The following is a 56,889-nucleotide window of genomic DNA, read 5'->3' as shown; positions in this document are numbered from 1 at the left end:
CAGCAGGCAAGTGAATCGGGTGCCGCCATTGCCGGGGTGCCGGTAAAAGACACGATCAAAAAAGTGCGTGACGGGCTCATAACGGAAACGGTGGACCGGCAAGATTTGTGGATGATTCAGACGCCGCAAGCATTCCGCTACGAATTATTGCTTGAAGCGGCACTCTTAGCACAAGCGGACGCATTCCTCGGAACGGACGAAGCGATGCTCGTCGAACGGACCGGGCATGCGGTGCAAATCGTCGAAAGTACGTATGAGAACGTTAAAATGACGACACCAGATGATTTGATTTACGGAAAAGCGATTCTGGCGAGTCGATTACAGGGGGAATAGTCATGATACGAATTGGACAAGGTTACGATGTGCATCAATTGGCGGAAGGTCGGCCGTTTATTTTAGGCGGCATCGAAATCGAGCACGATCGGGGCTTGCTCGGTCATTCGGATGCGGATGTGTTATTGCATACGATTACGGATGCGGCACTTGGTGCAATCGGCGGCGGGGACATCGGCAAGCATTTCCCGGATACGGATCCGGAGTTCAAAGATGCCGATTCTCGGAAGCTGTTGACGCATATCTGGCAGCATGTAAAAGAACAGGGCTATGAGCTCGGCAATGTCGATTGCACAGTTATCGCACAAAAGCCGAAACTCGCACCATATATCGAACAAATGCGCGAATCGATCGCCGAGCTTCTCGAGGCGGACGTTTCGCAAGTGAATGTCAAAGCGACGACGTCTGAACATCTCGGCTTTACCGGACGCGAAGAGGGAATTGCAGCACTGGCAGTCATTTTGCTGAATCAGCGCCCGCTTTCGCTCGACGTTCCGGAATGATAGAATAACTAAAGGATCAAGGCAATCTTAGGAGGAAACCCAATGACACAAGAAGTACGCGTACGCTATGCACCGAGCCCGACTGGCCATCTACATATTGGCGGCGCTCGCACGGCGCTATTTAATTATTTATATGCCCGCCATATGAACGGTAAGTTCATTATCCGCATTGAAGACACTGATACGGCCCGCAATATCGAAACGGGCGTTATGTCCCAGCTCGATAATTTGAAATGGCTCGGCATCGAGCACGACGAGTCGATTGACGTGGGCGGCGAATACGGTCCTTACCGCCAGATGGAGCGTCTTGATATTTACCAGGAATATTCCGATCAGCTGTTGGCAAAAGGCGATATCTACAAATGTTTCTGTACGCCGGATACGCTGGAAAAAGAACGCGAAGCCCAGCGTGCAACGGGTGTTGCCGCGCCACAATACAGTGGGACATGCCGCAACCTGACAGCCGATGAAGTCGCAGAAAAAGAAGCGGCCGGTGAGACATATTCTTTGCGCATGAAAGTACCGGCCGATGTGAAATACGAATTCGCTGACATGGTCCGCGGTCATATTTCATTTGAGTCGAAAGATGTCGGCGACTGGGTCGTCGTCAAAACGAATGGCATTCCGACCTATAATTTCGCGGTCGTCATCGATGATCATCTCATGAAGATCACTCACGTATTCCGCGGGGAAGAGCATTTGTCGAATACGCCGAAACAGCAAATGGTTTACGATGCATTCGGCTGGGAACATCCGACTTACGGTCATATGACCTTGATCGTCAATGAAGAACGCAAAAAACTGTCGAAACGCGATGAGTCCATTTTGCAGTTCATTTCCCAGTACAAAGACCTCGGCTATATTCCGGAAGCGCTGTTTAACTTCTTTGCTCTACTCGGCTGGTCTCCAGAAGGCGAAGAAGAGATTTTCTCGAAAGAAGAATTGATCCGCATTTTTGATACCGAGCGTTTGTCGAAATCACCGTCGATGTTCGACAAGCAAAAACTGACGTGGATGAATAACCAATACATCAAGCAAATGACGCTAGAACAAGCGGTGGAATTGGCATTGCCACACTTGCAAAAAGCAGGCAAACTGCCGGAACAATTAAACGCAGAGCAAGCTGCATGGGCGGAGGAATTGATTGGCTTGTATCACGACCAATTAAGCTTCGGTGCAGAAATCGTGGAATTGTCCGACCTGTTCTTTACCGATGATCTGCAATACGGTGAAGCGGAAAAAGACGTGTTGAGCGGCGAGCAGGTGCCGGAAGTTATGGCTGCCTTTAAAGAGCAGCTGGCGTCTCTTGAAGCGTTTGAGCCGGCTGAAATCAAAGCGGCGATTAAAGCCGTGCAAAAAGCGACCGGTCATAAAGGCAAAAACCTCTTCATGCCAATCCGCGTCGTCACAACTGGACAGACCCATGGCCCGGAATTGCCGGATGCCATCGCGCTTCTCGGCAAGGACAAAGCGATTGCCCGCGTTGCCCAATATGCAGGGGCATAAAGTTTTGACTTATCGGGTGAAGCGTGTACAATGAATTTACCAATTACCAAAACGTCGACGAGAACAAGTAAGGAAAGCATGCTCCAAAGAGAGGGTCATCACAGGCTGTAAGTGACCCGGGCCGCTGCGTTCTTGAAATGCCTCTCCGAGTGCTGAGTCGAATCGAGTAGACCAGACGTTTGCCTGCGTTAAAGGCTTTCGAGAGAAAAGGGCTGGTCCCTTTTAATCAGAGTGGAACCGCGCAGCAAAGCGTCTCTGTCAAGCAATTGACGGGGGCGCTTTTTGTATTGGAACAGAAAGGAGCAAGCCGAATGTGGAAATTACTGAAAGAAGACATTGATGTTGTATTTGAACAAGACCCAGCTGCCCGCAGCTATTTTGAAGTGGTGTTCACGTATTCCGGATTGCATGCCATTTGGGGCCATCGCTTGGCGCATTTCTTTTTCAAGAAGAAACTGTTTTTCATTGCGCGGGCGATTTCGCAGATCAGCCGCTTTTTCACAGGAATCGAAATCCATCCGGGTGCAGTAATCGGCCGCCGCTTGTTCATCGACCACGGCATGGGCGTCGTCGTTGGGGAAACTTGTGAAATCGGCAATGACGTGACGCTTTATCAAGGCGTGACACTCGGGGGCACCGGGAAAGAGCGCGGCAAGCGCCATCCGACGCTCGGCGATCATGTACTGGTCGCGACGGGTGCGAAAGTACTCGGGTCGATCACAATCGGCGAAAACTCCAAAGTGGGAGCTGGTTCGGTCGTCTTGAAAGACGTGCCGCCGAATTCGACCGTTGTCGGCATTCCAGGGAAAGTCGTCATCCAGGACGGCGTAAGAGTGAAAAAACAGGATTTGAACCATCAGAATATGCCGGACCCAGTGATGGATAAATGCGACGGCATGGAAATGAAAATCGCTGCCTTGCAGCGGGAAATAAACCAATTAAAACAAGATGATCAGCGTCAGAAAGAAGGGAAACCGTTATGACTATACAGATTTTTAATTCATTGACGCGCCAAAAAGAGCTGTTCGTGCCGCTCGAAGAAGGCAAAGTGAAAATGTACGTATGCGGGCCGACCGTCTACAATTATATCCATATCGGCAACGCGCGCCCAGTCATTGTTTATGATACGGTGCGCCGTTATTTAGAATACCGCGGCTTTGATGTCAAATACGTCTCGAACTTCACTGATGTCGATGATAAATTGATCAAAGCGGCGAATGAGCTCGGAGAAGACGTGCCGGAAATTGCAGAACGCTTCATCAAAGCCTATTTTGACAATACGAAAGCGCTCGGCTGCGCAGAAGCGGACGTGCATCCGCGCGTGACCGAGCATATGCCGCAGATCGTCGAGTTTATCGAGGCGCTCATCGCAAAAGGCTATGCCTACGAATCGCAAGGAGATGTCTATTACCGGACGCGTAAATTCGATGGATATGGAAAGTTGTCCCATCAATCGGTCGATGAACTGAAAATCGGTGCACGCATCGAAGCAGGCGACAAAAAGCAGGATGCGCTCGATTTCGTCCTATGGAAAGCGGCAAAACCGAACGAAATTTCCTGGGACAGCCCATGGGGTCAAGGGCGCCCAGGCTGGCATATCGAATGCTCGGTCATGGCGCGTGAGCACTTAGGCGATACGATCGATATCCATGCGGGCGGACAAGACCTCACATTCCCGCACCATGAAAACGAAATCGCCCAATCGGAAGCCTATACAGGCAAACCGTTTGCGCGTTATTGGATGCATAACGGGTATATCAATATTGAAAACGAAAAAATGTCGAAGTCATTGAATAATTTCGTGCTCGTCAACGATATTTTGAAAGAACTCGACCCGCAAGTGCTGCGGCTCTTTATGCTGTCGGTGCATTACCGCCATCCGATCAATTATTCCAAGCATCTGGTGGAAGATGCACAAGCGGGCATGGAGCGGATCCGCACCGCCTACAGTAATGTCAAGTACCGCTTAGAGCACTCGGCGGACCTCGGCGACCATGATGACATTTGGTTGTCGAAAATCGATGCCATCAAAAACCAATTCATCGAAGCGATGGATGATGATTTCAATACGGCGAACGCCATTTCCAAGCTGTTCGACCTTGCGAAACTTGCCAATACGTATTTGCTCGAAAAGCAAACAACCGAATCGGTGCTGGGGTCATTGATCGATGTGTTTGATGAATTGGCCGGATTGCTTGGATTGCCGTTTGCGCAAGTGGAGCTTTTGGATGATGAAGTCGAAGCCTTATTGGAAGAACGCATCGAGGCGCGCAAAAACCGCGACTTTGCACGGTCAGATGAAATCCGCGACCACTTGAAAGATCAGAGCATCATTTTGGAAGACACAGCGCAAGGTACGCGCTGGAAGAGAGGCTAAATCGAATGGTGTTGCGAAAACAAGACGTAGACCAATTGAATGCGCTGGCGCTCGCTTATATGGGAGATGCGGTATACGAGACGGCAGTGCGTGCCCATTTGCTGAAAGCCGGACGCGTCCGGCCGAACACGCTGCATCGCCTGTCGACTGCTTTCGTCTCGGCGAAAGCCCAAGCATTCGTCTTGAAGCGCTTTGTCGATGAAGGGGTCTTGACAGAAACGGAACTGGCCATCATGCGCCGCGGCCGCAATGCGAAATCCGGTTCGGTACCAAGAAATACAGATGTCCAGACCTATAATTTCAGTACCGCTTTTGAAGCGGTGCTGGGATGGCTATACTTAAAAGAAGAGCAGGAGCGGCTGGATGAATTGATCGATTACGCTATCATCATTGCCGAAGAGCCGAGAGGAGTAGTCAAATGACAGAAGAAACGCCTGAAATCATCGGGGGCAAAAACCCGGTAGTCGAAGCGTTGCGCGCCAAGCGTGACATGAACAAAATCTGGATTGCAGAGGGCGTCCAGAAAAAAGGCATTGCGGAATTATTGCAACTGGCCAAAGAACAAAAAGTGCTCGTGCAGTTCGTCCCGAAAAAGAAAATCGACGGCTTGACCGACACGAATCATCAAGGGATTGCAGCAGCAGTCGCAGCATATCACTATGCAGAGCTGGAGGAACTGTTCGAAAAAGCCAAAGAAATGCAGGAAGATCCGTTTTTCCTCATCTTGGACGAACTCGAAGATCCGCATAATTTGGGGTCGATCATGCGCACGGCAGATGCCATCGGCGTTCACGGTTTGATCATTCCGCAGCGCCGTGCGGTCGGTTTGACAGGCGTCGTAGCAAAATCATCAACCGGGGCGATTGAACACGTGCCGGTCGTGCGCGTCAATAATTTATCACAAACGGTCGACGAATTGAAAAAGCGTGGTGTCTGGATTGCCGGCACCGATGCAAAAGAATCGGTCGATTACCGGCAGATGGATGCAACCTTGCCGCTCGCAGTCATTATCGGCAGCGAAGGCAAAGGGATGAGCCGCATCTTGCGCGAGAAATGCGATTTCCTCTATCAATTGCCGATGGTCGGCCACGTGACATCCTTGAACGCTTCGGTGGCGGCGAGCCTGTTGATGTACGAAGTCTACCGCAAGCGCCATCCGCTCGGGTGACGCCATGAACATTTTGCTGGTGGATGGCTATAACATCATTGGCGATTGGGCAGAGCTGAAAGCGCTGAAGAAAGAACGCTTGGCAGATGCCCGGGATCGGCTGATCGAACGGATGGCCGAGTACCGGAGTTTTAAAGGGTGGCGGGTCATAATCGTCTTCGATGCCCATCTCGTGCCGGGCATCGAAGCAAAAAATTTGCACAGCGACGTGGAAGTGATTTTCACTCGCGGCAATGAAACGGCCGATGAGCGGATTGAGAAGCTGGCGATCAGCCTCAGCACCCGACGCGACCAAATTTATGTCGCCACGTCCGACTCGACCGAGCAATGGGTCATTTTTGCCAAAGGGGCTTTGCGCATTTCCGCGCGTGAGCTGGAAATCGAAATGGAAGAAATCGAAAAGCGCATCTCCAAGAAAGTGCGGGAGATTCAAGAACAGCGCTCCATTTCGAAGATTCAGCTTGAAGAGGAAATAGCGGAAATTTTCGAAAAATGGCGCCGGGGTCTCAAATGAACGGTTGACGCTCAATTTTTACTTCCTGTATACTGGAAATATCGAGGCTCACCCAATCGGAGGGATCACCCGTGGAAAATCACGAGCAAGTTCGAAACCGGAGTTTTACTGAAATGGCAGACGAAGAACTTGTCGCTGTTGTCCATAGTGGCAATACGGAAGCGTTAGATTTTCTTATTACCAAGTTTCGCCCGTTTGTGCGAATGAAAGCCCGTTCTTATTTTCTTATCGGCGCAGATAAAGAAGACATCATCCAAGAGGGGATGATCGGCTTATACAAAGCGATACGCGATTTCAAAAGCGACAAGCTGTCGTCGTTCCGTGCATTTGCGGAATTGTGCATCGTCCGCCAAATCATCACCGCAATCAAAACCGCGACGCGCCAAAAGCATATTCCGCTGAATTCCTATGTCTCGCTCGATAAGCCGATCTATGATGAGGAATCAGACCGTACCTTAATGGACGTTCTTGCGGGAAGCGGTGGCGATGATCCTGAAGAGCTGATGATCCATAACGAGGAATTCCGCTATATGGAAGGCAAAATGGACGAAGTGCTGAGTGAGCTCGAACGCGAAGTGCTGACTCTATATCTCGATGGGCAGTCTTACCAGGAAATCTCCGAGAAGCTGGAACGGCATGTCAAATCCATCGATAATGCGCTGCAGCGGGTCAAGCGTAAGCTCGAGCGCCATCTGCAAGCGAGTGAAAGCCGGACCTACTGACGACTATTGACATCATGTTTTGATGATGATACTCTTGAAAAAGCTGTAAAATAGAGCAGGGTGAGAAAAAATGGCTAAAAAGATTGTGTTGAGCTGCTCGAAATGTGCATCCCGTAATTACACGGTGCCCGCGAAAGCGGATTCAAGCACACGTTTGGAACTCAAAAAATTTTGCGCTCATTGCAACGAGCATACCGTGCATAAACAAACGAAATAACTTTTCTTTTGAATGCCGGGCGATATAGAGTGATTTTGAAATTCGGAGGTTTTTACGATAATGGGTAACATTGGCGAATTCTTTAAAAATGTCGTTTCGGAAATGAGGAAAGTCAGCTGGCCAAAACGCAAGGAACTGACGCGCTATACAATCGTCGTCTTGTCAACGGTCATTTTCATGGCTCTTTTCTTCGCAGTGATCGATGCCGGCATCTCGGAATTATTCCGTTGGTTCCTAGCGCTATAAGTCATCAGAATAACGCATGAAAATAGCCCGTCATTCCATGGAACGGGTTTTTTCATTTGCAAAAAAGGAGGGATGGACGCTAAGTCCGCTCGATTATGGAAAAAAATTGGTATGTAGTCCATACGTATTCCGGTTATGAAAACAAGGTTAAAGCAAACTTGGAAAAGCGCGTAGAAACAATGGGGATGGAAGATCTGATCTTCCGCGTCATTATCCCGGAAGAGCAAGAAACAGATTTTAAAGACGGCAAAAAACGCACCGTCATGCGCAAAACCTTCCCGGGTTATGTGCTCGTCGAATTGATCATGACGGATGAGTCATGGTATGTCGTGCGCAATACGCCTGGTGTGACCGGCTTTATCGGTTCGTCAGGCGGGGGAGCCAAACCGACGCCACTGCTCGAAGAGGAAGTCGATTTCATCCTTAAGCAAATGGGCATGACCGAGCGCAAAGTGGACATAGACTTCGCGGTAGCGGATACGGTCGAAGTGATGGAAGGGCCATTCGCCAACTTCCAGGGCAAGGTTGAAGAAATCGACGACACGAAAGGCAAAGTCAAAGTATCGATCGACATCTTCGGGCGTGAAACAAAAATGGAGCTCGATTTCGAACAGGTGCAAAAAGTATAGAATCTGCCCTTGCTATTTTTTTGCAACGGTGGTATCATTTCATAGGTCAGACTGCCAAAGCGCAACGTCTGTACAAACCAATTAATTCTATCAACGAAAATTCAAGTTGACGGACAGATATGAGTGGGAGGGGCAACCCTATTACCACATCACGGACTTAAGGAGGTGTGTTTCGTGGCTAAAAAAGTAGTTAAAGTCGTAAAATTGCAGATCCCTGCAGCAAAAGCTAACCCAGCGCCGCCAGTAGGACCGGCATTAGGTCAAGCAGGTGTGAACATCATGGGCTTCTGTAAAGAATTCAACGCGCGTACTGCTGAGCAAGCAGGACTTATTATTCCGGTTGAGATTTCAGTATTTGAAGACCGTTCATTTACATTCATTACGAAAACTCCGCCAGCTGCAGTTCTTCTAAAGAAAGCAGCAGGTATCGAATCAGGTTCAGGCGAACCAAACCGTAATAAAGTAGCGACTGTGAAACGCGATCAAGTTCGCGAAATCGCAGAAACTAAAATGCCAGATCTAAATGCTGCTTCAGTAGAAGCTGCAATGTTGATGGTTGAAGGTACTGCTCGCAGCATGGGCATTACAATCGAAGACTAATTTCAAGAAGTTGTTTTTGGATGGGTTGCGCAGTTCAACGCGAACAGCGCAGCCCTTAATCGTGGGAGGTTCAATCCGTTAGACCACAACAAGGAGGACGTTTAAAATGGCTAAAACAGGCAAAAAGCTGCAAGAAGCAGCAAAATTGATCGACCGTTCGAAGTTTTACGAAGCGAAAGAAGCTATCGAGCTTGCGAAAAAAACAAGCACAGTTAACTTCGACGCTACTGTAGAAGTCGCTTTCCGTCTAGGAATCGACACGCGTAAAAATGATCAGCAAATCCGTGGGGCAGTCGTGCTTCCAAATGGTACTGGTAAAACTCAGAGCGTTTTGGTTTTCGCTAAAGGCGACAAACTGAAAGAAGCTGAAGAAGCAGGAGCTGACTTTGTCGGTGATGCTGAATACATCCAAAAAATCCAACAAGGCTGGTTCGATTTCGACGTCATCGTTGCAACTCCAGACATGATGGGTGAAGTTGGTAAACTTGGGCGCGTTCTTGGGCCAAAAGGCTTGATGCCAAACCCGAAAACAGGCACTGTTACATTTGATGTAACAAAAGCTGTTCAAGAAATCAAGGCTGGTAAAGTGGAATACCGCGCTGACAAAGCCGGCATCATCCACGCACCGATCGGCAAAGTATCTTTCGCAGACGACAAGCTTGCGGAAAACTTGCAGGCAATCTATGACGTGGTTCTTAAAGCGAAGCCAGCTTCTTCTAAAGGCACGTACATGAAATCCCTAAACGTAACGACTACAATGGGACCTGCTATTAAAGTAGACCCTGCAAAAGTAGTAGTTAAATAAAATATTGACATTCTTTCACAACTTCGCTATACTGGCGAGGTTGTGAAATAACCATTTGTACCGCAGACAGTAGGGGCGGCTTGCCGCTTAATAAATCCCTGCCGAGGACATGATGAATTCAGATTCCATCTTTATTGATGCTGATTTTATGCCTCTGTGTCTGCACTGGACCAGAGGCTTTTCTTATGGACGGACGGTATGAATGACAAATCTATAGGAGGTGCCCATATGAGCAAAGCTATTGAAACGAAAAAAGTTGTTGTGCAAACAATCGCTGACAAGTTCGAAGCTGCAGCATCCGTTGTCGTTGTCGATTACCGCGGTTTGAACGTTGCGCAACTTACTGAACTTCGTAAACAGCTTCGTGAAGAAAACGTCGAGTTCAAAGTTTACAAAAACTCCATGACTCGCCGCGCGACAGAAATGCATGGCCTTGAAGCGATCAACGAACATTTCACAGGACCAAACGCTATCGCGTTCTCAAACGAAGATGTCGTTGCTCCTGCGCGAATCATCAACAAATTCGCTAAAGTCAACGAAGCACTAGAAATCAAAGCTGGTATCATTGAAGGCAATGTTGCATCTGCAGATGAAATGAAAGCTCTTGCTGAACTTCCATCCCGCGATGGCCTATTGTCTATGCTACTCAGTGTACTACAAGCTCCAGTCCGCAACTTCGCTGCTACTACAAAAGCAGTTGCAGACCAAAAAGAAGAACAGGGCGCTTAATCAGTCGGTTTCCTGAGCAACACAAAAAATTACCTATCATAGGAGGAAATTATAATGACACAAGAACAAATTTTAGACGCAATCAAAGAAATGACAGTTCTTCAACTTAACGACCTAGTAAAAGCAATCGAAGATGAGTTCGGCGTAACTGCAGCTGCACCAGTTGCTGCAGCTGGTGCTGTTGCTGTTGAAGAAGAACAAACTGAGTTCGACGTAGTTCTCAACGCTGCTGGCGACCAAAAAATCAAAGTCATCAAAGCAGTGCGTGAAGTAACTGGTCTTGGTCTTAAAGAAGCGAAAGCTCTTGTAGACGAAGCTCCTAAAGCTATCAAAGAAGGCGCTACTAAAGAAGAAGCTGAAGAAATCAAAGGCAAACTTGAAGAAGTTGGCGCTTCTGTAGAAGTTAAGTAATCTAACTAAACTATAAGAAAGAAAGCTCGTCAGTATTCACCGACGGGCTTTTTCTTCTTTTTAAATCCAATCCGGCAACTGCCGAGATTGCATGATGGAAGGAGGGCTTCGCATGTCCCAACATTATTATTCCAAAAATCCTCAAACCAAAAGCAATCCTCAAGAGTGGACCAACACATTGCGAGGCGAGACGTTCCGGTTTCAGACGGATTCAGGCGTTTTCAGCAAAAGTGAGGTCGATTTCGGTTCACGTTTATTGATTGAGGCGTTTGAAGAGCCGGGCATAGAAGGATCAGTCCTTGATGTCGGCTGTGGGTATGGGCCGATCGGAATGGCCATCGCCAAAGCATTTCCCCAAAGACACGTTCATATGGTTGATGTCAACGCTAGAGCCGTTGAACTCGCACAAAAAAACACCGTATTAAACGGTGTTGAAAATGTTTCTATCTATGAAAGTGATAGGCTTGTCAATGTCACGCAACAAGAATTTGCCGCGATCTTAACGAATCCGCCGATCCGCGCGGGAAAAGAGACTGTATTCCGGTTTTATGAAGAAGCGTATAGCAAGCTCGCACGTTCCGGCTCGTTGTGGGTGGTCATCCAGAAAAAACAGGGAGCCCCTTCGACGCAAGAGAAATTGCAGGAGTTGTTCGGTGACGTCCGCATCGCCGAAAAGAAGAAAGGTTACTTTATTTTTGAAGCCAGAAAAATTTGACTTGACAAATTGCTTGTGATATTATAATAAAATGCAAAAAATATTATTTTGAGGTCGTTTGCCCTTTTTCGGGCATAGCATGGCGGCCCGTTTGAACATGTGTAAACCGGAAATGAGCTCATATGCGGTCTCGTTTTCTTTTGTCTTTTCGATATCATACACTATTTTACAGATATCGCAAAGTCCTATAATCGTTTTATTGAGGGGTGAATAAGTTGACAGGTCAACTAGTTCAGTACGGTCAGCATCGTCAACGCAGAAGTTTTTCGAGAATCAGTGAAGTGCTGGATCTCCCGAATCTGATCGAGATCCAATCGTCTTCTTACGAATGGTTCTTGGAAGAAGGGCTCCGTGAAATGTTCCGCGACATTTCACCAATCGAAGATTTCACAGGAAATCTATCTTTGGAATTTGTCGATTATAGCCTGTCAGATCCGAAATATCCAGTCGATGAATCGAAAGAGCGCGACGTTACTTATGCAGCGCCACTCCGCGTAAAAGTGCGCCTGCACAACAAAGAAACCGACGAAGTGAAAGAACAAGATGTCTTTATGGGTGATTTCCCATTGATGACTGAAACTGGAACTTTTGTTATTAACGGAGCGGAACGCGTCATTGTTTCCCAATTGGTCCGCTCGCCAAGTGTTTACTTCCATGACAAAACAGACAAAAACGGCAAAAGAGGTTTCGGCGCTACTGTCATTCCAAACCGTGGGGCATGGCTGGAGTATGAAACCGATGCAAAAGATGTCGTATACGTCCGGATCGACCGCACGCGTAAATTACCGGTTACGGTGCTTTTGCGTGCGCTAGGATTCGGGTCCGACCAAGAAATCATCGAATTGCTTGGCGACAACGAATACTTGCAAAACACGCTGGATAAAGACAACACTGAGAATACAGAAAAAGCGCTTCTCGAGATTTATGAGCGCCTGCGTCCTGGAGAACCACCGACAGTAGAGAGCGCTAAAAGTTTGCTTTACTCTCGCTTTTTCGACCCAAAACGCTATGATCTGGCAAATGTCGGTCGCTACAAAATGAACAAAAAGCTTCACATCAAAAATCGTTTGTTCAACCAGACGATTGCAGAAACGCTCGTCGATCCGGAAACAGGTGAAATTTTGGTGGAAGCTGGAACAGTCATTGACCGTCGCGTGCTTGACCGCTTGATTCCAAACTTGGAAAACGGCGTCGGATTCCACACAGTATCTCAAGCTGGAGGCGTGCTGGAAGACGATGTAACGCTTCAGTCCATTAAAATCTATGCGCCAAATGACGAAGAGCAAAAAGAAATCACCGTCATCAGCAACGCATATATAGAAGATAAGATTAAAAACGTAACGCCGGCTGACATCATCTCTTCCATTAGTTATTTCTTTAACTTGTTGCATGGGGTCGGCAATACCGATGATATTGATCACCTCGGAAACCGTCGTTTGCGTTCAGTCGGTGAGCTTTTGCAGAACCAGTTCCGTATCGGGTTGTCCCGTATGGAACGCGTAGTGCGCGAGCGCATGTCGATCAATGATACGCAATCAATCGTTCCGCAGCAATTGATCAATATCCGTCCGGTTATTGCATCGATTAAAGAGTTTTTCGGCAGTTCCCAATTGTCCCAGTTTATGGACCAAACGAACCCGCTTGCTGAATTGACGCATAAACGCCGTCTATCTGCGCTTGGGCCCGGTGGTTTGACGCGTGAGCGCGCAGGTTTTGAAGTGCGTGACGTTCACTACTCCCACTATGGCCGTATGTGTCCGATTGAAACGCCTGAGGGCCCGAACATCGGCTTGATCAACACGCTGTCGACGTTCGCGAAAGTGAATAAATTCGGCTTTATCGAAACGCCGTACCGTCGCGTTGATCCGGAAACGAACAAAGTCACCGACCAAATTGATTATTTGACGGCTGATGAAGAAGATAATTACGTCGTAGCACAGGCGAATTCAAGATTGAACGAAGACGGCTCATTTATAGAAGAAGAAGTGGTTGCCCGTTTCCGTGGTGAAAACACGGTGTACAAACAATCAAGCATCGACTACATGGACGTTTCACCTAAGCAAGTCGTGTCTGTTGCAACTGCGTGTATTCCGTTCCTTGAAAATGATGACTCCAACCGTGCTTTAATGGGCGCGAACATGCAGCGCCAAGCTGTGCCTCTCATGAACCCGGAAGCACCATTTGTCGGAACAGGAATGGAGCATCTTGCTGCACGTGATTCCGGTGCTGCTGTGACCGCGAAGAATGAAGGTATCGTTGAGTTTGTTGAAGCGAAAGAAATTCGTGTTCGCCGCATCGAAAACGTAGAAGGCAATGAAGTCAAAGGCGACCTTGATACGTATCGCCTGCAGAAATTCGTCCGTTCGAACCAGGGAACCAGCTATAACCAACGCCCGATTGTTAAAGTCGGCGACCGTGTAGCAAGACGCGATATTCTCGCAGATGGTCCTTCGATGGAACGCGGGGAAATGGCTCTTGGCCGCAACGTCTTGGTCGGCTTCATGACGTGGGACGGCTTTAACTATGAGGATGCAATCATCATGAGTGAGCGTCTCGTGAAAGATGACGTTTATACATCCATCCATATCGAAGAATACGAATCAGACTCCCGTGATACAAAACTCGGGCCTGAAGAAATTACGCGTGATATTCCAAACGTCGGCGAAGATGCACTGCGCAACTTGGACGACCGCGGCATTATCCGTGTCGGTGCTGAAGTGAAAGACGGCGACATTCTCGTCGGGAAAGTAACGCCTAAAGGGGTTACGGAACTGACAGCAGAAGAACGCTTGCTTCACGCGATTTTCGGTGAAAAAGCACGCGAAGTGCGTGATACATCCTTGCGTGTGCCTCATGGTGCAGGCGGAATCGTGCTCGATGTGAAGATTTTCAACCGTGAAGACGGCGACGAATTGCCGCCAGGCGTTAACCAATTGGTCCGCGCATATATCGTCCAGAAGCGGAAAATTTCCGTTGGGGATAAAATGGCCGGCCGTCACGGAAACAAAGGTGTTATCTCCCGCATTTTGCCGGAAGAAGATATGCCGTTCATGCCGGATGGCACACCAATCGATATCATGTTGAACCCGCTTGGCGTTCCGTCTCGTATGAACATCGGCCAGGTGCTCGAACTTCACCTTGGTATGGCTTCCCGTTCTCTAGGGCTTCACATGGCTTCGTCAGTATTTGATGGAGCAAACGAAGAAGATGTCTGGGAAACAATGGAAGAATCAGGTATGCCGCGCGACGGAAAAACTATCCTTTATGATGGCCGTTCCGGTGAACCGTTCGATAACCGCGTATCCGTCGGAATCATGTATATGATCAAACTGGCGCACATGGTTGACGATAAACTCCATGCTCGTTCAACTGGACCTTACTCGCTAGTTACACAGCAACCACTCGGTGGTAAAGCGCAATTTGGCGGTCAGCGTTTCGGGGAGATGGAAGTTTGGGCACTAGAAGCATATGGTGCTGCACACACACTTCAGGAAATCCTGACAGTTAAATCCGATGACGTTGTCGGCCGTGTGAAAACCTATGAAGCTATTGTCAAAGGCGAAAGTGTTCCAGAGCCAAGTGTTCCGGAATCCTTCAAAGTATTGATCAAAGAGCTTCAAAGTTTAGGCATGGACGTCAAAATGCTGACAATCGACGATGAAGAAATCGAATTGCGCGATTTGGACGAAGAAGATGAGCTGCAACCTGCAGACTCACTCAATATCTTGCCAATCGCTGATGAAGAATCGACAGTAGGAACGATTGAATAAAGTATATATAGAAGAAACCGTTCGGCAAAACGCCGGACGGCAACTCATCGATCTAGCCATTACCGAGGAAGAGCCGTACAGAAACTCGAGACAAAAGGGAGGTAGGCTCCTTGATAGATGTAAATAATTTTGAGTATATGAAAATCGGATTAGCATCACCCGATAAAATTCGCTCATGGTCCTATGGGGAAGTCAAGAAACCAGAAACAATTAACTACCGTACGTTAAAGCCTGAGAAAGACGGCTTGTTCTGTGAACGTATTTTCGGTCCTACAAAAGACTGGGAATGCCATTGCGGAAAATACAAGCGTGTCCGTTATAAAGGTGTCGTCTGTGATCGTTGCGGCGTCGAAGTAACCCGTTCAAAAGTGCGCCGCGAGCGCATGGGCCATATCGAGCTTGCAGCACCGGTTTCCCATATTTGGTATTTCAAAGGAATTCCAAGCCGCATGGGCCTTATCTTGGATATGTCCCCGCGTTCTTTGGAAGAGGTTATCTACTTTGCTTCTTACGTAGTCATCGATCCGGCTGATACGCCGCTCGAGAAAAAACAATTGCTCTCCGAAAAAGAATATCGCGCATACCGCGATAAATTCGGCAAAAAATTCCAAGCAGCGATGGGTGCTGAAGCAATCAAACGTTTGCTGCAGGAAATCGACTTGGAGCGTGAAACAGATGCACTGAAAGAAGAGCTTAAATCTGCTCAAGGCCAGCGCCGCACACGTGCGATTAAACGCCTTGAAGTAGTAGAGTCTTTCCGTAACTCTGGAAACAACCCAGATTGGATGATTTTGGATGTTCTGCCGGTTATTCCGCCAGAATTGCGTCCGATGGTGCAGCTTGACGGCGGCCGTTTTGCGACTTCCGATTTAAACGACCTGTACCGCCGCGTCATCAACCGGAACAACCGCCTCAAGCGCTTGCTTGACCTTGGTGCACCGAGCATCATCGTTCAGAACGAAAAGCGTATGCTACAAGAAGCAGTTGATGCCTTAATCGACAACGGCCGTCGCGGTCGTCCTGTTACAGGACCTGGTAACCGTCCATTGAAATCTCTTTCTCATATGTTGAAAGGGAAGCAAGGGCGCTTCCGCCAGAACTTGCTCGGAAAACGTGTCGATTATTCTGGGCGTTCTGTAATCGTCGTTGGTCCGAACTTGAAAATGTACCAATGTGGTCTGCCGAAAGGCATGGCGATTGAACTGTTCAAACCTTTTGTTATGAAAGAATTGGTTGAACGCGGACTCGCACATAACATCAAGAGCGCGAAACGTAAAATCGAGCGTCTCCATTCGGAAGTTTGGGACGTACTTGAAGATGTCATCAAGGAGCATCCGGTTCTTCTGAACCGCGCACCGACGCTTCACAGATTGGGTATCCAAGCATTTGAACCGACACTAGTTGAAGGTAAGGCAATCCGTCTTCACCCGCTCGTTTGTACGGCTTACAACGCCGACTTTGATGGTGATCAAATGGCAGTTCACGTGCCGCTTTCATCTGAAGCGCAAGCAGAAGCACGCCTTCTAATGCTCGCAGCACAGAACATCTTGAACCCGAAAGACGGTAAACCAGTCGTAACGCCTTCTCAGGATATGGTTCTCGGAAACTACTACTTAACGCTTGAGCGCAAAGGCGCGACGGGCGAAGGTGCGACATTCTCCGGACCGGAAGAAGTGCTGATCGCTTACCAAACTGGGCATGTGCATTTGCACACGCGTATTGCGGTTCAAGCCGGCTCTGTCAACAACCCGACGTTTACGGAAGAACAAAACAAAATGCTTCTTTTGACTACGGTCGGAAAAGTGATTTTCAATGAAATTCTTCCGAAATCGTTCCCGTATATTAACGAACCGACGGATTACAATCTGCAAGTGGAAACACCTGCGAAGTACTTTGCGCCAACTACGACAGATATTCGCAAATATTTCAAAGAGGCAGAGCTTGTAACGCCGTTCAAAAAGAAAATCCTTGGGGAAATCATTGCAGAAGTATTCAAACGTTTCCATATTACGGAAACTTCACGCATGCTTGATCGCATGAAGAGCCTTGGATTCAAATATTCTACACAAGCCGGTATTACGGTCGGCGTAGCAGATATCGTGGTTTTGCCGGATAAAGGCGAAATACTCGTAGAAGCTCAAGCCAATGTGGATAAAGTGATGAAGCAATTCCGCCGTGGATTGATTACGGAAGAAGAGCGCTACACACGCGTTATCTCTTACTGGAGCAGAGCTAAGGATGTCATTCAAGAAAAACTGATGGCGTCTCTTGATACGCTCAACCCGATTTACATGATGAGTGATTCTGGAGCGCGTGGTAACGCGTCCAACTTCACGCAACTTGCAGGTATGCGCGGACTCATGGCCAACCCGGCTGGACGAATTATCGAACTGCCGATCAAATCTTCTTTCCGTGAAGGTCTGACAGTACTCGAATACTTCATCTCGACTCACGGTGCCCGTAAAGGTCTTGCCGATACAGCATTGAAAACAGCTGACTCCGGTTACTTGACGCGCCGCCTTGTTGATGTTGCCCAAGATGCGATCGTCCGAGAAAATGATTGCGGCACTGACCGCGGTCTCTTAGTTGGGGCACTCATGGAAGGCACGGAAGTAATCGAAGAGTTAGAAGAACGGATTGTCGGCCGTCATGCTAAGAAAACAATTCGCCATCCTGAAACAAAAGAAGTGATAGTGGAGAGAGATGCGCTCATTACAGAAAATCTGGCTCGCATCATTATAGAGACTGGCCTTAAAGAAGTGACGATCCGCTCTGCATTCACTTGTAATACAAAACACGGAATTTGCAAAAAATGCTATGGTACGAACCTTGCAACAGGCGACGAAGTGGAAGTCGGCGAAGCAGTCGGAATCATCGCTGCCCAGTCGATCGGTGAGCCAGGTACACAGCTTACAATGCGTACGTTCCACACAGGCGGTGTTGCAGGAGACGATATTACACAAGGTTTGCCGCGTATCCAAGAGATCTTCGAGTCAAGAAATCCGAAAGGCCAGGCAGTTATTTCCGAAATCACCGGTACGATTACTGAGATTGAGGAAATCCGCGAAGGCCAGAAGGAAGTCACGATTCAAGGTGATGTGGAAACCCGCAAATACTTGACACCTTATAATGTGCGCTTGAAGGTTCAAGTAGATGATACAATTCAACGCGGTGAAGTGATGACAGATGGTTCCATCGATCCGAAGCAGTTGCTTCAAGTGAAAGAAGTTCTATCTGTTCAATTGTATCTATTGAAAGAAGTTCAAAAAGTTTACCGCATGCAAGGGGTAGAAATCGGCGATAAGCACATTGAAGTTATGGTTCGTCAAATGTTCCGTAAAGTCCGTGTCATTGAAGCTGGAGATACCGACTTGTTGCCAGGTTCTCTTCTTGACATTCACCAGTTCACAGAAGCGAATGAAAAAGCAGTGCTTGCCGGCAATATGCCAGCAACTAGCCGACCTGTTATCCTCGGGATCACGAAAGCTTCCCTTGAAACAGAATCGTTCTTGTCTGCTGCGTCCTTCCAAGAGACGACCCGTGTCCTTACCGATGCGGCGATCAAAGGGAAACGCGATGAGCTTCTTGGCCTGAAAGAGAATGTCATCATCGGGAAACTGGTTCCTGCAGGGACTGGCATGCAACGTTACCGTCAGATTGAAATCGAGCAAAGCGAAAAGAAAGCTCAGCGAGAAGAAATCGTCGGAAGCGAATCCTAAGATGAACAATGAAATTCCCGGAGGGCTATCAGCTCTCTGGGGATTTTTTAAATTACAGTTGACAGTGGCAAGGGAAGGATGATAGTATATTGAAGGTTGATGATTGTCGATCTCTGCATGTCGGGAAGATGATTGTCAGGTACGAAGCAAAACAGTAAAAGCGTTCAGCTTTGCTGGATGTAGCCATTATGGCATTACTGGATATCGGTTTTTGTGTGAAATCACAAAGACTTTGTTTTTTACCCAAAAATGAACCACCTGGATATGTGGTATTAGAAAACCTTTTGAGAGGAGGAAAAAATCGATGCCTACAATTAACCAATTGGTTAGCAAGCCTCGTAAACCGAAAAGCTCTAAATCAGGCTCACCAGCGTTGAACAAGGGGTATAACAGCTTTAAGAAGTCTCAGACTAACTTGAGCTCTCCACAAAAACGCGGAGTCTGCACACGTGTTGGAACAATGACACCGAAAAAACCAAACTCCGCATTGCGTAAATATGCGCGTGTACGTTTGACAAACCAAATTGAGGTCAATGCATACATCCCGGGCGAAGGCCACAACCTTCAAGAGCACAGTGTTGTTCTTATCCGTGGAGGACGCGTAAAAGACCTTCCGGGTGTACGTTACCATATCGTACGCGGAGCGCTTGATACTGCTGGAGTAAGCGGCCGTATGCAAGGACGTTCTAAGTATGGAACAAAACGCCCTAAAGTAAAAAAATAACCTAAGAATGATTTAACGATAATTTTCGTTGAAAGGAGGAACATACATGCCTCGTAAAGGTCCTGTAGCTAAACGTGACGTATTGCCAGATCCGATTTATAGCTCGAAATTGGTAACTCGTTTGATTAACAAATTGATGGTTGATGGAAAAAGAGGTACTTCACAAAAGATCCTCTACGGTGCGTTCGAACTAATTAAAGAACGCAGCGGGAAAGATCCACTTGAAGTATTCGAACAAGCGTTGGAAAACATCATGCCGGTTCTTGAAGTTCGTGCTCGCCGCGTTGGTGGTGCTAACTATCAAGTACCAGTTGAAGTTCGCCCAGAACGCCGTACGACTCTTGGACTTCGCTACCTAGTGAAATTCTCACGTCTTCGTGGGGAGAAAACTATGGAAGAGCGTCTAGCAAATGAAATCCTAGATGGTGCCAACAACACTGGTGCTTCCGTCAAAAAACGTGAAGATATCCACAAAATGGCAGAAGCCAACAAAGCATTTGCTCATTACCGCTGGTAATTTCTTGCGAAACTTAAAATCTTATTTCGAGACGGAAGGAGAAAGACCATATGCCTAGAGAGTTCTCCTTAGCAAATACACGTAATATCGGAATCATGGCACACATCGATGCCGGTAAAACGACCACTACGGAGCGTATATTGTATTACACAGGCCGCATCCATAAAATCGGCGAAACGCATGAAGGTGCTTCTCAAATGGACTGGATGGAGCAGGAGCAAGAGCGTGGAATCACGATCACATCTGCTGCGACAACAGCTTCATGGGAAGGGCACCGCGTAAACATCATCGATACTCCAGGACACGTAGACTTTACAGTAGAAGTTGAACGTTCTTTGCGCGTACTTGATGGTGCTGTGACGGTTCTTGATGCCCAATCAGGCGTTGAGCCACAAACAGAAACTGTATGGCGCCAAGCGACAACATACGGAGTTCCGCGCCTTGTATTCATTAACAAAATGGATAAAATCGGTGCAGACTTCTTGTATTCAGTAGGCACTTTGCATGATCGCCTGCAAGCTAACGCCCATCCGATTCAATTGCCGATTGGTGCAGAAGACGAGTTCTCAGGGATCATTGATCTTGTTGAAATGAACGCGCGCTTCTATGCAAACGATTTGGGAACTGAAATCACTGAAGGGGACATTCCTGAAGAGTATAAAGAACAAGCTCAAGAATGGCACACGAAATTAGTGGAAGCTGTTGCTGAACTTGACGAAGACTTGATGGAAAAATACCTCGGCGGTGAAGAACTTACTGTTGACGAACTGAAAAACGCGATTCGTAAAGGAACGCTTGATGTTGAGTTCTATCCAGTAGTTTGCGGAACTGCTTTCAAAAACAAAGGGGTTCAATTGATGCTTGATGCAGTAATTGATTACCTACCATCTCCACTAGACGTACCGCCAATGACGGCGCTTCGTCCGGATTCAGACGAAGAAGTATTGCGTAAAGCATCTGAAGACGAGCCTTTCTCTGCTCTGGCATTCAAAGTAATGACAGACCCATATGTAGGGAAATTGACGTTCTTCCGTGTTTACTCCGGTACTTTGAAATCTGGTTCATACGTTCAGAACTCTTCAAAAGGCAAGCGTGAGCGCGTAGGACGTATCCTGCAAATGCACGCAAACTCCCGTGAAGAGATCGCTGAAGTATATTGCGGAGATATCGCTGCTGCAATCGGCCTGAAGGATACTTCTACAGGCGATACGCTATGCGATGAAAAAGACCAAGTTATTCTTGAGCGCATGGTCTTCCCGGAACCGGTTATCTCCCTTTCGGTAGAGCCGAAATCCAAAGCGGACCAGGACAAGATGGGCCAAGCTCTTGCGAAATTGCAAGAAGAAGACCCAACTTTCCGTGCGCACACGGACCAGGAAACTGGTCAAACGATCATCGCGGGTATGGGTGAACTCCACCTTGATATCCTGGTTGACCGTATGAGACGCGAATTCAACGTTGAAGCAAACGTCGGAGCTCCTCAGGTATCTTACCGTGAGACATTCCGCCAGTCTGCAAAAGTTGAAGGGAAGTTCGTACGTCAGTCTGGTGGCCGCGGTCAGTTCGGACACGTTTGGATCGAGTTCTCTCCAAACGAAGAAGGCGCTGGCTTTGAATTCGAAAATGGAGTTGTTGGTGGTGTCGTTCCACGTGAATACATCCCAGCAGTTGAAGCGGGTCTTCGCGACTCTCTTGATAACGGTGTTATTGCCGGTTATCCATTGATCGATATTAAAGCAAGATTGTATGATGGATCTTACCACGATGTTGACTCCAACGAGATGGCGTTTAAAGTAGCAGCTTCTATGGCTCTGAAAAACGCTGTAGCGAAAGTTAACCCGGTACTCCTTGAGCCGATCATGAAAGTAGAAATTGTAATCCCTGAAGAATACCTTGGCGATATCATGGGTGACGTAACGTCTCGCCGTGGACGCGTAGAAGGTATGGACGCTCGCGGAAACGCACAAGTCGTCCGTTCAATGGTTCCACTTGCTGAAATGTTTGGTTATGCAACAAACTTGCGTTCTAATACGCAAGGACGTGGTGTGTTCTCTATGCACTTCGATCACTATGCAGAAGTACCGAAGTCCATTTCTGAAGAAATTATCAAGAAAAACAAAGGGCAATAATTGAATTTTGACCTTTAAGCAAGTATAAATAGTTTGTATGCCCATTATGCAGTTTTCTGCACAATGGGTACTCCAAACGACTACTATTAACTTATATTTTGAGGAGGATTTTTCTAATGGGTAAAGCTAAATTTGACCGTTCTAAAACACACGCTAACATTGGCACAATCGGACACGTTGACCATGGTAAAACAACTTTGACTGCAGCAATCGCTACAGTTCTAGCTAAAAAATCAGGCGGGGAAGCTCGTTCTTACGCTCAAATCGACAACGCTCCTGAAGAAAAAGAGCGCGGTATCACAATCAACACTTCTCACGTTGAGTATGAAACTGCTACTCGCCACTACGCACACGTTGACTGCCCTGGTCACGCTGACTATGTTAAAAACATGATCACTGGTGCTGCACAAATGGACGGCGGGATCCTAGTAGTATCTGCTGCTGACGGCCCAATGCCACAAACTCGTGAGCACATCTTGCTTTCACGTCAAGTAGGCGTACCTTACCTTGTAGTATTCATGAACAAATGCGACATGGTAGACGACGAAGAACTTCTTGAACTTGTAGAAATGGAAGTTCGCGACCTATTGTCTGAATATGACTTCCCTGGCGATGACATTCCTGTCATCAAAGGTTCTGCACTTAAAGCTCTTGAAGGCGAAGCAGAATGGGAAGATAAAATCGTTGAATTGATGGATGCAGTTGATAGCTATATCCCAACTCCACCACGCGACACTGACAAGCCATTCATGATGCCAGTTGAGGATGTATTCTCAATCACTGGTCGTGGTACGGTTGCTACTGGACGCGTTGAACGCGGACAGATCAAAATCGGTGACAACGTTGAGATCATCGGTCTTACTGAAGAGCCAAAAACTACAACTGTTACAGGTGTAGAAATGTTCCGCAAATTGCTTGACTATGCTGAAGCTGGCGACAACATCGGCGCACTTCTTCGCGGAGTTTCCCGTGATGACGTTCAGCGTGGACAAGTTCTTGCTAAACCAGGCACAGTCAAGCCACACACAAACTTCAAAGCTGAAGTTTATGTTCTTTCAAAAGAAGAGGGTGGACGTCACACTCCATTCTTCTCAAACTACCGTCCACAGTTCTACTTCCGTACAACTGACGTGACTGGTGTTTGTAACCTTCCTGAAGGAGTAGAAATGGTTATGCCTGGCGACAACATCGAAATGGATGTTGAGCTTATCTCACCAATCGCTCTTGAAGAAGGAACTAAGTTCTCTATCCGTGAGGGTGGACGTACTGTAGGCGCTGGCGTTGTAGCTTCTATCCAGAAGTAATTCGCTCCAGCGAAACCCCTTAGCTCATAATGAGCTAAGGGGTTTTTTTATTGTTTTTATCAAGAAGGCGGTGAGCTTTATTCATTGCCTTCTTTTTTAGGTCGATCTGTTAAAGTGATTATCGGTTCTCTGTAGTGCAGGCTGCAGTTTCAGCGTTATATGGGGAAATCAGGAAAGGGTTTCATCTTTTTATACGCAATATATCGCATCTTAATAAAATATTCAAACTTTTTTAAAAATATTCTAAAACCGCGCTGCGACAACGATGTAAACGGATACAAATGATTTAAATGTTCAGAACTAGCAAAAAAATCACATTTTGTTTGTTGACACCCTTTGGAATAGGCGATATGATAGCAACAATTTAACAGAACAAAGCATTTACACTGGCATACCGCCATATAAAAAATTCCGACGAAAGAAGTGGACATCATGACTGAACAAGTAATCTATATGAATGGTGAATTTGTAAAAAAAGAAGATGCCAAGGTCTCGGTTTATGATCATGGCTTTCTATATGGCGATGGAGTGTTCGAAGGCATTCGTTCCTACAACGGAAATGTCTTCCGCTTAGAAGAGCATCTCGAACGCCTTTACGATTCGGCTAAATCAGTGATGCTTGAAATTCCGCACACTCCCGAAGAAATGACGGAGCTGGTCGTCGAGACACTCCGACAAAATAAGTTGAAAGATGCTTATATCCGCTTAGTCGTCTCAAGAGGCGTCGGAAATTTAGGGCTTGACCCGTTCAGCTGTGCGATGCCAAATGTCATCGTTATTGCGGAGCCGCTTTCCTTATTCCCGAAAGCATTGTATGACAGCGGCATCGAAATCGTTTCAGTCGCTACAAGAAGAAGCCGCTCAGACGTCCTTAGTCCGAAAGTGAAATCACTTAACTATATGAACAATATCCTCGTGAAAATTGAAGCGAGCTTAGCGGGTGTTTCGGAAGCACTCATGCTCAATGATCAAGGTTATGTGGCGGAAGGATCCGCTGACAATATCTTCATCGTCCGCAAAAACAAATTGATGACACCTCCCGGATATGTCGGGGCACTTGAAGGCATTACACGTAACGCTATCATGGAAGTAGCGGCCGAAAAAGGCTACCAGATGGAAGAGGCAGTTTTCACAAGGCACGATGTCTACGTGGCGGATGAAGTGTTCTTAACAGGAACAGCAGCGGAAGTCATTGCTGTCATCAAGGTGGATGGCCGTGTCATCGGCGATGGCAAGCCGGGAGTGGTCACCAAGGATTTGCTCGAGTCTTTCCGGGAATTGGTCCAGCAAGACGGCGTAAAAGTTTATAGCGAACATTTAAATGTTGTCTAAAATTTCATAAAGCAATTCAATGACGAGGTTAAAGCAAACGGAATACAGCATTTACAGAGAGCCGGGGCGGTGGAAGCCGGCAATGCTGCCAGATGCGACATCCCCTCTGAGTGGAATGCTGAACGGCTTAGGCCCTTTAGGTGTTCCCGGTAACTGCCACAATAAGGGTTATCGTTATCAACGGATAAGTAATTATCCAAGAGGCTGCAAATCGCAGTGAAATAGGGTGGTACCATGAAGCTTTTTCATCCCTATGCAAAGAAGATGTCTTCTTTGCGTAGGGATGAAAAAGCTTTTTTGTTTAGTACTGCCGAAGGCTTAAGAAGAAGGAGGCGGAGAGATTGGGAGTAAACGTAAAGGTCAGAGAAGAACAAAAAAAAGGATTATCCGGCAGTGGGGCGGACGTATTGATTCAATCTTTGAAACAGCAGGGTGTAGAAATCATTTTTGGCTACCCAGGAGGTGCGGTTCTACCAATCTATGATGCCTTGCACCGGAATCCGGTTCGGCACATCTTGGCGCGGCACGAACAAGGTGCAATTCATGCGGCGGAAGGCTACGCCAGAGTTTCCGGGAAAGCCGGAGTGGTCATTGCAACATCCGGCCCTGGAGCAACGAACCTGGTCACCGGCATTGCAGATGCGATGCTCGACTCGTTGCCGCTGGTTATCTTTACTGGACAAGTTGCGACATCGGTTATCGGAACGGACGCTTTTCAGGAAGCCGATATCGTCAGCATCACACAGCCAATCACGAAACATAATTATCAAGTGAAGAAAGTGGAGGATTTGCCGCGGATTATCAAAGAGGCATTCTTCATCGCATCAACAGGACGTCCCGGACCGGTCCTTGTCGACATTCCAAAAGACATCTCGACAATGCTCTTTACCGGAAAAGAAAAGCAGGCGGATGCGGATGTCTGCTTGCCGGGTTATCAGCCGACAATGACGCCGAACTATTTGCAAATCCAAAAAGCGGTGAAGCTATTATCTAGTGCGAAAAAACCGGTGATTCTTGCGGGTGCTGGGGTGCTTGCAGCAAGAGCTTCAGAAGAGCTTCAGACATTCGCTGAACATCATCAAATTCCGATTGTCAATACATTGCTCGGGCTCGGCACTATCGGCGGTGACCACAAGCTGTTCCTTGGAATGGGTGGGATGCACGGAACTTATGCAGCGAATACGGCGATTTGCGAATGTGATGTACTTCTCAATATCGGCGCCCGCTTTGATGACCGGCTTACAGGAAACTTGGCAGCATTCGCGCCGAACGCAGAAGTCATCCACATCGACATCGACCCTGCGGAAATCGGGAAAAATGTTCCGACAGCAATCCCAATCGTGTCGGATGCGAAAGCGGCACTGCTTGAATTATTGAAGAGCAATTTCGAAAGTCCAGATACACAAGAGTGGCACGGCAAGCTCAATGCATACAAGCAAGCGTATCCGCTTCAATACCACCAGAAGGAACGCAAAGGAATCATGCCTCAGGAAGCGGTCGAGTTGATTCACCGCTTGACTGGTGGCGATGCAATCGTCACAACAGACGTCGGACAACATCAAATGTGGACGGCGCAGTATTACCGCTTCAACAACCCGCATAACTGGGTCACATCCGGTGGTCTTGGAACGATGGGCTTCGGATTTCCGGCAGCGATCGGCGCAAAGTTTGCAAGACCGGAAGAAATGGTCGTTGCGGTCGTCGGCGATGCTGGCTTCCAGATGACTTTGCAGGAGTTGTCGTTATTACAGGAGTACCGGCTACCGGTTAAAGTGGTTATCCTAAACAATGAGAGCCTCGGCATGGTTCGCCAGTGGCAGGAAACCTTCTATGAACAAAGGTATTCCCAATCAATGATGCCGGTGCAACCGGATTTCGTCAAACTGGCTGCGGCTTATGATATCGACGGCTATAAAGTCGAAACGATGGAAGAAGCGGAAGAAGTATTCAAAAAAGCGTTTGAGTCAGATGGGCCGGCGCTCATCGATTGCCGGGTAGTCCAGTTGGAATGCGTCTACCCGATGGTCGCGCCAGGCAAAGGGCTGAACGAAATGATCGGAGTGAAAGGCGAATGAAGCGAGTAATCACAACAACGGTAATCAACCAGAGCGGCGTCTTGAACCGAGTGACCGGCCTGTTGATGAAGCGCCAATTCAATATTGAAAGCATTTCTGTTGGGCACACCGAGCAGGCAGGCATTTCCAAAATGACCTTTGTCGTCAACGTCGAGGATGAGCGAAAACTCGAGCAGTTGCTGAAGCAGCTGCAAAAGCAAATCGACGTCCTCAAAGTTAATGACATTACCGATAAAGCGATGGTCATGAGGGAACTTGCATTGATCAAAGTCGTCGCACCACCTGCTGTGCGCAGTGAGATTTACAGCATTGTGGAGCCGTTCCGTGCGACGGTGGTCGATATGAGCAAAAACGTTACGACTTTCCAAGTGACAGGCGATCCTGAAAAGATCGAAGCCTTCATCGATTTGATGAAGCCATACGGCATCAAAGAATTAACGAGAACCGGGGTATCCGCTTTTGTCAGAGAAACGCAAAAAGCCCGTACACCGCAATTGAACATTCTATAAAAACAAAAAACCCCAAAACTCGAGGAGGAAATGAAAATGGCAAAAATGTATTATAACCAAGACGTAAACGAACAGGCACTTAAAGGACAAACAATCGCGGTGATCGGCTATGGTTCACAGGGACACGCCCACGCACAGAACTTGAAAGATTCCGGTTTTAAAGTAGTAGTTGGTGTCCGTCCGGGCAAATCGTTCGACCAGGCGAAAGAAGACGGCTTAGAAGTGGTGACTGTAGCAGAAGCAGCACAAGCGGGTGACGTCATCATGGTACTCGTACCGGATGAGCGCCAGACGCAAATCTATGAAGAATCCATCAAACCGCATCTCGTGGCCGGAAAATCGCTCGTTTTCGCACATGGTTTTAACGTTCATTTCAATCAAATCGTTCCTCCAAAAGACGTCGATGTTTTCCTCGTCGCTCCAAAAGGGCCGGGACATCTCGTTCGCAGAACATTCGAAGCAGGAGCAGGCGTACCCGCTTTGTTCGCCATCCACCAGGATGTATCCGGAAATGCGAAAGACACGGCTCTAGCGTATGCAAAAGGAGTCGGCGCCGCCCGTGCAGGAATCCTGGAGACGACTTTCAAGGAAGAAACAGAAACCGATCTATTCGGAGAACAAGCAGTTCTTTGCGGCGGGGTAACTTCACTCGTCAAAGCAGGATTTGAAACTTTAGTGGAAGCAGGCTACCAGCCGGAACTCGCATACTTTGAATGCTTGCACGAACTGAAATTGATTGTTGACTTGATGTATGAAGGCGGCATGTCCGGCATGCGCCATTCAATTTCCGATACTGCTCAATGGGGCGACTTCGTATCCGGCCCGCGCATTGTCGATGCGGATACAAAAGCCCGCATGAAAGACGTGTTGACGGATATTCAAACCGGCAAGTTCGCCAAAGGCTGGTTGCTTGAGAACCAATTGAACCGCCCGGAATTCACAGCAATCGAAAACGCTGAAGCGGAACACCAAATTGAACAAGTCGGCCGCGAGTTGCGAGCTATGATGCCGTTCGTCAATGAAAACAAAAAACCAAAAGAGGTGGTCACCAATGTCACAAATTGATATTTTCGATACGACACTACGAGACGGGGAACAGTCGGCCGGGATCAACTTGAATACAGCAGAGAAGATCGAAATCGCCCGCCAGCTTGAACGTCTGGGCGTGACGATTATCGAATCGGGGTTCCCGGCTTCATCGCCTGGCGACTTCGACGCAGTGCAGCGGATTGCCGGTACGGTGAAGAACTCTATCGTAACGGGCCTGTCCCGCTCCATGAAAGCGGATATCGATCGGACATGGGAAGCTTTGAAGGGAGCGGAACAGCCGCATATCCACATCTTCTTGGCAACGTCCCCTATCCATATGGAACATAAATTGATGAAAACCCCGGAGCAGGTCGTCGACATCGCTGTCGAGTCTGTCCGCTACGCAAAAAAATTCTTCCCGCTCGTCCAGTGGTCAGCGGAAGATGCGTCAAGATCCGACCCGGAATTTTTGGTGCACATTATCAAGAAAGTTATCGAAGCAGGTGCGACGACAATCAACTTGCCGGATACAGTCGGCTATGCGACGCCGGAAGAATACGGCGCGATGTTCCGTTATATGACGGAAAACGTACCGGGCATCGAGAAAGTGAAGCTATCCGCGCATTGCCATAATGATCTCGGCATGGCGACAGCGAATACACTTGCGGCGATTGAAAATGGTGCGACACAAGTCGAAGGAACCATCAATGGAATCGGCGAACGTGCAGGAAACGTCGCTTTGGAAGAAATTGCGGTAGCACTTCACATCCGTAAACAATTCTACGAAATCGAGACAGGGATCAATTTGCATGAAATTAAACGGTCGAGCCAATTGGTCAGCCAATTGACCGGCAGCATCATCCAGCCGAACAAAGCGGTCGTCGGGAAAAATGCCTTCGCGCACGAATCGGGCATTCACCAGGACGGCATGCTGAAAAATCCACTAACCTATGAAATCATCACACCGGAATTAATCGGGGATGCGGTAACAGAACTGGTCCTTGGCAAACATTCCGGCAGACACGCTTTCCGTGACCGTGCTGTGAAGATGGGCTTCGAGTTGCCGGACAATAAATTGAATGAAGCATTCGTCGAATTCAAAAAGCTGGCCGACCGGAAAAAGCAAATCACCGAAGACGATTTGTATGTACTGTTGACCGATCAGCAAATCAACGACACCGAAACACCGGTCTATAAACTCGAAAGCGTACAAGTGCAATATGGCACCGCCAATATACCGACCGCGACAGCTTCTGCAACTGGCCCCGACGGCACTGCGATTCATGAGGCAGCGACCGGTTCCGGCTCTGTGGAAGCAATATTCAATACACTCGAACGCATCGTCGACGGCAAAGTGCACATCCTTGATTACCGTGTCACTTCAATCGGCAAAGGGCGCGACGCACTCGGCGAAGCGGTCATCAATATGAGCTATAATGGAGAAACCGTCACAGGACGCGACGTTGCGCAAGATGTTCTGGAAGCAACAGCGAAAGCTTATTTCAACGCAGTGAACCGCCAGCTCGTGAAACAAGGAAATAAAACGAAAATCCAAGCAGTGTAACAAACAAACCCACAGAGGAGGAATTACTATGGAAAAGACAATCGCAGTATTGCCAGGAGACGGCATCGGACCAGAAGTAACAGAGGCAGCAGTGAAGGTGCTGAAATCCATCGCAATGCGCTATGGCCACACATTCCATTGGAAATTCGCGGCGATCGGAGGAGTGGCGGTCGATGAAACCGGCAGCCCACTGCCGAAAGAAACCGTCGAAGCGTGTGAAGCGAGCGATGCGATCCTCCTCGGTGCGGTCGGCGGCCCGAAATGGGACAATAACCCGGCAGAACAGCGTCCGGAAAAAGGGCTCTTGAATATCCGCAAGCATTTCGATTTGTTCGCCAATGTCCGTCCGGTAAAAGCGGTGCCGGCACTTCTTGGATCTTCCCCGTTAAAAGAAGAAATCGCGCGCGAAGTGGATATGGTCATCGTCCGTGAGCTTACTGGCGGCTTGTATTTCGGGGAACCGAAACGCCATAATGAAAACTCAGCGGTCGATACACTTGTCTACACACGAGCAGAAATCGAGCGCATCGTCGATCAGGCGTTTGAAATGGCCCGCGCACGCCGCGGCAAATTGACTTCTGTCGACAAAGCGAATGTCCTGGAATCCAGTAAGCTATGGAGAAAAGTTGTTGAGGAGCGAAAAGTGGGCTACCCGGATGTGGAAGTAGAGCATATGCTAGTCGATGCAGCTGCGATGAAATTGATCACCAACCCGCGCTCATTCGACGTCTTAGTGACGGAGAACATGTTCGGCGATATCTTGAGCGATGAGGGATCGGTCATCACCGGCTCACTCGGCATGTTGCCTTCTGCAAGCATCCGTGCAGACGGCTTCGGCTTGTACGAACCGGTACACGGGTCTGCACCGGACATCGCAGGGCAAAATAAAGCGAACCCATCCGCTGCAATTTTGTCTGCTGCCATGATGCTGCGCCAATCGTTCGGCATGGAGTCAGAAGCAGCAACAATCGAAGAAGCAGTCATGAGCGTCCTCGAAGACGGCTATTGCACAGGCGATTTGTCTGCTTGCGGCAATAAAGTCATCTCCACGGAACGCTTTGTAGAAAAAGTAATCGAAGAATTGGAACGGGAATTCGTGTCAGAACATATCATGTTTTCCTACGTGTAAATGGAAGGGGCACTCCGCATGGCTAAGACGATTATTGAAAAAATCTGGGAACAGCATATTGTATTCGAAGAACAGGGAAAACCCGACCTTTTATATATCGACCTGCATCTATTGCATGAAGTCACATCGCCTCAAGCATTTGAAGGCTTACGCATAAACGGCCGAAAAGTCCGCCGTCCGGATTTATGCTTCGCGACGATGGACCATAACGTGCCGACTCGCAATCGCTCAGTGATTACAGATCCGATTTCCCGCAAGCAAATCAAAACGCTTCAGGACAATTGCGATGAGTTCGGCGTGCCGCTCGCGGGGATCAATCATCCGGACCAAGGCATCGTCCACGTCATCGGACCGGAGCTCGGTCTAACGCAGCCCGGCAAGACGATTGTCTGCGGCGATAGCCATACGTCCACACACGGAGCATTTGGCGCTTTGGCGTTCGGCATCGGGACAAGTGAAGTGGAGCACGTGTTATCGACACAAACATTGTGGCAGTCCAAACCGAAAACGATGGAAATCCGCATCGACGGTGAACTGGGCTTTGGCGTTTCCGCCAAAGACGTCATCCTTGCCGTCATCTCGAAGTTCGGTATCGATATGGGAACAGGGCATATCGTCGAATACACCGGTGAAGCGATCCGCAACTTGTCGATGGAAGAGCGCATGACTATATGCAATATGTCCATCGAAGCAGGCGCTCGCGCCGGACTCGTCAGTCCAGACGAAACAACCATCGAATATTTGCGCGGCAGAAGAAACGTCCCCGAAGGTGAAGCGTTCGAACGAGAAGCTGATCGCTGGCTGGCATTGGCGACAGACGAAGGCGCGATTTTTGATGTGACGCACACTATCCACGCCGATGACATATCCCCGTTTGTTACATGGGGTACAAACCCGTCCATGGGTTCAGGCATTGCCGCAAGCGTGCCGACAGCTAAGGATTACGACAAACAGGAAGACAAAGATGCATTGCGCCAGGCGCTGGCTTATATGCAACTCGAAGAAGGAGCCCCGCTTTCGTCCATCGCAATCCAACACGTATTCATCGGCTCCTGTACGAACGCCCGCCTAAGCGATTTGCGTGCGGCGAGTGACATCGTCAAAGGCAGAACGGTCCATCCGTCCGTCACAGCGATTGTCGTGCCGGGCTCAGAGACTGTGAAGCGTGCAGCGGAAGCGGAGGGGCTCGACCAAGTGTTCCTGCAAGCTGGTTTTGAATGGCGTGAAACAGGCTGCAGCATGTGCTTGGCGATGAACGAAGACTCTGTACCGGCAGGAGAGCGCTGCGCCTCTACCTCGAACCGCAACTTCGAAGGGCGTCAAGGAGCCGGATCTATGACGCACTTGGTGAGTCCGGTCATGGCGGCGGCTGCGGCCATCGAAGGGCATTTGACTGATGTCCGAAACTTTATGAAAGAGCCTGTGCCCTCGGCATAACGGAAGGAGGAACTGAATTTGAAACCCATCAACGAAATTTCGAGTGTGTTAACGCCGCTCGACCGCAAAAACGTCGACACCGACCAAATCATTTCGAAGGAATTCCTCAAGCGCATCGAGCGCACAGGATTCGGGAAATACTTGTTCTACCATTGGCGCTTTAACTCGGACGGTTCACCGAATGAACAGTTTGTTTTGAACGACCCTCGCTTCCAAGGCTCTGAAATTCTTGTGGCCCAGGAAAACTTTGGCTGCGGCTCCTCCCGCGAACATGCACCGTGGGCGATCCAGGATTACGGCTTTAATGTCGTCATTGCACCGAGCTATGCGGATATCTTCTATAATAACTGTGTGAAGAACGGCATTTTGCCGATTCGCCTAGAAGAAGCAGAAGTGAGTACTTTGCTTGAAAAAGGCAACAAGGCGCCGTACCGACTCGACGTCAATTTGAAAGAACAAAGCGTCACAGGCGAAGACGGCGTAAGCTATTCGTTCGATATCGACCCGTACTGGAAAGAAATGCTGTTGAACGGCTGGGATGAAATCGCCCTCACGATCCAATACGATTCCTATATCCAGGCGTACGAAGAGAAAATGCAACAAGCCTAAAAATACCCGTTCCACCAAAGCTCACTGTTAAACGACTTAACAGGGCTGCGGCGGAGCGGTTTTTTTGTTCGATACACTGTTGGGCGGGCGATGTTGACATCATTCAGCAGATTTGTTATTTTAGTAAAGTACTTTAACGCTTTAGCAAACTAAAGGAGAAATGAACAATGAATGCAGTTATTATCGCGGTGTTAGTGATGCTGATTTTGAGCTTGCTCCGTGTCAACGTCGTCTTCGCATTGCTGCTCGGAGCGCTCGCAGGTGGACTGAGCGGCGGGCTAAGCTTTACTGAAACGCTGACTTCCTATACAGAAGGACTTGGCAGTGGTGCGACCATTGCGCTGAGCTACGCTATGCTTGGGGGATTTGCCGTCGCGATTTCCCGCACCGGCATCCCGGAGCTATTGGTTGCAGGAGTATTGAAACTGGTCAATAAAGAAGGGGAAGCGACGCGCCAGAACTTGGCGAAAGCGCTCATCATCTTTGCACTTTTTGCAATGGCGATCTTCTCGCAAAACCTGATCCCGATCCACATAGCCTTTATCCCGTTATTGGTGCCGCCAATTCTGCACATCTTAAATGAGTTGCGCATCGACCGCCGGCTTATCGCAGCCGTTCTGACATTCGGATTGACGGCGCCGTATATTTTATTGCCATACGGATTCGGGCTGATCTTTCATGAAATCCTCGCCAATCAGATGGCGCTCGCCGGCATGCCGATCGATATGGCGGACATTCCACGAGCAATGATTTTCCCTGTCGCTGGGCTATTCCTCGGCCTGATCATCGCCGTGTTTGTTTCCTACCGCAAGCCGCGCGATTATCGTGAAGTGGGAACCACTACTTCTATAGAAGAAACTCCAAAACGGACAGCCTCTGTAAAGGATGTCATCGTCACAATCATCGCACTCGTTGCAGCGCTCTATGCGCAGATCGAAAGCGAATCGATGATCATCGGTGCGCTCGCCGGTATTTTGATTCTTTACATCTTCGGTGCGATGAAGTGGAAAGAAGCGGACGACGTCTTGACGGCGGGTATGCGCATGATGGCGTTTATCGGCTTCGTTATGATCTCGGCGAACGGTTTCGCTGCAGTCATTCAAGCTACCGGCGCAATTGAAACACTTGTTGAAAATACAGCGGACTTATTCGGCGACCAAAAGGGACTAGCGGCACTCGCCATGTTGATCGTCGGATTGTTCGTCACGATGGGGATCGGCTCTTCCTTCTCGACGATTCCGATCATCGCCGCCATCTTTGTGCCGCTCAGTGTGGAGTTCGGTTTCTCGACACTCGCAATCATCGCCTTGATCGGGACAGCAGGAGCGCTCGGCGATGCCGGCTCTCCTGCGTCCGACTCCACACTTGGCCCGACAGCAGGTCTCAACGTCGACGGCCAGCATAACCACATATGGGATACGGTCGTTCCGACGTTCCTCCACTATAATATTCCGCTCGTCATCTTCGGCTGGCTCGCGGTCATGTTCCTCGGCTAAGTCCGAAAGATTTCGACTATTATCGTATCGGTTGAAAGTGAAATAAATCCTGCTATACTAATAAAAGCGAATGAAAAAGAATTTCGTGGAAAGTCTTGCGGAATTCTTTTTTATTTTGTATAATGGTGAATGTTGGTCTTTGACTGCGAAGAAGCGAGAGGTTACCGACACACACGGCCGCTTTGCCATGGCGAGTGTGCGGAAAATTTTCGTGGAGAAGTCTATAACAAAAATAGGCGAAAAGGGAGGGAAAATAATGGCAAAACAAAAAATACGTATCCGTTTGAAAGCATATGATCATAGAGTCCTGGATCAGTCTGCTGAGAAGATTGTTGAAACTGCAAAACGTTCAGGTGCTAGCGTATCGGGTCCGATACCGTTGCCGACGGAAAAATCAATCTACACAGTCTTACGAGCTGTCCACAAGTATAAAGATGCTCGTGAACAATTCGAAATGCGCACACATAAACGTCTGATCGATATCGTTAACCCGACACCACAGACTGTTGACGCGCTAATGAAACTGGATCTACCATCCGGCGTTGATATTGAAATCAAACTATAATTGGTAACCGAAAATAGAAAACATAAAAATTTGCAGGAGGTGTGACGACATGACCAAAGGAATCTTAGGTAGAAAAATCGGTATGACGCAAGTTTTTGCTGAGAACGGTGATTTGATCCCTGTAACTGTAATTGAAGCTTCTCCAAACGTAGTGCTTCAGAAAAAGACAGTTGAATTGGATGGCTACGAATCGGTACAACTTGGTTTTGAGGATAAGCGCGAAAAGCTTTCCAACAAACCGGAGAAAGGCCACGTAGCAAAAGCAAGCACTGCTCCTAAGCGCTTCATTCGCGAACTTCGCAATGTAAACTTAGCTGATTACGAGATTGGTCAAGAAGTCAAAGTAGATGTATTCGCAGAAGGCGATGTAGTAGATGTAACAGGAACTACGAAAGGTAAAGGTTTCCAAGGTGTTATTAAACGCCACGGACAATCTCGCGGACCAATGACTCACGGTTCACGTTACCACCGTCGTCCTGGTTCAATGGGGCCGGTTGCTCCAAACCGCGTATTCAAACAAAAGAAATTACCTGGTCAAATGGGTGGCAACACGGTCACTATCCAGAACCTTCACATTGTGAAAGTGGATGTTGAGCGCAACTTGCTTCTAGTTAAAGGTAATGTTCCTGGTTCACGCAAAGCATTGATCCGCGTTAAAACGGCAATCAAAGCAAAATAATAATATTTAAGGAAAGGAGGAAACAGGAATGCCTAAAGTAGCTTTACTAAATCAAACCGGTTCACAAGTTGGCGACATCGAGTTGAACGATCTTGTCTTCGGTATTGAACCAAATGAATCTGTACTCTTCGATGCAGTAGTTGCACAGCGTGCTTCTTTGCGTCAAGGTAACCATAAAGTTAAAACCCGCTCTGAAGTAACCGGTGGCGGAAGAAAGCCATGGCGTCAAAAAGGAACTGGACGTGCCCGTCAAGGTTCGATCCGTTCACCACAATGGCGTGGAGGCGGCGTCGTATTCGGCCCGACACCACGTAGCTACAGCTATAAACTTCCGAAAAAAGTCCGTCGTTTGGCTCTTCGTTCAGCATTGTCTTCGACAGTAGTGAACGAGAACTTGATGGTACTTGAAGGATTAGCTTTCGATGCACCGAAAACAAAGGAATTCACTAAATTGGTGAATGACCTATCTATCGGTAAAAAAGCATTGTTCGTAACAGCTGACCTTGATGAGAACGTCGCATTATCTGCACGTAACATCAAAGGCATGACAGTTGTTCCGGCAAACGGCATCAACGTATTGGACTTGCTTGGACATGATAAAGTCATCATGACTAAAGCAGCCGTAGAGAAAATCGAGGAGGTGCTAGGTTAATGGAAGCACGTGACATTCTAAAGCGTCCAGTCATTACCGAGCGTTCTTCTGAGGTAATGGCGGAGAAGAAGTACACTTTTGAAGTGGACGTTCGCGCTAATAAAACACAAGTTAAACATGCAGTGCAAGAAGTCTTCGGCGTTCAAGTTGATAAAGTCAACATCATGAACTACAAAGGCAAATTCAAGCGCATGGGCAAACACGCAGGATACACTAACAAGCGCCGTAAAGCGATTGTAAAATTGACTGCTGACTCAAAAGACATCGAACTATTTGAAATTTAATTCCATAAGTTCTTAAAGGACTATTAAAGAAGGAGGGAAACAACGTGGGGATTAGAAAATATAAACCTACCACTAACGGTCGTCGTAACATGACGAGTTCGGATTTCGCTGAAATCACAACGAACAAGCCTGAAAAATCGCTTTTACGTCCAGTAAAGCGTAAAGGCGGCCGTAATAACCAAGGTAAAATAACTGTACGCCATCACGGCGGTGGACATAAACGCCAATACCGTGTCATCGATTTCAAACGTAACAAAGATGGCATTCCAGGCCGCGTTGCTACAATCGAGTACGATCCAAACCGTTCTGCAAACATCGCATTGATTCATTATGCTGATGGAGAAAAGCGTTACATCCTTGCTCCCAAAGGAGTAGTCGTTGGAACACAGCTAATGTCAGGACCAGAAGCTGACTTTAAGCCAGGTAATGCTATGGCGTTGTCACTCATCCCGATGGGTTCAACAATCCATAACATCGAATTGAAACCAGGCGGAGGCGGCCAATTGGTACGTTCTGCAGGAGCTTCAGCACAGGTGCTTGGTAAAGAAGGAAAATACGTAACAGTTCGCTTGCAATCAGGCGAAGTTCGCCTGATTCTTGCTACTTGCAGCGCAACTATCGGTGCAGTAGGAAACGAGCAGCACGAATTGATCAACATCGGTAAAGCAGGACGTAACCGCTGGAAGGGCAATCGCCCGACAGTCCGCGGATCTGTAATGAACCCGAACGATCACCCACACGGTGGTGGTGAAGGCCGTTCGCCAATCGGACGTAAATCACCAATGTCTCCATGGGGCAAACCGACTCTTGGATACAAAACTCGCAAGAAAAACAATAAATCCGATAAATTCATCGTGCGTCGTCGTAAAAAATAATTTGATTCCGCTACGGTTCGCTAACAGAACCGTGGTGCAATCACGAAGGGAGGATCCCACATGGGCCGCAGCTTGAAAAAAGGACCTTTTGCTGATGATCATCTTATGAAAAAAGTTGAAGCACAGAAGGACTCTGAGAAAAAACAAGTGATCAAAACTTGGTCTCGCCGTTCTACAATTTTCCCGACATTCATCGGACAAACAATCGCAGTATATGATGGTCGTAAACACGTACCTGTATACGTGACTGAAGACATGGTGGGCCATAAACTAGGCGAATTCGCGCCAACACGCAAATACGCTAGTCATGGTGCAGACGATAAGAAAACAAGACGTTAATTGAGAGGAGGATTTCCCCATGCAAGCAAAAGCTGTCGCTAGAACAGTACGTATTGCTCCTCGTAAAGTCCGTTTAGTAGTAGATTTAATTCGAGGCAAGCAAATTGGCGAAGCCGTTGCGATTTTACAACACACTCAAAAATCATCATCGATTGTTGTTGAGAAGTTATTGAAATCTGCAGCAGCTAACGCTGAACACAATTACGAAATGAACGTCGAGAATCTTGTTGTCAGCGAAGTATTCGTTGATGAAGGACCGACTTTGAAGCGTTTCCGTCCACGTGCAATGGGACGTGCGAGCGCGATTAACAAGCGCACTAGCCACATCACACTAGTGGTATCTGAGAAGAAGGAGGGATAATTCGTGGGACAAAAAATTCATCCAATTGGAATGCGGATCGGAATCATTCGTGACTGGGAGTCGAAATGGTATGCTGAAAAAGACTACGCGACACTCCTTCACGAAGATTTGAAAATCCGTGGATACATCGAAACACGTTTGAAAGAAGCTTCTGTTTCTAGAATTGAAATCGAGCGCGCTGCAAACCGTGTAAATGTAACAATCCACACTGCGAAACCAGGTATGGTAATCGGTAAAGGTGGCTCCGAAGTCGAAGTACTTCGCACTCAACTAAACTCGGTGACTGGCAAGCGTGTACACATCAACATCGTAGAAATTAAAAGAGCTGATCTTGACGCAAAATTGGTTGCTGAAGGAATCGCACGCCAGCTAGAAAATCGTGCATCTTTCCGTCGTGCTCAAAAACAGACGATCCAACGTACTATGCGTTCAGGCGCTAAAGGGATCAAAACTCAAGTATCTGGACGTTTAGGCGGCGCTGACATTGCGCGTTCTGAACACTACAGTGAAGGAACTGTTCCGCTCCATACATTGCGCGCTGACATCGATTATGCGCACGCTGAAGCAGACACTACTTATGGTAAGCTTGGCGTAAAAGTATGGATCTACCGCGGTGAAGTCCTTCCAACCAAGAAGAATTCTGAGGAAGGAGGCAAATAATATGTTATTGCCAAAACGCGTAAAATATCGTCGTGAACACCGTGGCAAGATGCGCGGAGAAGCGAAAGGCGGCAAAGAAGTCGCATTCGGCGAATATGGTCTACAGGCTCTTGAGTCTTCATGGATCACAAACCGTCAAATCGAAGCTTCCCGTATTGCGATGACACGTTACATGAAACGTGGCGGTAAAGTCTGGATTAAGATTTTCCCTCACAAACCATATACGAAAAAGCCTCTAGAAGTACGGATGGGTTCCGGTAAAGGTTCACCTGAAGGCTGGGTAGCGGTTGTAAAAACAGGAAAAATTATGTTCGAAATCGCTGGAGTATCTGAAGAAGTTGCACGCGAAGCATTTCGCCTTGCCTCTCATAAACTGCCAGTGAAAACGAAATTCGTAAAACGCGAAGAAATTGGTGGTGAATCGAATGAAAGCTAATGAAATCCGTGACCTAACCACTGCTGAAATCGAACAAAAAGTGAAATCACTGAAAGAAGAGCTTTTCAACCTTCGCTTCCAATTGGCTACTGGTCAATTAGAAAATACTGCTCGCATCCGCGAAGTACGTAAAGCGATTGCCCGTATGAAAACTGTGATTCATGAAAGAGAACTCAGTGGCAACAACTGATAATTCGAGAGGAGGTTGCAAGTATGTCTGAGCGTAACCAACGCAAAGTATACACAGGCCGCGTCGTGTCTGACAAAATGGACAAAACCATTACAGTATTGATTGAAACTCAAAAGAAGCACGCGCTTTATGGCAAACGTGTAAAATACTCTAAGAAATTCAAGGCTCATGACGAGAACAACGAAGCGAAAATGGGCGATGTCGTTCGCGTCATGGAAACTCGTCCGCTATCAGCTACAAAACGTTTCCGTTTAGTGGAAGTCGTCGAAAAAGCTGTTATCATCTAATTCAAATTAGTTCGGAATCATATAAGTTCCGAAGGGAGGTTACCTAAGTGATCCAACAGGAAAGTCGTTTAAAAGTTGCAGACAACTCGGGTGCTCGTGAAGTACTTACGATTAAAGTACTTGGTGGTTCTGGTCGCAAGACAGCAAACATCGGTGACGTAATCGTTTGTACCGTGAAAAAAGCAACACCAGGTGGCGTTGTTAAGAAAGGTGAAGTCGTTAAGGCTGTCATCGTTCGCACGAAAAGCGGAGCTCGCCGTAAAGACGGTACTTACATCAAATTTGATGAAAATGCATGTGTGATTATCCGTGATGACAAAGGTCCACGCGGAACACGTATCTTCGGACCAGTTGCACGTGAACTTCGTGACAACAACTTCATGAAGATCGTCTCACTTGCTCCTGAAGTTCTATAAATTACCCAATGTGCGATACCAAGGAGGTGCGACAGAATGCATGTAAAAAAAGGCGATACAGTTAAGGTCATCTCTGGAAAAGACAAAGGCAAAACAGGAGTTGTTTTGACTGCTCTACCTAAGAAAGACCGCGTGCTCGTTGAAGGTGTTAACATCGTCAAAAAGCATACAAAACCGAACCAGGCAAGCCCGCAAGGCGGAATTGTCAGCCAAGAAGCTGCGATCCACGTATCTAACGTGATGGTAGTTGACCCTAAATCCGGCGAGCCGACTCGCGTAGGATACAAAATGGAAGATGGCAAAAAAGTTCGTGTTGCAAAAAAATCCGGTGAAAAATTAGATAAATAAAATTCCTGAGTGAGGGGAGGTACACACATGAACCGCCTACAAGAGAAGTATATGAACGAAATTACACCTGCTCTAGTGAGCAAGTTTGAGTATTCATCAGTAATGCAGGCGCCAAAAGTTGACAAGATTGTCATCAACATGGGTGTCGGTGAAGCTGTACAAAACACAAAATCACTTGATTCTGCGGTTGAAGAATTGCAGACGATTACTGGTCAAAAACCAGTCGTCACAAAAGCTAAAAAATCTATCGCTGGCTTCCGTCTACGTGAAGGTATGCCAATCGGATGTAAAGTTACACTACGCGGTGAGCGTATGTATGACTTCTTGGATAAATTGATTGCTATTTCACTTCCACGTGTACGTGACTTCCGTGGCGTCTCGAAAAAATCTTTCGACGGACGCGGTAACTACACACTTGGTGTGAAAGAACAATTGATCTTCCCTGAAATCGATTATGATAAAGTTAACAAAGTACGCGGTATGGACATCGTAATTGTAACGACTGCGAACTCTGATGAAGAAGCTCGTGAGTTATTGACACAATTCGGAATGCCGTTCCAAAAGTAAACGTGAGGGAGGCGTAAACGTGGCTAAAAAATCTATGATTGCAAAACAAAAACGCACGCCAAAGTATAAAGTGCAAGAGTACACACGCTGTGAACGATGCGGACGTCCGCATTCAGTGCTGCGCAAATTCAAACTTTGCCGTATTTGTTTCCGTGAACTTGCACATGCGGGACAAATTCCTGGCGTCAAAAAAGCCAGCTGGTAATCCCCTAAATTGGGAAGGAGGTAAATGTAATGACAATGACAGATCCGATTGCAGATATGCTGACACGCATTCGTAACGCAAACATGGTTCGTCACGAGAAATTGGAGCTTCCGGCTTCCAACGTGAAGAAAGACATCGCTGAAATCCTTAAGCGCGAAGGTTTCGTTCGTGACGTAGAATATGTTGAAGATGATAAACAAGGCATGATCCGCATTTTCCTTAAATACGGTGCCAACAATGAGCGCGTCATAACTGGCTTGAAACGCATTTCAAAACCAGGTTTGCGCGTATACGCTAAAACTGATGAGGTGCCTCGTGTACTAAACGGTCTTGGAATCGCTTTAGTATCGACATCACAAGGTTTGGTAACTGACAAAGAAGCCCGCGCGAAAAAAGTCGGCGGCGAAATTATAGCTTACGTTTGGTAAGAAGCAACAAACGAATGGAGGTGCAACAGAATGTCACGTGTAGGTAAAAAACCAATCGATGTTCCTGCAAGCGTTACAGTCACTATCGGAAACGATAACAACGTAACGGTCAAAGGACCAAAAGGTGAGCTTAACCGCTCATTTAACTCAGATATCACAATCGTACAGGAAGACAATGTATTGACATTGTCACGCCCGTCAGATTCCAAAAATCACCGCACAATCCACGGCACGACCCGCGCATTGCTTGCGAACATGGTTACTGGAGTTTCTGAAGGCTTCTCCCGTTCACTTGAACTAGTCGGTGTCGGTTACCGTGCTCAGCTACAAGGCACAAAATTGGTCTTGAACGTTGGATACTCTCATCCGGTGGAATTCACTCCGGAAGAAGGAATCGAAATCGAAGTACCAGGCAACACGAAAGTCATCATTAAAGGGATCAACAAAGAAATGGTCGGAGCACTTGCTTCCAACATCCGTGCTACTCGCCCACCAGAGCCGTATAAAGGCAAAGGGATCCGTTACGAAGACGAAAAAGTTCGTCGCAAAGAAGGTAAAACAGGTAAATAATGCTGCTTAGGCAGGCTGAAAGGAGTGACCTCAGTGATTACGAAACTCGATAAAAACGCATCCCGTAAAAAACGTCACGCTCGCGTACGTTCTAAAATCTCGGGTACAGCTGCATGTCCGCGTTTGAACGTTTTCCGTTCAAACAAATTCATCTACGCTCAATTGATCGACGATGTTAACGGCGTAACACTTGCTAGCGCATCATCTGCAGATAAAGATTTTTCTCTTGAAAATAAAGGCAACGTTGAAGCGGCTTCTAAAGTCGGCGAAACGATTGCAAAACGCGCTGTAGAAAACGGCTTAACATCAGTTGTTTTTGACCGCGGTGGTTATCTATATCATGGACGTGTAAAAGCTTTAGCTGAAGCTGCACGTGAAAACGGTTTACAATTTTAAAAAGAAGGAGGGACCCATTACATGAGTCGTATTGATCCAAACAAACTTGAACTTGAAGAACGCGTAGTTACGATTAACCGCGTTGCGAAAGTTGTAAAAGGTGGACGTCGTTTCCGTTTCTCCGCATTGGTTGTTGTAGGCGACAGAAATGGTAAAGTCGGATTCGGCACTGGGAAAGCACAAGAAGTTCCAGAAGCGATCCGTAAAGCTATTGAAGATGCGAAGAAGAACTTAATCGAAGTACCAATGATTAAAGGTACTACTCCACATCTCGTGACCGGACGCTTCGGCGCTGGTTCGATTCTTATCAAACCTGCTTCACCAGGTACCGGTGTTATCGCTGGTGGACCTGTTCGTGCGGTATTGGAGCTTGCAGGAGTACAAGACATTCTGTCTAAATCCCTCGGTTCCAACACACCAATCAACATGGTGCGCGCTACTATCAACGGCCTGACTCAACTGAAAAGTGCTGAGGAAGTTGCAAAACTTCGCGGTAAAACTAAAGAAGAGCTATTCGGATAAGGGAGGGAAATTACATGGCTACTAAACTAGAAATTACCCTCACTAAGTCTGTGATCGGTGCTAAACCGACACAACGTAAAACAGTCCAGTCACTTGGCTTGCGCAAAATGCATCAAACAGTAGAGCATCAAGACAACGCGGCAGTTCGCGGAATGCTTGATAAAGTCGCTCACTTAGTAACTATTAAAGAAGTTTAATCCCTGATTTCTATAGAAGGAGGTGCCAACCACATGAAACTTCACGAATTAAAACCAGCAGAAGGTTCACGCAGCTCACGCAAGCGTATCGGACGCGGAATCGGTTCAGGTACTGGTAAAACAGCCGGTAAAGGTCACAAAGGCCAAAACGCCCGTTCAGGCGGCGGTGTCCGTCCAGGATTCGAGGGTGGTCAAAACCCATTGTTCCGTCGTTTACCTAAACGCGGATTCACGAACATCAACCGTAAAGACTACACTGTAGTAAACCTTGACGTGTTGAACCGTTTCGAAGAAGGCACAGAAATTACACCTGCATTGTTGATCGAAACAGGTATTGTGAGCAAAGAGCGTTCCGGAATCAAGATCCTTGGTAACGGTAGCTTGGACAAGAAATTGTCTGTTAGAGCTCATAAATTTTCTGCATCAGCTAAAGAAGCTATTGAAGCTGCCGGCGGTCAAACCGAGGTGCTTTAATGTTTCAGACAATCTCTAACCTTATGCGCGTGTCTGATATTCGAAATAAAATTTTCTTTACTTTAGCAATGCTCATCATCTTCCGTATCGGGACATTTGTTCCGGTGCCGAATGTTGATGCGTCAGTACTCCAAGCTACTGATCAGATGGGTCTGATCGGTTTCTTGAATACTTTCGGCGGAGGCGCCCTAGCCAACTTCTCGATTTTGGCGATGGGAATCATGCCTTACATTACAGCGTCTATCATCGTGCAGCTTCTGCAGATGGATGTTGTGCCGAAATTTGCTGAGTGGGCGAAACAAGGTGAAGTCGGAAGACGGAAACTTGCTCAGTTCACTCGTTACTTTACAATCGTTCTTGCTTTTATCCAGGCGATCGGCATGTCTTACGGCTTTAACCAAATGTATGGTGGTTCATTGATTCAAGATGATTCAATTGCGACCTATGTGGTAATCGCCATCGTTCTGACAGCAGGAACAGCATTTCTATTGTGGCTTGGTGAGCAGATTACGGCACAAGGCGTGGGGAACGGTATTTCGATTATCATCTTCGCAGGGATTGTCGCTGCAGTACCAGGAGCAATCAATCAATTATATGCGCAGCAGATTCAAGGAGCTGGCGATCAGCTTCCGATCAACATTGCCATTATGGCATTGCTCGCACTCGCAGTTGTTGCAATTACTGTTTTGGTCATTTACGTCCAACAAGCGTTGCGTAAAATTCCGATTCAGTATGCTAAACGTGTAGCTGGCCGTGGCCAGAGCTCGAATGGGCAGCAAACGCATTTACCTTTGAAAGTAAACGCGGCCGGAGTTATCCCGGTAATCTTTGCAGTGGCGTTTATGATCACGCCGCAAACCATTTCTTCTTTCTTTGGTGCCAACGCGTTTACGGATGCAATTCAGAATACGTTTGATTATACGCGTCCAGTCGGCATGATCATTTACATTGCCCTGATCGTCGCATTCACGTATTTCTATGCATTTATTCAGGTAAACCCTGAAAACGTGGCGGACAACTTGAAAAAGCAAGGTGCATATATTCCGGGAATCCGTCCGGGTAAAAATACACAAGATTATTTAACAAGCGTGCTTTACCGATTGACCTTCGTAGGAGCTATCTTCCTCGCAGTGATCTCGGTTCTGCCGATATTCTTCATCAATATTGCAAACCTGCCTCAATCTGCACAGATTGGCGGTACCAGTTTGCTGATCGTCGTCGGGGTAGCCCTCGAAACGATGAAACAATTGGAATCTCAGCTTGTTAAACGTCATTATAAAGGCTTTATGAAATAATCAATGGAAAGGGACGTGCAAGCGTTCCTTATCCAATTGTCTGAGGGGGCAAAACGTATGAATATTGTGTTGATGGGTCTACCAGGTGCCGGCAAAGGCACGCAAGCAGACGAAATTGTCCAGAAGTACGACATCCCTCATATTTCGACAGGCGACATGTTCCGCGCAGCCATTAAAGGCGGCACGGAGATGGGCCTGAAAGCAAAGTCGTTCATGGATCAGGGTGCTTTAGTACCTGACGAAGTGACGATCGGTATCGTCCGAGAGCGACTAAGCCAAGCGGATTGTGAGAAAGGCTTTCTATTGGACGGCTTTCCACGCACAGTCCCTCAAGCTGAAGCGCTAGAGTCTCTTCTGACTGATCTTGGCAAACGAATCGAGCATGTCGTAAACATCCAAGTTGAACAAGACGAATTGATTGCACGTTTAACAGGTCGTTGGATTTGCAAAGTTTGTGGAACTGCTTACCATACCGTATTCAATCCGCCTCAAACTGAAGGCGTGTGCGATAAGGATGGAGGAGAGCTCTACCAACGCGAAGATGATAAGCCTGAAACCGTCACGAAGCGTTTAGAAGTTAACATGCAACAAACTCAGCCGCTTCTGGACTTCTATGAAGACAAAAGCGTGTTGAGCAATATAAATGGACAGCAGGACATTGATAAAGTATTTGCTGACATTGATGCTCTTCTAAAGGGCGACCGAGGTTAAGTCCCGGCGCCGGGCGCAGTTAGTTGCCTCCATGTGGCTTTAAGGAGCACCGGAGATATGAATTTTCGAGAGCTGCAAAAGCAAACAAGGCTTGATTATATGAAACCGGTGAGGCTCGTTGCTCCGTGCAATTCCGCACCGCAGGTAGTATAATGGGTTTCGTGGAAGCATCTGTGTAACGGGTTTGGAACTCATCCAAGGCAGTCCGGGCAGTCGAGGATACGTGGGTCAGACTGATTCAACCGGATCCCCCCAAACTCCACTGTCATAGGTGGAGTGAGGAACCCGGAGAAGGTCTTTCAAATGTCGCTCATGCATTCCTTGTGAATGGATAAGAATTATTCAATCAGCAAATACTGTTTGAAGATGAGAACCTGATTTGTATACAGAAGGGAGACTGGGTCGATGGCGAAAGACGATGTAATTGAAATCGAAGGAACAGTCGTTGAGACTTTGCCTAACGCGATGTTTAAAGTGGAGCTTGAAAACGGCCATACGATTCTTGCGCACGTATCTGGCAAGATTCGCATGCATTTCATCCGCATTCTGCCAGGAGATAAAGTGACAGTGGAACTTTCTCCTTACGATTTAACACGCGGTCGCATCACATACCGTTTTAAATAATCTTTTGCACTCCGAACTACCAAGGAGGTTGGGTTAGATGAAAGTGAGACCATCTGTTAAGGCAATCTGCGAAAAGTGTAAAGTTATTCGCAGAAACGGAAAAGTAATGGTAATCTGTGAAAATCCGAAACACAAACAAAGACAAGGTTAATTAAAGAAGGAGGTGCATTGCACACATGGCACGTATTTCTGGTGTTGACATTCCGCGCGATAAACGCGTTGTAATTTCATTGACTTATATCTACGGTGTTGGGAAAAATACTGCTCAGAAAGTACTTTCTGGTGCTGGTGTTTCTGAAGAGACTCGCGTTCGCGATCTTACAGAAGACGAATTGAACAATATCCGTGAACAGCTAGATCAATACAAAATCGAAGGTGACCTTCGTCGTGAAGTTTCCATGAACATCAAACGTTTGATGGAAATTGCCAGCTTCCGTGGTATCCGCCACCGTCGCGGTCTTCCGGTCCGTGGTCAAAACACGAAGAACAACGCTCGTACGCGTAAAGGTCCTCGTAAAACTGTAGCTAACAAGAAAAAATAATCAGTAAAGGAGGTTGTTTCTTAACATGGCACGTAAACAACAAACTCGTAAGCGTCGTGTGAAAAAGAATATCGAATCCGGTATTGCTCACATCCGCTCAACATTCAATAACACAATTGTTACTATCACTGATATGCAAGGTAACGCAGTATCTTGGTCTTCGGCTGGAGCTCTAGGATTCCGTGGTTCACGTAAATCCACTCCATTCGCTGCCCAAATGGCTGCTGAAACTGCTGCAAAAACTTCCATGGAACACGGTTTGAAAACTTTGGAAGTAACTGTTAAAGGTCCTGGTTCAGGTCGCGAAGCTGCTATCCGTGCACTTCAAGCTGCTGGATTGGAAGTTACTGCAATTAGAGACGTAACTCCAGTTCCTCACAACGGCTGCCGTCCGCCAAAACGCCGTCGCGTATAATCGTTGAATTGAAATAGTTTTTGAACATCACGACTTACTAAATGTGTTCTGAATCGTAGCGAAAGTCTGTGACTATCGAATTCTTGATGCAACGAAAATACCGACGTTTTGAAGGAGGGTAAACTGAATGCTCGAAATAGAAAAACCAAAAATTGAAACGGTTGAGATCAACACCAATGCCAAGTACGGCAAGTTTGTTGTTGAACCTCTTGAGCGTGGATATGGTACCACTCTAGGTAACTCCTTACGTCGAATCTTACTTTCATCTTTGCCTGGCGCAGCTGTTACTTCTATCCAAATTGATGGCGTTCTGCATGAATTCTCCACTGTCGAAGGTGTAGAAGAAGATGTAGCTTCTATCATTTTGAATATCAAGAAGCTCGCTTTGAAAATTTACTCTGACGAAGAAAAAGTCATTGAAATTGATGTAAAAGGTGATGGAACGGTTACGGCTGCAGATATCACTCACGATAGTGATGTGGAGATTCTGAATCCGGATCTATATATTGCAACAATCGCGAAAGACGGTCACTTGCGCATGCGTATGTATGCAAACCGCGGCCGTGGGTATGCCCGTGCAGATCAGAACAAACGTGAAGATCTTCCGATCGGCGTTATCCCGATTGACTCTATTTACACGCCAGTTTCACGCGTCAATTTCCAAGTGGAAAATACCCGTGTGGGCCAACTCGCTCATTTCGATAAATTAACCCTCGATGTCTGGACAGATGGAAGCATAGGTCCTAAAGAGGCAATTGCGCTTGGCGCGAAAATTTTCACTGAACATCTAAACATCTTCGTAGGATTGACAGATGAGGCTCAAACAGCTGAAATCATGGTTGAAAAAGAAGAAGACCAAAAAGAGAAAGTGCTTGAGATGACTATCGAAGAGCTGGATCTTTCTGTTCGTTCTTATAACTGCCTAAAGCGTGCCGGTATTAATACCGTCCACGAATTGGCCAACAAGTCGGAAGACGACATGATGAAAGTTCGCAACCTCGGACGCAAATCACTTGAAGAAGTTAAAGTGAAGTTGGAAGATCTAGGTCTTGGGCTTCGTAAAGAAGACTGATCACCTGATCGGATTTGAACTATTCAACAAAGGAGGGAAACTTCAATGAGAAAACTTCAACGTACAAGTTCTCAACGTAAAGCGCTTTTGCGTGACCTTACAACTGATCTAATCGTACACGAACGCATTCAGACAACTGAAGCACGTGCGAAAGAAGTCCGTTCAACTGTAGAGAAAATGATTACGCTTGGTAAGCGCGGAGATATCCATGCACGCCGTAAAGCTGCAGCATACATCCGCCGTGAACTCGTGACTTCTACTGATGAAGAAGGAAACGAAAGCACAATCTTTGCTTTGCAGAAACTATTCGACGATGTTGCACCACGTTACACTGACCGTCAAGGCGGCTACACGCGCATCATGAAAATGGGGCCTCGTCGCGGAGATGGCGCACCGATCGTAATTATTGAATTGGTTTAATTTGATTTAATTGAAGAGGGTTCATAGCCCTCTTCTTTTAGCATCATGATTTATACGACAATATGAAAAGCAGAGTGTTATGATGAGCGAGCCGAAAGGCGGCGTCTCGTCTAGCTCTACGCACCTCATTCAACCGGCGGCTTAAGCAACCGCGGGAGCTATAGAGACAGAAAAGCGCATACTCTGAATGAGGTGCGCGCTTTTTTTATTTTTTTATTAATTCATAGTGTTGATGTTCCGGAAAGCGGAATGTGAACAGTGCGAATTAAACGTGCTATATGAAGATCTCTAGGAGATTGATTGAGTAGAGAAGAGAAGAGCAAGCTTAGAGGAGGCCGAAACACGTGAAGGGAACCATTTTGTCATTTGAAAACGTGACATTTACATATGTGCCGGAAGATGAAACGGTCAAGCCGGCTGTCTCGGATCTGTCATTTTCAATTCAAGAAGGCGAATGGGTAGCACTTGTCGGCCATAATGGCTCGGGCAAGTCGACTATCGCGAAATTGATGAATGGACTGCTGTTTCCGCAGCAAGGTTCAGTGCGGGCAATGGAGCTGACAATGTCTGAAGACAGCTTATGGGAGATTCGTTCGCAAATGGGCATGGTGTTCCAGAATCCGGATAATCAGTTTGTCGGGGCGACGGTTCAGGATGATGTAGCGTTCGCATTAGAGAACAATGGCGTACCGCATGGAGAAATGGTCGTACGCGTTCGGGAATCTTTGCAGCAGGTGAAGATGGATGATTATATGGACCATGAACCCCACCATTTGTCTGGTGGTCAAAAGCAGCGCGTGGCGATTGCAGGAGCATTAGCCTTGCGTCCGCGCCTGCTGATTTTGGATGAGGCGACATCGATGCTTGACCCGCAAGGCCGCCGGGAAGTGATTGAAACGATTCGCGAGTTGCGGGAAGCGACGGGCCTTACTGTGCTCTCAATCACGCATGATTTGGAAGAGGCGGCACTGGCTGAACGCGTCCTCGTCATGAATGCTGGGCATAAACAAATGGAAGGCACACCGGAAGAAGTGTTTTCATCGGGGGAGGAGCTGACCGGAATGGGTCTGGATCTGCCGTTTGCGATGCGGATGGCGGGCCTGCTGCAGAAGGCGGGGGTGCCGCTTTCCGGAGAATCTATGACAGAACATGAGCTGGTGGAGGAACTATGGACATACTACTCAAGCAAGTAGGATATAGCTACGCAAAAGATACGCCGTTTGAAAAGCGGGCATTGACAGATGTCACGCTGCATATTCCGTCCGGATCTTATATGGCCATCATCGGCCATACCGGTTCCGGAAAGTCGACGGTGCTGCAGCATTTAAACGCGTTACTGCAGCCGACAGAAGGCACTGTGCTGATCGGCGAGCGGAAAATAGAAGCCGGCACGAAAGCAAAAAACTTGCGGGATGTGCGCAAAAAAGTCGGCATTGTCTTTCAGTTTCCGGAGCAGCAGCTTTTTGATGAAACTGTAGTGAAAGACATTATGTTCGGGCCGCTCAATTTTGGCGTACCTGAGGAAGAAGCGCGTCGCCGGGCCATCGCTTTAATCGAACAGCTTGGCTTGCCAGAAGAAGTGGGGGAAAAATCACCGTTTGATTTATCCGGCGGACAGATGCGCCGTGTCGCCATCGCTGGTGTATTAGCGATGGAACCGGACGTCCTGGTGTTGGATGAACCGACGGCCGGGCTCGATCCACGCGGGCGCCGCGAAATCATGGACTTGTTCTACCGTTTGCATAAGGAGAAGGGCTTAACGACCGTGCTTGTTACCCATAGCATGGAAGACGCAGCGCGCTACGCGGATAGCGTCGCCATCATGCACAGCGGCAAATGCGTTGCGACGGGGGATGTGCGGGAGATTTTTGCGAATGAGGAGCAGCTCCACGATTACCAGTTGGAGCCGCCGCGTACGCTGCGAATGCAGCGGGAGTTTGAAGAGAAAACCGGCTTAGTGCTGGATGAACTTGCGTTAACGGAGGAGGCACTTTCGCGGTCAATTGCTAAAGCGCTGAAGGAAGGACGTGAGCCGAAATGATGGAGAAAATGATTTTCGGCCGCTTTATTCCCGGAAATTCGCTCGTGCATCGTCTCGATCCGCGTGCGAAAATTCTCTTTGTCTTTTTGTTTATCGCCATCGTGTTTATCGCGAATAATGCCCTGACGTATGCGATTTTGCTCGGGTCTACGCTGCTTGCAGTGTACTTGTCGAAAATCCGCCTTTATTTCTTGATAAACGGCTTGAAGCCGGTCTTCATTTTAATGGCGTTTACGTTTTTCCTGCACTTATTCTTTACACAAGAAGGAGCACTGCTCCTTAAATTCGGCTTTATTGAAATATACGCGGAAGGGTTGCGGCAAGGGATATTCATCTCGATTCGCTTTTTGGTATTGGTCTTTATGACGAGCATATTGACGCTTACAACTTCACCTATTTCCATTACCGACGGCATCGAAGTGCTGCTCGGGCCGTTCAAACGTGTCAAGTTGCCGGTTCATGAGCTGGCATTGATGATGTCTATCTCGCTAAGGTTTATTCCAACTTTGATGGATGAAACCGGCAAGATTCTAAAAGCACAAATGGCGCGGGGCTCAGATATCGGCTCCGGGCCGATCAAAGAACGGATTAAAGCCGTTGTGCCGCTACTGATCCCGCTGTTCGTCAGCGCGTTTAAACGTGCGGAAGATTTGGCGACGGCGATGGAAGTACGCGGCTATAGAGGCGGCGAAGGACGTACACGCTACCGGCAACTTGATTGGCGGATTCTCGATTCGCTGAGTCTGATATTGCTTGTCGGCTTTGCGGCACTACTTTGGTATTTCCGTTCATAATAAAGGAGAGACATCATGAAACGATTAAAAGCGACAATTGCGTATGACGGCAGCGGATTCTCGGGGTATCAAATTCAACTTAAGACCCGCACCGTGCAACTGGAGCTCTTGCGCGTATTGAAAGAACTTCATAAAGGAACGCCGGTGGAAGTGGTGGCGAGCGGAAGGACAGACTCCGGCGTCCATGCGACGGGGCAAGTGATTCATTTTGATACGTCTTTCTCCATTCCGAAAGATGCGTGGATGCGGGCGTTGAATGTCCGGCTACCGCAAGATATCCGTGTCCATAATATCGAAGAAGCGGCACCGGATTTTCATGCCCGCTATCATGCAACAGGAAAAGTGTACCGCTATAAATGGAACCGCAGCGCCATCATCAGTCCGTTCAGCCGCCACCACCTCGTCCACGTGCCGCAGCAGATCGACGTAAACCGCATGGAAAAAGCGGCAGTAGCGCTTATCGGCACACACGATTTTTCGAGTTTTTGTGCAGCGAATACAAATGTAGTCGATAAAGTGAGAACCATTTGGCGCATCGATTTCGAAGAGCACGGCGAGGAATTGCATATGGTGATCGAAGGGTCCGGTTTTCTCTATAATATGGTACGCATCATTGCCGGTACTTTGCTCGAAGTCGGATTAAATCGAAGAGAGCCGGAAAAACTGGCGGAAATCGTTGCAGCATGCGATCGGGACGCTGCCGGAAAAACCGCGGCAGCTCACGGTTTATACTTGGAAAAAGTGCATTATTCAAGGTGAAGCAACTTTTCCTGGTGTTTTTCTAAATGCCCTTGACTTAAGAGGGAATCCATTATATGATGATGTATGGTATTTTCATTACCCCCACGATATGCCCCGGAAGGTTATTTGTGTTAAGGGATAAGGAAAACACGGAACAACGGAACCAATAGGGAACACTTGGAACTGAGTTTTTAAAAAAAGAGACGATTCATTAGGAGGACAATATACATGCGTACAACATTCATGGCTAAAGGTCACGAAGTAGAGCGTAAATGGGTAGTTGTCGATGCAGAAGGGCAAACTCTTGGACGTTTGGCTTCTGAAGTCGCTTCAATCTTGCGCGGGAAATACAAACCAACATTCACACCGAACGTCGACACTGGCGATCACGTCATCATCATCAATGCTGAAAAGATCCACTTGACGGGCAAAAAGCTTACAGACAAAATCTACTACCGCCACACACAATTCACTGGCGGACTTAAGCAGCGCACAGCACTTGAAATGCGCACGAAATACCCAACAAAAATGCTTGAACTAGCAGTTAAAGGCATGCTTCCAAAAAACTCTTTGGGCCGCCAAACGTTCAAGAAACTACATGTATACGCTGGACCAGAGCACAATCACCAAGCGCAACAGCCTGAAGCTTACACGCTTCGCGGATAATAATCAGTAACTAAGAGGAGGATACACCTTTGGCACAAGTTCAATATATCGGTACAGGTCGCCGTAAAAACTCAACAGCTCGCGTACGTTTGGTACCAGGAGACGGTACAATCACAATCAACAACCGTGATGTATCTGACTACGTTCCATACGAAACACTTGAGCAAATCATCAAACAACCACTAGTAACTACTGAAACTCTTGGTAGCTATGACGTATTGGTAAACGTAAAAGGCGGCGGGTTCACTGGACAAGCCGGCGCTATCCGTCACGGAATTGCACGCGCTCTACTTACAGCAGACCCAGAATTCCGTCCAGCACTAAAATCAGCTGGATTCCTAACGCGCGACCCACGTATGAAAGAACGTAAAAAATACGGTCTTAAAGCGGCTCGTCGTGCACCACAGTTCTCAAAACGTTAATTTTATCTTTTCAAAGCACTTTCCGGTTTTCCGGAAGGTGCTTTTTTATGTGTTGGCGAAACCTTATAGCAAACTGAAAAGGAGTGGAGCCAATGAATCGCATCAATTTAATCTGTTTAGGTGTCCGAAATATGGAAAAGTCTGTCCAGTTTTACCGCGACCAGCTGGGCTTCCAGACTGGCGAGACGAGAGAAAACCCAGAAATCATTTTCTTCAATACATCCGGCACGAAACTGGAGCTGTATCCGCTTGAAGAATTGGCGAAAGACATCGGTAAAGAAAATCCGCCGGTTAGATCAGGTTTTTCAGGCATTACCTTAGCTTATAACGCCAAGTCACGCAGTGAAGTGGACGAAGTGATGGAACGCGCGCAAAAAGCGGGAGCGGTTATCGCAAAAAAACCAGTCGATGTCTTTTGGGGCGGCTATTCCGGGTATTTCCAAGACTCAGACGGTTATCACTGGGAAGTCGCTTACGGTCCCGATTTCCGTTTTGACGAACAGGATATGCTCGACTTCGGTCCGCGCGACTAGCAGCATGCAGCTTGCCGCAGAAGAAGCGAGCCGGAATGGATTAAAAAACGGATTGCCTATGGTATACTTGGCTTTAGCAAAAGTTATAAGGAGTGTAGAGATATGTTGACTGAAACACAAGTGCGCGAAGCAGTCGGAGCTTTAGAAGATCCGTTTTTACATAGAACGCTTGCAGAAACAAACGGCATCGTGTCCGTGAAAATCAAAGAAGAGAAAAAATACGTCAGTGTGAAATTGGCGATTGCAAAAACGAACACGCCGGAACAAATGCAGCTGCAGATGAAAGTGGTCGATACCTTAAAAGAAGCGGGGGCTGACTCTGTCGGAATTCGCTTTGAGGAATTGCCGCAAGAATCACTGGCTCAGTTCCGCGGAACAGCGAATGAATCGGAAGCACAAGATTTATTGTCACCTTTGAACAAAGTTGAATTCATTTCCATCGCCAGCGGCAAAGGCGGTGTCGGCAAATCGACCGTGTCGGTTAACCTGGCGATCGCCCTTGCACGTGCAGGGAAAAAAGTCGGACTTGTCGATGCAGACATATACGGCTTTAGTGTGCCGGACATGATGGGCATCGATAAAGCGCCGGTCGTGCGAGGCGATACGATCATTCCGGTCGATCGCTTTGGGGTTAAAGTCATTTCGATGGGCTTCTTCGTTGAAGACAATATGCCAGTCGTTTGGCGCGGCCCGATGCTCGGAAAAGTTTTGGATCAGTTTTTCCGCGACGTCGAGTGGGGCGACCTCGATTATCTTCTTTTGGACTTGCCGCCAGGAACAGGGGACGTAGCACTCGATATCCACCAGATGTTGCCGGCTTCCAAAGAAATCGTCGTTACAACACCGCATCCGACAGCCGCATTCGTTGCAGCCCGCGCTGGAGCGATGGCGTTGCAGACTGATCACGAAGTACTCGGCGTCATCGAGAACATGTCTTGGTATGAAAGCCAAGCATCCGGCAAGAAAGAATATGTCTTCGGAAAAGGCGGCGGACCGAAACTTGCGGAAGAATTGCAAGTTCCGCTGCTCGGCCAGATTCCTCTCGGCCAGCCCGACTGGAACGAAGAAGATTTTGCGCCATCTGTCTATGCGGAAAATCACCCTACAGGAAAGATTTACGGAGACATCGCACAACAAGTCCTCAAGCAGTTTGCCGATAAGCAAGCCAAGCAATAAGACATATAATCCGGAAACCGGCTTTCGGTTTCCGGATTTTTATATAGTCGAAAGAGACTTTCAAGGTTTGTTCACAACTCCTTCTGCAGGTTAGACGGATTGTTGGTACAATTTAAAGGAATTTCAAATTAACGGAGGCAATATACGTGACTATACGGAATTGGATTAAGTTTTCTATAAATGCATTATTGATCGGTGGCGGAATTACAGGGTTGCTCGGTATTTTCATCCGGTGGAACGATATTTTCGCTGAAGCTGTGCAAAACGGGCAGTGGGGAGAATTTATTGCCGGCTTTGTATGGATGATCGTCGTCGGACTCACGATGAGTCTGATTGCGCAAATGGGCTTCTTCGCGTATTTGACGATTCACCAATTCGGCCATAATATGTTCCGGTCGCTGCGCCTATGGAATTGGGTGCAGTTGCTGATCATTGCGGTCGTTATCTTCGACTTGATCGCGTTCCGCTTTATCCCGAACGTGGAGACGAGCGGGCAAGGAATGCTTTATGCAGCGCTCTTGATCATTCTTTTAGCGGTTTCATTTGTAACGGCGTATTTAAAAGCAAAGTGGACGACGAAATCGACATTTATTTCGGCACTGTTCTTCATGATTGTCGTGACGACATTGGAATGGTTGCCGGCATTAATGGTAAGAGCAGGCAATGTCGACAGCTGGGTGACTTTGCTGTTGTTCCCACTGCTTGCAGTTAATGCGTATCAGCTTCTCCTCTTGCCGAAGTATAACGAGAAGTCGGAAGAAGATCGCTTGAAACTTGAGGCGCGTAAGGCAGCGCGAAAAGCACAAGCAGCAGAAGTGAAGAAATGATTGTTCAGAAAAGTTCCGCTTCCTGCCCCTTCGGCAGGGAGCGGGATTTTTTTGTCTGAGTTCCTCTTAGGATTTGTCGAATAAACGCTTTATCTGCAAGGTTTTCGCTTTGAAATGAAACAGTTTACTAGAGCTTAAAAGTTCTTTAGATAAAAGTTTAGTAAATGAGTTGACATATATTTAAACATGCTTTAATATAATAAAAGTCGTCAGGAACGACAACGAACATTTGAACCTTGAAAACTGAACAGCAAAACGTCAATAATACAGTCGCGAGCAATCGTGACAAACTTACTGATCAGCCCTTGTGCAGATCAAAGCGAATCGTGCGTCTTCGGAAG

General features: G+C 47.5%; 69 protein-coding genes, 1 pseudogene and 2 other annotated features (1 of these 72 only partly in view). All 70 genes and pseudogenes read left to right on the top strand.

Annotated features, from left to right (window positions below; all coding sequences use genetic code 11):
- Positions 1-333: the 3' portion of a 2-C-methyl-D-erythritol 4-phosphate cytidylyltransferase gene (gene ispD / locus J7E21_RS12675; RefSeq protein ID WP_215108302.1), read on the top strand. 357 nt of this gene lie to the left of the window's left edge; 333 of the gene's 690 nt are visible here — the last part of the coding sequence; its start codon lies off the left edge, out of view; it ends in the stop codon at positions 331-333.
- A 2-nt stretch (positions 334-335) separates the two neighbouring features.
- Positions 336-836: a 2-C-methyl-D-erythritol 2,4-cyclodiphosphate synthase gene (ispF, locus tag J7E21_RS12670; RefSeq protein WP_215108300.1), complete on the top strand. Its 501-nt coding sequence runs from the start codon at positions 336-338 to the stop codon at positions 834-836.
- A gap of 42 nt (positions 837-878) precedes the next feature.
- Positions 879-2,342 carry a glutamate--tRNA ligase gene (gene gltX / locus J7E21_RS12665; RefSeq protein ID WP_215108298.1) on the top strand — a complete coding sequence of 488 codons (1,464 nt, stop codon included), beginning with the start codon at positions 879-881 and terminating at the stop codon, positions 2,340-2,342.
- Positions 2,343-2,387: 45 nt separating this feature from the next.
- Positions 2,388-2,602: a binding site (T-box leader), on the top strand.
- Positions 2,603-2,653: 51 nt separating this feature from the next.
- The gene (cysE, locus tag J7E21_RS12660; RefSeq protein ID WP_215108296.1) at positions 2,654-3,325 is read left to right on the top strand and encodes a serine O-acetyltransferase; all 672 of its coding nucleotides are present in this window, start codon (positions 2,654-2,656) and stop codon (positions 3,323-3,325) included.
- On the top strand, positions 3,322-4,719 hold the full coding sequence (gene cysS, locus J7E21_RS12655; RefSeq protein WP_215108294.1) for a cysteine--tRNA ligase: 1,398 nt from the start codon (positions 3,322-3,324) through the stop codon (positions 4,717-4,719). Before cysE ends, cysS begins: the two co-directional genes overlap by 4 nt.
- A gap of 5 nt (positions 4,720-4,724) precedes the next feature.
- Positions 4,725-5,141 carry a Mini-ribonuclease 3 gene (locus J7E21_RS12650; RefSeq protein WP_215108292.1) on the top strand — a complete coding sequence of 139 codons (417 nt, stop codon included), beginning with the start codon at positions 4,725-4,727 and terminating at the stop codon, positions 5,139-5,141.
- Complete coding sequence (gene rlmB, locus J7E21_RS12645) at positions 5,138-5,887, top strand: 23S rRNA (guanosine(2251)-2'-O)-methyltransferase RlmB (protein ID WP_215108290.1); 750 nt, start codon at positions 5,138-5,140, stop codon at positions 5,885-5,887. The genes J7E21_RS12650 and rlmB overlap by 4 nt, the downstream gene beginning before the upstream one ends.
- 4 nt (positions 5,888-5,891) lie before the next feature.
- Positions 5,892-6,401, top strand: a complete 510-nt coding sequence (locus J7E21_RS12640) for an NYN domain-containing protein (RefSeq protein ID WP_215108288.1) — start codon at positions 5,892-5,894, stop codon at positions 6,399-6,401.
- Between the two features lie 71 nt (positions 6,402-6,472).
- The gene (gene sigH, locus J7E21_RS12635; protein ID WP_215108286.1) at positions 6,473-7,123 is read left to right on the top strand and encodes an RNA polymerase sporulation sigma factor SigH; all 651 of its coding nucleotides are present in this window, start codon (positions 6,473-6,475) and stop codon (positions 7,121-7,123) included.
- A 70-nt stretch (positions 7,124-7,193) separates the two neighbouring features.
- Complete coding sequence (gene rpmG / locus J7E21_RS12630) at positions 7,194-7,340, top strand: 50S ribosomal protein L33 (RefSeq protein WP_084632681.1); 147 nt, start codon at positions 7,194-7,196, stop codon at positions 7,338-7,340.
- A gap of 60 nt (positions 7,341-7,400) precedes the next feature.
- A complete protein-coding gene (gene secE / locus J7E21_RS12625; RefSeq protein ID WP_215108284.1) occupies positions 7,401-7,586 on the top strand; it encodes a preprotein translocase subunit SecE in 186 nt (61 codons plus the stop codon).
- A gap of 95 nt (positions 7,587-7,681) precedes the next feature.
- The gene (gene nusG / locus J7E21_RS12620; RefSeq protein WP_112233940.1) at positions 7,682-8,215 is read left to right on the top strand and encodes a transcription termination/antitermination protein NusG; all 534 of its coding nucleotides are present in this window, start codon (positions 7,682-7,684) and stop codon (positions 8,213-8,215) included.
- Between the two features lie 174 nt (positions 8,216-8,389).
- On the top strand, positions 8,390-8,815 hold the full coding sequence (gene rplK, locus J7E21_RS12615) for a 50S ribosomal protein L11 (protein WP_058382184.1): 426 nt from the start codon (positions 8,390-8,392) through the stop codon (positions 8,813-8,815).
- 106 nt (positions 8,816-8,921) lie between these two features.
- On the top strand, positions 8,922-9,620 hold the full coding sequence (rplA, locus tag J7E21_RS12610; protein ID WP_215108282.1) for a 50S ribosomal protein L1: 699 nt from the start codon (positions 8,922-8,924) through the stop codon (positions 9,618-9,620).
- 42 nt (positions 9,621-9,662) lie between these two features.
- Positions 9,663-9,813, top strand: a sequence feature (ribosomal protein L10 leader region).
- 35 nt (positions 9,814-9,848) lie between these two features.
- Positions 9,849-10,349, top strand: coding sequence for a 50S ribosomal protein L10 (rplJ, locus tag J7E21_RS12605; RefSeq protein WP_215108280.1), 501 nt, complete (start codon positions 9,849-9,851; stop codon positions 10,347-10,349).
- Between the two features lie 54 nt (positions 10,350-10,403).
- A complete protein-coding gene (gene rplL / locus J7E21_RS12600) occupies positions 10,404-10,760 on the top strand; it encodes a 50S ribosomal protein L7/L12 (protein WP_215108278.1) in 357 nt (118 codons plus the stop codon).
- Between the two features lie 112 nt (positions 10,761-10,872).
- Positions 10,873-11,475 (top strand): class I SAM-dependent methyltransferase, encoded by a 603-nt coding sequence (locus J7E21_RS12595; RefSeq protein WP_215108276.1) that lies wholly within the window; start codon positions 10,873-10,875, stop codon positions 11,473-11,475.
- A 215-nt stretch (positions 11,476-11,690) separates the two neighbouring features.
- Complete coding sequence (gene rpoB / locus J7E21_RS12590; protein WP_215108274.1) at positions 11,691-15,245, top strand: DNA-directed RNA polymerase subunit beta; 3,555 nt, start codon at positions 11,691-11,693, stop codon at positions 15,243-15,245.
- A gap of 110 nt (positions 15,246-15,355) precedes the next feature.
- Positions 15,356-18,964: a DNA-directed RNA polymerase subunit beta' gene (rpoC, locus tag J7E21_RS12585; RefSeq protein WP_215108272.1), complete on the top strand. Its 3,609-nt coding sequence runs from the start codon at positions 15,356-15,358 to the stop codon at positions 18,962-18,964.
- A 304-nt stretch (positions 18,965-19,268) separates the two neighbouring features.
- On the top strand, positions 19,269-19,688 hold the full coding sequence (gene rpsL, locus J7E21_RS12580; RefSeq protein WP_215108270.1) for a 30S ribosomal protein S12: 420 nt from the start codon (positions 19,269-19,271) through the stop codon (positions 19,686-19,688).
- A gap of 46 nt (positions 19,689-19,734) precedes the next feature.
- Positions 19,735-20,205: a 30S ribosomal protein S7 gene (gene rpsG / locus J7E21_RS12575; RefSeq protein WP_215108268.1), complete on the top strand. Its 471-nt coding sequence runs from the start codon at positions 19,735-19,737 to the stop codon at positions 20,203-20,205.
- A 50-nt stretch (positions 20,206-20,255) separates the two neighbouring features.
- Complete coding sequence (fusA, locus tag J7E21_RS12570; RefSeq protein WP_215108266.1) at positions 20,256-22,334, top strand: elongation factor G; 2,079 nt, start codon at positions 20,256-20,258, stop codon at positions 22,332-22,334.
- A 116-nt stretch (positions 22,335-22,450) separates the two neighbouring features.
- Positions 22,451-23,638, top strand: coding sequence for an elongation factor Tu (tuf, locus tag J7E21_RS12565; protein WP_215108264.1), 1,188 nt, complete (start codon positions 22,451-22,453; stop codon positions 23,636-23,638).
- Positions 23,639-24,070: 432 nt separating this feature from the next.
- Positions 24,071-24,970 (top strand): branched-chain-amino-acid transaminase, encoded by a 900-nt coding sequence (gene ilvE, locus J7E21_RS12560; RefSeq protein WP_215108262.1) that lies wholly within the window; start codon positions 24,071-24,073, stop codon positions 24,968-24,970.
- 341 nt (positions 24,971-25,311) lie between these two features.
- Positions 25,312-27,045, top strand: coding sequence for a biosynthetic-type acetolactate synthase large subunit (gene ilvB / locus J7E21_RS12555; RefSeq protein WP_215108260.1), 1,734 nt, complete (start codon positions 25,312-25,314; stop codon positions 27,043-27,045).
- The gene (gene ilvN / locus J7E21_RS12550; RefSeq protein WP_215108258.1) at positions 27,042-27,554 is read left to right on the top strand and encodes an acetolactate synthase small subunit; all 513 of its coding nucleotides are present in this window, start codon (positions 27,042-27,044) and stop codon (positions 27,552-27,554) included. The genes ilvB and ilvN overlap by 4 nt, the downstream gene beginning before the upstream one ends.
- Before the next feature lie 24 nt (positions 27,555-27,578).
- Positions 27,579-28,619: pseudogene (gene ilvC, locus J7E21_RS12545) on the top strand (ketol-acid reductoisomerase); the annotation flags it as partial.
- Positions 28,606-30,147: a 2-isopropylmalate synthase gene (locus J7E21_RS12540; protein ID WP_215108249.1), complete on the top strand. Its 1,542-nt coding sequence runs from the start codon at positions 28,606-28,608 to the stop codon at positions 30,145-30,147. The pseudogene ilvC and the gene J7E21_RS12540, both read left to right, overlap by 14 nt.
- 28 nt (positions 30,148-30,175) lie before the next feature.
- A complete protein-coding gene (gene leuB, locus J7E21_RS12535; RefSeq protein ID WP_215108247.1) occupies positions 30,176-31,276 on the top strand; it encodes a 3-isopropylmalate dehydrogenase in 1,101 nt (366 codons plus the stop codon).
- 18 nt (positions 31,277-31,294) lie between these two features.
- Positions 31,295-32,713 (top strand): 3-isopropylmalate dehydratase large subunit, encoded by a 1,419-nt coding sequence (leuC, locus tag J7E21_RS12530; RefSeq protein WP_215108245.1) that lies wholly within the window; start codon positions 31,295-31,297, stop codon positions 32,711-32,713.
- Between the two features lie 18 nt (positions 32,714-32,731).
- Positions 32,732-33,322, top strand: coding sequence for a 3-isopropylmalate dehydratase small subunit (gene leuD, locus J7E21_RS12525; RefSeq protein WP_215108243.1), 591 nt, complete (start codon positions 32,732-32,734; stop codon positions 33,320-33,322).
- Positions 33,323-33,489: 167 nt separating this feature from the next.
- Complete coding sequence (locus tag J7E21_RS12520; RefSeq protein WP_215108241.1) at positions 33,490-34,818, top strand: Na+/H+ antiporter family protein; 1,329 nt, start codon at positions 33,490-33,492, stop codon at positions 34,816-34,818.
- Between the two features lie 256 nt (positions 34,819-35,074).
- On the top strand, positions 35,075-35,383 hold the full coding sequence (rpsJ, locus tag J7E21_RS12515) for a 30S ribosomal protein S10 (protein ID WP_215108239.1): 309 nt from the start codon (positions 35,075-35,077) through the stop codon (positions 35,381-35,383).
- Positions 35,384-35,432: 49 nt separating this feature from the next.
- Complete coding sequence (gene rplC, locus J7E21_RS12510) at positions 35,433-36,062, top strand: 50S ribosomal protein L3 (protein ID WP_215108237.1); 630 nt, start codon at positions 35,433-35,435, stop codon at positions 36,060-36,062.
- Between the two features lie 28 nt (positions 36,063-36,090).
- Entirely contained in the window at positions 36,091-36,714 is a 624-nt protein-coding gene (gene rplD / locus J7E21_RS12505; protein ID WP_215108235.1) for a 50S ribosomal protein L4, read from the top strand.
- Positions 36,714-36,998 (top strand): 50S ribosomal protein L23, encoded by a 285-nt coding sequence (gene rplW, locus J7E21_RS12500; RefSeq protein WP_215108233.1) that lies wholly within the window; start codon positions 36,714-36,716, stop codon positions 36,996-36,998. Before rplD ends, rplW begins: the two co-directional genes overlap by 1 nt.
- A 44-nt stretch (positions 36,999-37,042) precedes the next feature.
- On the top strand, positions 37,043-37,873 hold the full coding sequence (gene rplB, locus J7E21_RS12495) for a 50S ribosomal protein L2 (protein WP_215108231.1): 831 nt from the start codon (positions 37,043-37,045) through the stop codon (positions 37,871-37,873).
- Positions 37,874-37,933: 60 nt separating this feature from the next.
- Positions 37,934-38,212, top strand: coding sequence for a 30S ribosomal protein S19 (rpsS, locus tag J7E21_RS12490; RefSeq protein WP_215108229.1), 279 nt, complete (start codon positions 37,934-37,936; stop codon positions 38,210-38,212).
- A 19-nt stretch (positions 38,213-38,231) separates the two neighbouring features.
- Complete coding sequence (gene rplV, locus J7E21_RS12485; RefSeq protein ID WP_215108227.1) at positions 38,232-38,573, top strand: 50S ribosomal protein L22; 342 nt, start codon at positions 38,232-38,234, stop codon at positions 38,571-38,573.
- 3 nt (positions 38,574-38,576) lie between these two features.
- A complete protein-coding gene (gene rpsC, locus J7E21_RS12480; protein WP_215108225.1) occupies positions 38,577-39,233 on the top strand; it encodes a 30S ribosomal protein S3 in 657 nt (218 codons plus the stop codon).
- Between the two features lies 1 nt (position 39,234).
- Positions 39,235-39,669 (top strand): 50S ribosomal protein L16, encoded by a 435-nt coding sequence (gene rplP / locus J7E21_RS12475; RefSeq protein WP_215108223.1) that lies wholly within the window; start codon positions 39,235-39,237, stop codon positions 39,667-39,669.
- The gene (gene rpmC / locus J7E21_RS12470; protein ID WP_058382156.1) at positions 39,659-39,859 is read left to right on the top strand and encodes a 50S ribosomal protein L29; all 201 of its coding nucleotides are present in this window, start codon (positions 39,659-39,661) and stop codon (positions 39,857-39,859) included. Before rplP ends, rpmC begins: the two co-directional genes overlap by 11 nt.
- 23 nt (positions 39,860-39,882) lie before the next feature.
- A complete protein-coding gene (gene rpsQ / locus J7E21_RS12465) occupies positions 39,883-40,146 on the top strand; it encodes a 30S ribosomal protein S17 (RefSeq protein WP_215108221.1) in 264 nt (87 codons plus the stop codon).
- Positions 40,147-40,193: 47 nt separating this feature from the next.
- Entirely contained in the window at positions 40,194-40,562 is a 369-nt protein-coding gene (gene rplN / locus J7E21_RS12460; RefSeq protein ID WP_033542790.1) for a 50S ribosomal protein L14, read from the top strand.
- A 36-nt stretch (positions 40,563-40,598) separates the two neighbouring features.
- Positions 40,599-40,910, top strand: a complete 312-nt coding sequence (gene rplX, locus J7E21_RS12455) for a 50S ribosomal protein L24 (RefSeq protein ID WP_058382154.1) — start codon at positions 40,599-40,601, stop codon at positions 40,908-40,910.
- A 27-nt stretch (positions 40,911-40,937) separates the two neighbouring features.
- Positions 40,938-41,477, top strand: a complete 540-nt coding sequence (gene rplE, locus J7E21_RS12450; RefSeq protein WP_215108219.1) for a 50S ribosomal protein L5 — start codon at positions 40,938-40,940, stop codon at positions 41,475-41,477.
- A gap of 19 nt (positions 41,478-41,496) precedes the next feature.
- Entirely contained in the window at positions 41,497-41,682 is a 186-nt protein-coding gene (locus tag J7E21_RS12445; RefSeq protein ID WP_215108217.1) for a type Z 30S ribosomal protein S14, read from the top strand.
- A 29-nt stretch (positions 41,683-41,711) separates the two neighbouring features.
- Positions 41,712-42,110 carry a 30S ribosomal protein S8 gene (gene rpsH / locus J7E21_RS12440; protein ID WP_058382152.1) on the top strand — a complete coding sequence of 133 codons (399 nt, stop codon included), beginning with the start codon at positions 41,712-41,714 and terminating at the stop codon, positions 42,108-42,110.
- Between the two features lie 30 nt (positions 42,111-42,140).
- Positions 42,141-42,680: a 50S ribosomal protein L6 gene (rplF, locus tag J7E21_RS12435; RefSeq protein ID WP_215108215.1), complete on the top strand. Its 540-nt coding sequence runs from the start codon at positions 42,141-42,143 to the stop codon at positions 42,678-42,680.
- Between the two features lie 33 nt (positions 42,681-42,713).
- Positions 42,714-43,076 (top strand): 50S ribosomal protein L18, encoded by a 363-nt coding sequence (gene rplR, locus J7E21_RS12430; RefSeq protein ID WP_215108213.1) that lies wholly within the window; start codon positions 42,714-42,716, stop codon positions 43,074-43,076.
- Positions 43,077-43,097: 21 nt separating this feature from the next.
- Positions 43,098-43,598, top strand: a complete 501-nt coding sequence (gene rpsE / locus J7E21_RS12425) for a 30S ribosomal protein S5 (protein WP_215108211.1) — start codon at positions 43,098-43,100, stop codon at positions 43,596-43,598.
- Positions 43,599-43,612: 14 nt separating this feature from the next.
- Positions 43,613-43,795 carry a 50S ribosomal protein L30 gene (gene rpmD, locus J7E21_RS12420; protein ID WP_068459713.1) on the top strand — a complete coding sequence of 61 codons (183 nt, stop codon included), beginning with the start codon at positions 43,613-43,615 and terminating at the stop codon, positions 43,793-43,795.
- Positions 43,796-43,828: 33 nt separating this feature from the next.
- Positions 43,829-44,269, top strand: coding sequence for a 50S ribosomal protein L15 (gene rplO, locus J7E21_RS12415; RefSeq protein WP_215108209.1), 441 nt, complete (start codon positions 43,829-43,831; stop codon positions 44,267-44,269).
- Positions 44,269-45,564, top strand: a complete 1,296-nt coding sequence (gene secY / locus J7E21_RS12410) for a preprotein translocase subunit SecY (RefSeq protein WP_215108207.1) — start codon at positions 44,269-44,271, stop codon at positions 45,562-45,564. The genes rplO and secY overlap by 1 nt, the downstream gene beginning before the upstream one ends.
- A gap of 57 nt (positions 45,565-45,621) precedes the next feature.
- Positions 45,622-46,275 (top strand): adenylate kinase, encoded by a 654-nt coding sequence (locus tag J7E21_RS12405; protein WP_215108318.1) that lies wholly within the window; start codon positions 45,622-45,624, stop codon positions 46,273-46,275.
- A gap of 405 nt (positions 46,276-46,680) precedes the next feature.
- Positions 46,681-46,899 (top strand): translation initiation factor IF-1, encoded by a 219-nt coding sequence (gene infA / locus J7E21_RS12400; protein WP_006828950.1) that lies wholly within the window; start codon positions 46,681-46,683, stop codon positions 46,897-46,899.
- Between the two features lie 37 nt (positions 46,900-46,936).
- Positions 46,937-47,050, top strand: a complete 114-nt coding sequence (gene rpmJ, locus J7E21_RS12395) for a 50S ribosomal protein L36 (RefSeq protein ID WP_215108205.1) — start codon at positions 46,937-46,939, stop codon at positions 47,048-47,050.
- 25 nt (positions 47,051-47,075) lie between these two features.
- Positions 47,076-47,441, top strand: coding sequence for a 30S ribosomal protein S13 (gene rpsM, locus J7E21_RS12390; protein WP_215108198.1), 366 nt, complete (start codon positions 47,076-47,078; stop codon positions 47,439-47,441).
- 25 nt (positions 47,442-47,466) lie between these two features.
- Entirely contained in the window at positions 47,467-47,856 is a 390-nt protein-coding gene (gene rpsK / locus J7E21_RS12385) for a 30S ribosomal protein S11 (RefSeq protein ID WP_058382143.1), read from the top strand.
- A 127-nt stretch (positions 47,857-47,983) separates the two neighbouring features.
- Positions 47,984-48,928: a DNA-directed RNA polymerase subunit alpha gene (locus J7E21_RS12380; protein ID WP_215108188.1), complete on the top strand. Its 945-nt coding sequence runs from the start codon at positions 47,984-47,986 to the stop codon at positions 48,926-48,928.
- 45 nt (positions 48,929-48,973) lie between these two features.
- On the top strand, positions 48,974-49,348 hold the full coding sequence (gene rplQ / locus J7E21_RS12375) for a 50S ribosomal protein L17 (RefSeq protein ID WP_215108186.1): 375 nt from the start codon (positions 48,974-48,976) through the stop codon (positions 49,346-49,348).
- A 344-nt stretch (positions 49,349-49,692) separates the two neighbouring features.
- Positions 49,693-50,541 (top strand): energy-coupling factor ABC transporter ATP-binding protein, encoded by an 849-nt coding sequence (locus J7E21_RS12370; RefSeq protein ID WP_215108184.1) that lies wholly within the window; start codon positions 49,693-49,695, stop codon positions 50,539-50,541.
- Entirely contained in the window at positions 50,517-51,389 is an 873-nt protein-coding gene (locus J7E21_RS12365) for an energy-coupling factor ABC transporter ATP-binding protein (protein ID WP_215108182.1), read from the top strand. The genes J7E21_RS12370 and J7E21_RS12365 overlap by 25 nt, the downstream gene beginning before the upstream one ends.
- Positions 51,386-52,183 carry an energy-coupling factor transporter transmembrane component T family protein gene (locus J7E21_RS12360; protein ID WP_215108180.1) on the top strand — a complete coding sequence of 266 codons (798 nt, stop codon included), beginning with the start codon at positions 51,386-51,388 and terminating at the stop codon, positions 52,181-52,183. Before J7E21_RS12365 ends, J7E21_RS12360 begins: the two co-directional genes overlap by 4 nt.
- Positions 52,184-52,198: 15 nt before the next feature.
- Positions 52,199-52,942 (top strand): tRNA pseudouridine(38-40) synthase TruA, encoded by a 744-nt coding sequence (truA, locus tag J7E21_RS12355; RefSeq protein WP_215108178.1) that lies wholly within the window; start codon positions 52,199-52,201, stop codon positions 52,940-52,942.
- A gap of 210 nt (positions 52,943-53,152) precedes the next feature.
- Positions 53,153-53,590: a 50S ribosomal protein L13 gene (rplM, locus tag J7E21_RS12350; RefSeq protein ID WP_215108171.1), complete on the top strand. Its 438-nt coding sequence runs from the start codon at positions 53,153-53,155 to the stop codon at positions 53,588-53,590.
- A gap of 29 nt (positions 53,591-53,619) precedes the next feature.
- Positions 53,620-54,012, top strand: coding sequence for a 30S ribosomal protein S9 (rpsI, locus tag J7E21_RS12345; protein ID WP_215108169.1), 393 nt, complete (start codon positions 53,620-53,622; stop codon positions 54,010-54,012).
- Between the two features lie 92 nt (positions 54,013-54,104).
- Entirely contained in the window at positions 54,105-54,545 is a 441-nt protein-coding gene (locus J7E21_RS12340) for a VOC family protein (RefSeq protein ID WP_215108167.1), read from the top strand.
- Positions 54,546-54,647: 102 nt separating this feature from the next.
- The gene (locus tag J7E21_RS12335; RefSeq protein ID WP_215108165.1) at positions 54,648-55,721 is read left to right on the top strand and encodes an Mrp/NBP35 family ATP-binding protein; all 1,074 of its coding nucleotides are present in this window, start codon (positions 54,648-54,650) and stop codon (positions 55,719-55,721) included.
- Positions 55,722-55,867: 146 nt separating this feature from the next.
- Positions 55,868-56,548 (top strand): KinB-signaling pathway activation protein, encoded by a 681-nt coding sequence (locus J7E21_RS12330; protein WP_215108163.1) that lies wholly within the window; start codon positions 55,868-55,870, stop codon positions 56,546-56,548.
- Positions 56,549-56,889: the final 341 nt, after the last annotated feature.

Origin of the sequence: Planococcus sp. ISL-109 (assembly GCF_018613655.1) — a bacterium.
Classification (GTDB): domain Bacteria; phylum Bacillota; class Bacilli; order Bacillales_A; family Planococcaceae; genus Planococcus.
Note: the sequence above shows the minus strand (reverse complement) of the source record. Positions and strands in the feature narration are given on the sequence as shown.

Bases quoted from the DNA above. Each gene is read 5' to 3' on its own strand.
- ispF (WP_215108300.1), top strand. From the start codon at position 336: ATGATACGAATTGGACAAGGTTACGATGTGCATCAATTGGCGGAAGGT.
- rplJ (WP_215108280.1), top strand. From the start codon at position 9,849: ATGAGCAAAGCTATTGAAACGAAAAAAGTTGTTGTGCAAACAATCGCT.
- rpmJ (WP_215108205.1), top strand. From the start codon at position 46,937: ATGAAAGTGAGACCATCTGTTAAGGCAATCTGCGAAAAGTGTAAAGTT.
- rplD (WP_215108235.1), top strand. From the start codon at position 36,091: ATGCCTAAAGTAGCTTTACTAAATCAAACCGGTTCACAAGTTGGCGAC.
- J7E21_RS12360 (WP_215108180.1), top strand. From the start codon at position 51,386: ATGATGGAGAAAATGATTTTCGGCCGCTTTATTCCCGGAAATTCGCTC.
- cysS (WP_215108294.1), top strand. From the start codon at position 3,322: ATGACTATACAGATTTTTAATTCATTGACGCGCCAAAAAGAGCTGTTC.
- J7E21_RS12650 (WP_215108292.1), top strand. From the start codon at position 4,725: ATGGTGTTGCGAAAACAAGACGTAGACCAATTGAATGCGCTGGCGCTC.
- J7E21_RS12520 (WP_215108241.1), top strand. From the start codon at position 33,490: ATGAATGCAGTTATTATCGCGGTGTTAGTGATGCTGATTTTGAGCTTG.
- J7E21_RS12380 (WP_215108188.1), top strand. From the start codon at position 47,984: ATGCTCGAAATAGAAAAACCAAAAATTGAAACGGTTGAGATCAACACC.
- rpsH (WP_058382152.1), top strand. From the start codon at position 41,712: ATGACAATGACAGATCCGATTGCAGATATGCTGACACGCATTCGTAAC.
- rpmD (WP_068459713.1), top strand. From the start codon at position 43,613: ATGGCTACTAAACTAGAAATTACCCTCACTAAGTCTGTGATCGGTGCT.
- J7E21_RS12640 (WP_215108288.1), top strand. From the start codon at position 5,892: ATGAACATTTTGCTGGTGGATGGCTATAACATCATTGGCGATTGGGCA.
- rplQ (WP_215108186.1), top strand. From the start codon at position 48,974: ATGAGAAAACTTCAACGTACAAGTTCTCAACGTAAAGCGCTTTTGCGT.
- rpmG (WP_084632681.1), top strand. From the start codon at position 7,194: ATGGCTAAAAAGATTGTGTTGAGCTGCTCGAAATGTGCATCCCGTAAT.
- truA (WP_215108178.1), top strand. From the start codon at position 52,199: ATGAAACGATTAAAAGCGACAATTGCGTATGACGGCAGCGGATTCTCG.
- rplE (WP_215108219.1), top strand. From the start codon at position 40,938: ATGAACCGCCTACAAGAGAAGTATATGAACGAAATTACACCTGCTCTA.
- rplC (WP_215108237.1), top strand. From the start codon at position 35,433: ATGACCAAAGGAATCTTAGGTAGAAAAATCGGTATGACGCAAGTTTTT.
- J7E21_RS12595 (WP_215108276.1), top strand. From the start codon at position 10,873: ATGTCCCAACATTATTATTCCAAAAATCCTCAAACCAAAAGCAATCCT.
- ilvN (WP_215108258.1), top strand. From the start codon at position 27,042: ATGAAGCGAGTAATCACAACAACGGTAATCAACCAGAGCGGCGTCTTG.
- rpsQ (WP_215108221.1), top strand. From the start codon at position 39,883: ATGTCTGAGCGTAACCAACGCAAAGTATACACAGGCCGCGTCGTGTCT.
- nusG (WP_112233940.1), top strand. From the start codon at position 7,682: ATGGAAAAAAATTGGTATGTAGTCCATACGTATTCCGGTTATGAAAAC.
- J7E21_RS12335 (WP_215108165.1), top strand. From the start codon at position 54,648: ATGTTGACTGAAACACAAGTGCGCGAAGCAGTCGGAGCTTTAGAAGAT.
- J7E21_RS12540 (WP_215108249.1), top strand. From the start codon at position 28,606: ATGTCACAAATTGATATTTTCGATACGACACTACGAGACGGGGAACAG.
- rplV (WP_215108227.1), top strand. From the start codon at position 38,232: ATGCAAGCAAAAGCTGTCGCTAGAACAGTACGTATTGCTCCTCGTAAA.
- cysE (WP_215108296.1), top strand. From the start codon at position 2,654: ATGTGGAAATTACTGAAAGAAGACATTGATGTTGTATTTGAACAAGAC.
- rpmC (WP_058382156.1), top strand. From the start codon at position 39,659: ATGAAAGCTAATGAAATCCGTGACCTAACCACTGCTGAAATCGAACAA.
- rplA (WP_215108282.1), top strand. From the start codon at position 8,922: ATGGCTAAAACAGGCAAAAAGCTGCAAGAAGCAGCAAAATTGATCGAC.
- leuB (WP_215108247.1), top strand. From the start codon at position 30,176: ATGGAAAAGACAATCGCAGTATTGCCAGGAGACGGCATCGGACCAGAA.
- rpsL (WP_215108270.1), top strand. From the start codon at position 19,269: ATGCCTACAATTAACCAATTGGTTAGCAAGCCTCGTAAACCGAAAAGC.
- rplP (WP_215108223.1), top strand. From the start codon at position 39,235: ATGTTATTGCCAAAACGCGTAAAATATCGTCGTGAACACCGTGGCAAG.
- J7E21_RS12405 (WP_215108318.1), top strand. From the start codon at position 45,622: ATGAATATTGTGTTGATGGGTCTACCAGGTGCCGGCAAAGGCACGCAA.
- J7E21_RS12365 (WP_215108182.1), top strand. From the start codon at position 50,517: ATGGACATACTACTCAAGCAAGTAGGATATAGCTACGCAAAAGATACG.
- rlmB (WP_215108290.1), top strand. From the start codon at position 5,138: ATGACAGAAGAAACGCCTGAAATCATCGGGGGCAAAAACCCGGTAGTC.
- rpsS (WP_215108229.1), top strand. From the start codon at position 37,934: ATGGGCCGCAGCTTGAAAAAAGGACCTTTTGCTGATGATCATCTTATG.
- leuC (WP_215108245.1), top strand. From the start codon at position 31,295: ATGGCTAAGACGATTATTGAAAAAATCTGGGAACAGCATATTGTATTC.
- gltX (WP_215108298.1), top strand. From the start codon at position 879: ATGACACAAGAAGTACGCGTACGCTATGCACCGAGCCCGACTGGCCAT.
- rplX (WP_058382154.1), top strand. From the start codon at position 40,599: ATGCATGTAAAAAAAGGCGATACAGTTAAGGTCATCTCTGGAAAAGAC.
- rpsG (WP_215108268.1), top strand. From the start codon at position 19,735: ATGCCTCGTAAAGGTCCTGTAGCTAAACGTGACGTATTGCCAGATCCG.
- rpsK (WP_058382143.1), top strand. From the start codon at position 47,467: ATGGCACGTAAACAACAAACTCGTAAGCGTCGTGTGAAAAAGAATATC.
- secE (WP_215108284.1), top strand. From the start codon at position 7,401: ATGGGTAACATTGGCGAATTCTTTAAAAATGTCGTTTCGGAAATGAGG.
- rpsJ (WP_215108239.1), top strand. From the start codon at position 35,075: ATGGCAAAACAAAAAATACGTATCCGTTTGAAAGCATATGATCATAGA.
- rpsE (WP_215108211.1), top strand. From the start codon at position 43,098: ATGAGTCGTATTGATCCAAACAAACTTGAACTTGAAGAACGCGTAGTT.
- secY (WP_215108207.1), top strand. From the start codon at position 44,269: ATGTTTCAGACAATCTCTAACCTTATGCGCGTGTCTGATATTCGAAAT.
- ilvE (WP_215108262.1), top strand. From the start codon at position 24,071: ATGACTGAACAAGTAATCTATATGAATGGTGAATTTGTAAAAAAAGAA.
- rplF (WP_215108215.1), top strand. From the start codon at position 42,141: ATGTCACGTGTAGGTAAAAAACCAATCGATGTTCCTGCAAGCGTTACA.
- rplW (WP_215108233.1), top strand. From the start codon at position 36,714: ATGGAAGCACGTGACATTCTAAAGCGTCCAGTCATTACCGAGCGTTCT.
- rplM (WP_215108171.1), top strand. From the start codon at position 53,153: ATGCGTACAACATTCATGGCTAAAGGTCACGAAGTAGAGCGTAAATGG.
- rpsM (WP_215108198.1), top strand. From the start codon at position 47,076: ATGGCACGTATTTCTGGTGTTGACATTCCGCGCGATAAACGCGTTGTA.
- rplL (WP_215108278.1), top strand. From the start codon at position 10,404: ATGACACAAGAACAAATTTTAGACGCAATCAAAGAAATGACAGTTCTT.
- fusA (WP_215108266.1), top strand. From the start codon at position 20,256: ATGCCTAGAGAGTTCTCCTTAGCAAATACACGTAATATCGGAATCATG.
- tuf (WP_215108264.1), top strand. From the start codon at position 22,451: ATGGGTAAAGCTAAATTTGACCGTTCTAAAACACACGCTAACATTGGC.
- rplO (WP_215108209.1), top strand. From the start codon at position 43,829: ATGAAACTTCACGAATTAAAACCAGCAGAAGGTTCACGCAGCTCACGC.
- infA (WP_006828950.1), top strand. From the start codon at position 46,681: ATGGCGAAAGACGATGTAATTGAAATCGAAGGAACAGTCGTTGAGACT.
- J7E21_RS12340 (WP_215108167.1), top strand. From the start codon at position 54,105: ATGAATCGCATCAATTTAATCTGTTTAGGTGTCCGAAATATGGAAAAG.